Raw genomic sequence first — 57,671 nt, 5'->3', positions numbered from 1 at the left:
TAGGAGCCACCGCCGGAGACGTCGTCGTCCTTCTGTTCCGGCCGTCCCCAGCGGATCCTCTTCTTGGTGAACCGGGACTCGGGCGCCACGTACGCCTCGACGCCCAGCACCGGCGTGATGCCGGCCGCCTTCGCCTGCTTGTAGAAGTCGTACGCGCCGTGCATGTTGCCGTGGTCGGTGATCGCCACGGCCGGCATCCCGAGCCGGTTGGCCTCGGCGAACATCTCCTTCAAGCGGGCCGCTCCGTCGAGCATCGAGTACTCGGTGTGCACATGCAGGTGCACAAAGGAGTCGGCCATGGTGTGGACCATCCTTCGGCGTCGGGCTGGGTGACGAGCCAGCCTATCGAGCCGCCGAGGGCGATGTCCCGGGTGACACTTACAACATCGATTTGTGGCACGCTCGCCCCGTGGAACAGGTGTTACGCGAGGCGACCCCGCATGTACTCGGTGCACTGGTGCGCCGGTACGGACACTTCGACACCTGCGAGGAGGCGGTCCAGGAGGCCCTCCTCGCGGCCGCCGCGCAGTGGCCCGAGGAGGGCCTGCCGGACAACCCGCGCGCCTGGTTGATCACGGTCGCCTCGCGCCGCCTGATCGACCGGTGGCGCAGCGACCAGGCCCGCCGCAACCGCGAACTGGCCCTCGCCGCGCAGGCGCCGGTCGAGACCGAGGTGCCCGACCGGGACGACACGCTGACGCTGCTCGTCCTCTGCTGCCACCCCGCGCTGACGCCGGCGTCACAGATCGCGCTGACCCTGCGCGCCGTCGGCGGGTTGAGCACGGCGCAGATCGCGGCGGCGTTCCTGGTACCCGAGGCGACCATGGCGCAGCGGATCAGCCGTGCGAAGTCGAAGATCAAGGAGGCGGGGGCGACCTTCGGCGCGGTCGGGCAGCTCGGCGCGGTCCTGCACGTGCTGTACCTGATCTTCAACGAGGGCTACACCGCGACCAGCGGCCCCGACCTGCATGTCGGCGAACTGACCGGCGAGGCGATCCGGCTCACCCGCGAGGTGCACCGGCTGCGCCCCGACGAGGGCGAGGTCGCCGGCCTGCTGGCGCTGATGCTGCTGACCGAGGCCCGCAGCGCCGCCCGCACGACGCCCGATGGCACCCTCGTCCCGCTCGCCGACCAGGACCGCACCCGCTGGGACCGGGCGATGGTGGACGAGGGCATCGACCTGATCACCCGCACCATGGCGAACGCCCCGATCGGCCCGTACCAGCTCCAGGCGGCGATCGCGGCCGTGCACGCCGAGGCGGCCACGGCGAAGGAGACCGACTGGCCGCAGATCGTGGCGCTCTACGAGGTGCTCGGCCGGCTGGCGCCCAACCCGATGGTGTCGCTCAACCACGCGATCGCCGTCGCGATGGCCGACGGGCCGGAGGAGGGGCTGGCGCTGCTGGCGAAGCTGGGCGAGGACGACCGGCTGAAGGGCCACCACCGCCTGGAGGCGACGCGCGCCCACCTGCTGGAGCGGGCCGGCGACCTGGACGCGGCGCGGGCCGCCTACCGGACCGCGGCCCGCCTCACGACCAGCCTCCCCGAGCGCCGCTACCTGTCCGAGCGCGCCGCCGGCTTGTAGGCCCAGTGCCACGGCTCCCGCGGCGTGTCGGCCCGGAAGCCGAAGCGGGCGGCGTTCGCCTGCATCCAGGCCTGGGCGCGGTCACCCAGGTCCAGGTCCACCGCCATGCCCCAGCCGTGATCGCTCGTTCCGGGCACCGCCGCCAGGCCGCCGTTCTTGTACAGCCCCTTGCGGCGCGCCACGTCGACCTGCTCCGGATAGGAACGGTACGAGTCGGAGATCCCGATCTGCACGCCGTTGCGACGGGCCGTCGCCATCAGCTGTTCCAGGGCGGTGGCGGCCGGGGCCCAGAGCCGGTGGCCGGTGCTCCCGACCGGTGCGAGGGCGTTCATCGGGATCTTGCCGTTGCCGTAGGCGGCGAGCGCCGCGGGCACACCGTCGCCGTTGAGGCCGCCGACGCCGCGCGCGCCGAACCCGTCGAGGTTCATCTGCGGCGCGTAGTCGGAGGTGGCGTTCGTCTCGTAGAGCGCCTGGGCGTACTTGGTGGGAAAGGTGCCCAGGTCGGGGATCACCCCGTGCGGGGCACCGAACGGCGCGGGCGCGAGCCCCTGCCCCACCATCGCGAGCTTGGCGCGGATCTCCGCGATCCTGGTCTCCACTCCCGGCAAACCGTCCACGCCGCTGCCATCGGCTCAGCCGCCCGGTAGCTGAGAGGTTTCCACCCGGGTACCGAACCCGGCCGCCTGAGCGCCGAACCCGGCCGCCGACAGCCGGTCGGCTATCCGGCGCAGCCCGCTGCGCAGCCGTGACTTGGCCGTTCCCTCGGGAATCTGGAGCCGCTGGGCGACCTCCCGGTACGTCAGCCCGTAGTAGTAGGCCAGCGCGATCGCCTCGCGGTGCGGCGTCGGCAGGTCGTGAACGGCCGACCGGACCACCTTCAGCACGGTCGCCGCGATCACGTCCTCCTCGACGGTCGCCACGGTCGGCGGGCCGCCGGCGAGGATCAGCGCGTACTTGTCCCGGGTGACCTGCCGGCGCAGCCAGTCGATGGCGCGCCGCCGGCCGATCATGCACAGCCAGCCGCGCATCGAGGCGGCGTCGGGGTCGTACCGTTCGGGGCGCTGCCACAGGTCGAGGAAGACGTCCTGGACGATGTCCTCGGCGACGCCGTGATCGTTGGTGATCCGCAGCGCCAGCCCGTAGACGGCGGTCGCGTGCCCGTCGTACGCCTCGGCCAGGGCGTGCTCGTTGCCGGCCATGAGGCCCTCGCGCAGCCGGCCGTCGGTGTCGCGGGTCGGGTTGGCCATGTCAGTCACATCCCAGCGTGGCCGCGACGGCGAGCACGTCGGCCGCGACCGCGTGGTCGCCGGTGATCCGCAGGTCCCGTTCCCCCGCAGCAGCCCGACCGGCCATCAGCCGGCAGAACCGCACGGCCGGCAGCACGATCTCCGCCGCCTCGGGACCGCCGACGCACGACCCGCGCGCCGCCAGCGGAACGACATGCTCACCCCCGCCGGCCCCGGTGAGCACGAGCCGGGCGCACCGACCCGGGTGGGCCCGCCCGGCGGCGTCCATCGCACCGGGCAGCAGCCGCAGCCCGAACTCGACGATCCGCGCGACGTGCTCGGGCGGCGGCGCCTCGACCGGCAGCCGCAGCGCCACCCGGATGTCGTCGGCGTGGATCCACGTCTCGAACGCCCGCTGCGTCAGCGCGTCGCGCAGCGGCGCCTTGACGCCGCCGCCGGCCAGGCGCACGGGCCGGGCGAGGATGCGCGTGTCGGAACCGGCGACGGCGCGCAGCAGTTCGTCCGCCTGCTCCTGCCAGCCGCGCGTCCCGGCGGAGAGCCCGAGGTCGGCGGCGACCAGCCGGTCGTTGCCGGTGAGGTGCCCGACCATCTCGCGGACGCTGGTGTAGGGCCCGGTCGGCAGCAGCCACTCCGGCTCGTCGAGGCCGGCGATCAGCCGCCCGAACGCCGTCACCTGCACCACGTAGGGATCGAGGTGCACGCCGGTCGCCGGTTCGCGGGCCGGCCGGGCCTGGAACGCCGCCGAGAGCACACGCGCCTTGAGGCCCTGGGGGAGCGGCACCTCCGCGTGGCCGGCACCGATCCAGCGGGCCGCGTCAGCCAATTTTTCGATCTCCGCGGTACAGGCGTCGCAGGCCGCCGCGTGCGTCGCGACCCGGGTGGTCTCCTCCGGTGTGCAGGATCCCGTCGCGTATGCCCCGAGCAGGTCGTCCGGATGCGCGGATGAGGTCATCCCGGTCTCCATCGATGTGTGCGGTGCCCATGCAGGGTGTTCGGACGAACGGCCCGCCCGGATGACCCGGTGCGAAAGATCGATTGCGCGTGTCGTGCGACCGGGCGGGGAGCGGGTTACGGTTTTCGCATGTCGAAGGAGCAGTGGATCGCGATCGGCGTGGTGCTCGCCGTGGTCGGCGTGGTGACGCTGTACTTCGCGGTCAAGCTCGCGATCAAGCTGGTGCGCACCAAGCGCGATCTCGGTGCGCTGGGCCTCGGCGGCAACGTGGCGTTCTACGGGGCGCTGGCGTACACGATCCTGCCGGTGGACCTGCTGCCGGACCCGGTGTACCTGGACGACATCGGGGTGCTCGGCGCCGCGTTGGTCTACCTCACCCGGCTGGCGCAGAAGCGTCGGGCGACGCGCGCTGCCGCGCTCCGGCGTTGACGGTCACGGTCGAGACGGTACGCCCCCGGGGCGGCCCGTCCACTGCCTGACCGGACCTCGTCCACGGCAGTACACGACACGTTCTTGTATTGGATCACCGGATCCAATGAACTCGATGCGTGACGAACCGTCGAACACTCCTCACCATGACCGCGCTCGCCGCCGGTGGTGCCGCCGCCGGTGTGACGTTCGCGGGCGACCCGGCGAGCGCGGGCGCACCCCGGCCGCGCCGGCCGCTGGTCATCGGGCACCGCGGGGCCAGCGGATACCGCCCGGAGCACACGCTCGCCTCGTACGAACTGGCCGCCCGCACGGGCGCCGACTTCATCGAGCCGGACCTGGTCGCCACGAAGGACCGGGTCCTGGTGGCCCGCCACGAGAACGAGATCTCCGGGACGACCGACGTCGCGACGCGCGCGGAGTTCGCGGGCCGGCGCACCACGAAGACGATCGACGGGGTGGCGATCAGCGGCTGGTTCACCGAGGACTTCACGCTGGCCGAGCTGAAGAGCCTGCGCGCGGTCGAACGCCTGCCCGCCGTGCGCCAGCGCAACACGCTGTACGACGGCCGGTTCCAGGTGCCGACCCTCGACGAGGTGCTGGAGCTGCGCGCCCGGCTCTCCCGCGAACTGGACCGCGAGATCGGCGTCTACCCGGAGACGAAGCACCCGACGTACTTCCGTTCGATCGGGCTGCCGCTGGAGGAGCCGCTGGTCGAGCGGCTGCGCCGGCACGGTCTGAACAGGTCGGACGCGCCGGTGTTCGTGCAGTCGTTCGAGTTCGTCAACCTGAGGCGGCTGCGCACCGAGCTGAAGGTGCGGGTACCGCTGGTCTTCCTGGCGGGTGCGGGCAGCCCGTTCAACGACCCGAAGACCTACGCCGAGTACCTGTCGCCGGCCGGGCTGCAGGAACTGAGCCGCACGATCGACGGGATCGGCCCGGAGAAGGGCCTGGTGATCCCGCGCAACGCCGACGGTTCGCTCGCCGCGCCGACGTCGCTGGTGCGCGACGCGCACGCCGCCGGCCTGCTGGTGCACCCGTACACGTTCCGCCCGGAGAACCAGTTCCTCCCGGCGAATCTGCGCGTCGGCGCCGACCCCGCCGCCTACGGCAGGGCGATCGACGAGATCCAGGTGTTCCTCGGGACCGGGATCGACGGCTTCTTCACCGACACCCCCGACATCGGCGTCCTCGCCCGCGGCTGAGCCGCATCATGTGGGGATGGTGGATCGGAAGCGACTGACCTTTCTCCTGGCCCGCGAGCGCGGCGCGTTCGCCGACGCCCGGCCGCGCTCGCGGGCCATCTTCAGAAACTTCCAGAGCTTTGTTTCGCAGGCCCGTCGGGGGCATGACCGTTGCCTCCCGGGCCGCACCACTGGGCCCTTCGGGCCTACGCTGCCACGCTCGCGTCCAGCTGTCCCGGTCACCGCCCGCCCGTCCCCGGCGCTCGATTTCCCTCCCGCGCGTCTACCACAAAGACCCGTGCACGAGGTCGGACGCGCAGCGGGGCTGGTTTGGCGCGCCGGTTCGGGCTGCCGCACAGCCGCGAGGGCAACGTGGGCGCCCCGTGCGACGTGCGGCTGACCAGCCGGGTGGCCGAGTACAACGACCTCGACGGGCTGGCGCCGCGCTGGCGTCCACATTGGACGGTCGCACCGGTCTGGACCTGGTGGACGCTGTCGAGCGCCGCCGCGCGGGCCACGCTCACCGAGGTGCTGACGGCGGAGGCGTTCGCGGGGATGGTGGCCGTCGCGGACCGGTTCGCGGCCGGGGTGCGGTCCATTGTGGACAGTCATCGGCTGCCGTGGTCGGTCAGCCGGCTCGGTGCGCGGGTCGAGTACCGGTTCGCCGACCCGGCGCCGCGCACCGGTGGGGAAGCCGCCGCCGCGGCCGATCCCGAACTGGAGGACTACCTCCACGTCTATCTGGCGAACCGGGGTGTGCTGCTGACGCCGTTCCACAACATGTCCCTGATGAGCCCGGCCACGACGGACGGCGACGTCGACCGCCACCGGGTGGTCCTCGACGCCGCCGTCGCCGAACTCGGAGATCGCTAGGCGGCCGCCATCAGGCGGGCCAGCTCGGTGCGGGAGCGCACGCCCAGCCGCGCGAAGATGTTGCGCAGGTGGTGGTCGACCGTGCGGGTGCTCAGGAACATCTGCGCCGCCACCTCCCGGTTGGTGGCCCCGTCGGCGACCAGCTGCGCGATCTGAACCTGTTGCGGCGTAAGGCTTCCGGCGACGGCGACCTGGCGCGGTTCGATGTGCTCGCCGGCCGCGCGCAGCTCCGCCGCCGCCTGGTCGATGTACGGCTTCGCCTCGAGCTGGCGGAACGTCTCCAGCGCGCTGCGCAGGTGTTCGCGGGCGACCCCGGGCCGGCGGCGGCGGCGCAGCTCCTGGCCGAACAGCAGCTCCGTATGCGCCCGGAACAGCGGCGACTCGCTGGTCAGGTGCTGTTTGAGCGCCTCCCGGAAGTACTTCTCCGCCTCACCCTCACCGGTGGCGAGCAGTGCCCGGCTGCGGGCGGCGAGCGCGAGCCACGTGGCGTTGCCGGTGGTCTGCGCCCAGCCGGTGAAGAGGTTCAGCGCGTCGCGCGCGATCTCCTGCTCGCCGCAGCGCGCCGCCGCCTCGACGAGGTGCAGGGTCGCGGGGACCTGGATGACCGGGCTGCCGTGACCGGTGGTGGTCCACATGAGCCCCTGGAGGCGGGTCATGGCGGCAGCGGCCCGGCCCTCCGACAGGTCGAGCACGGCCAGCGCCCAGTCGCAGAACGCCTGCGGCTGCCCGAGCCCCGCGACGATGGCCCGGGCCCGGGCGTCCCGCACCCGCGCGAGGCAGGTCTCCCGGTCGGCGGCCATCGCGGCGAGCAGGGCGAGGGTGCTCAGGTGGTTGGCGGCCAGGTTCTCCTGCCCGGTGGCGCGCGCCAGGTGCAGCCCCTCCGCCGCCGCCTCGACCGCCGCCTCCGAACGTCCGAGCGCCACGTCCGCGAACGCCGTGAACTCCAGCGCGTGCGGCACCGTGACGGCGTCGCCGGCGGCGCGCGCCACGACGACGGCCTGCGCCGCGAGCTGGTGCGCCTTGGCCGGGTCGCCGAGCAGGATGGCCGCCATCGCGGCGCGCATCAGCACCGGCGCGTCGTCGAGGAACGGCGCGCGGGTGACCACCCGGGTCAGCGGCCCCCGCGCGCCGGCCTGGTCGCCGCGGAACATCGCGTCCGCGCCGGCGATGTAGGCGAAGCGCAGCTCCTGGGCGGGGGCCGGGTCGGGGCCGCGCAGTTCGGCGGCGAGCCGCGCGACGCGGGGATACTCGGCGTGGTTACCGGCCTGGGTGAGCGCCTCGCCGGCCAGGATCAGCGCGTCCACGGCCCGAACGGGATCGTCGGTGCCGAGCTTGCGGGCGGCCGACATGAGCATCTGGTGCGCGTTGGCGGCGACGCCGGCCCGCAGTTCGATCTCCCCGGCGAGAAGTTCGGCGCGCGCCAGCAGGAGATCGGTCGCCGCGCCCCGGCGGATGCGCCGCAGCAGCAGCCGGGCCCGGTGCGGTTCGCCGGCGAGCCAGGCGGCGTGTGCCGCGTCGACGAGGTCGGCTGCCGCGGCCGGCGGGTCGGCGCTCAGTTCGGCGGCGCGCTCGAGGGCCAGGGAGGCGGCGGCGTGGGCGGGGCCGGCGCGGTGGGCGGCCCGTTCCAGGGCGGCGGCCAGCGCCGGGTCGGGTCCGGAGGCGGCGGCCGCCAGGTGCAGGTCGCGGCGCAGCGGATGGACCCGCCGGTCGAGCGTGCGCGCCAGCAGCCGGTGCGCGTCGCGGCGCTGGGCGACGGTCGCCTCGAAGTAGGTCACCGAGCGCAGCAGCGGCTGGCGGAACGCGAGCGCGGCCCCGTCGGCACGGATGAGGCCGGCGGCCTCTGCCGGTTCCAACGAGGAGATGTCCGTGTCGGCGGCGTCGGCGGCCGCGATCAGCTCGCGCACGTCGAGGTCGGGGTCCGCCGCGGCGAGCAGCAACAGCCGGCGGGTGTCGGGACCGAGCCGCGCGAGGCGGGCGCGGTACCGGGCGCGCAGCGGGCTGTCACCGGGCAGCGTCGGCGGCGGGGGAGTGTCGCCGCGGCGCTGCTCGGGCGTCAGCGAACGGGCGAGGTCGGCCAGCGCGCCCGGGTTGCCGGCGGCGAGCTTGACCAGGGCGCCGGCGACGTCTCCGGGCAGCCCCTCGGGCAGCAGGTCGGCGAGGATGGCGTGCCCCGCGTCGGGCGTGATCTCGGGCAGCCGGACGGTGGCCACACCGGGGATGCCGGCCGCTGGTGCGCCCTCGTCCTCGTCGACGCCGAAGAGCATGGCGACGCGTTCGCCGCCGAGGCGCCGGGCGACGAACGCGAGCACCTGCAGCGACTCGGGGTCGAGCCACTGGAGGTCGTCGACCCGGCACAGGACGGGCTGCTCGGCGGCCACGTGCGTGAGGAGGGCGAGCGTGGCGAGGCAGAGGGTGAGCGGCGCGGGACGGGCGCCGCCGCAGATGCCGTCCAGGGCGGCGGCCGGCTCGGGCGGGAGCTCGGCGCGCCGGTCCAGAACGGGGCGCAGCAGGGCGTGCAGCGCGGCGTGGGGGAGTGCGGACTCGTCCTCGTTGCCCGAGGCGTGCAGGGTCCGGAAGGTGGGGGTGTCGGGCACGTCCGCGCCCAGGAGGGTGGTCTTGCCGGCGCCGGCGTCGCCCTGGATCACCAGCGCCCCGCCGCTGCCCTGGGCGGCGCCGGTGAGCAGCGCCGCGATCAGCTTCAGCTGGTCCGCCCGGCCGTGCGGCGGACCTTTATGCACCGTCGATGCATATAGCATCTCGACAGTGTTACCTGCGGGTAAAAGAATGTGAAGGGGTAAGGCCCAAGTCGCGAGGCCAAGTTGAGCCAGGTCGGTCGACGGGGCTCAGCCGGAGAAGTCGCTGGTGTGGCTGCGCACCAGCTTCGCCAGGTCGGCGTCGAACTGCGCCACGACCTGCACCACGCGCTTCTCGGCCAGCCAGGCGAGCCCGTCGTACAGCTCGATGAACAGGTCCCGCGCGGCCTGCCGGGGCCACGGCTGCGGCAGCAGGCTGCCCGGCAGCTGCGGGTCCAGGTTGGGGAAGTTGCGCCACGCGTCCATCAGCGCGGTGCGGGCGACGAGCGCCTCCGCGGTGCTTACCTGGCCGGCGCGCAGCCGGTCGCGGACCGGCTCGTACTCGGCGATCAGCCCCTGGTACAGCTCGCGCAGCGCGTCGAGGTCCCAGGCGTTGATCGGATGGCCGCCGGTGGGGCTGCCGTCGGCGACCTGCGCGGTGAACACGGTTGCCGTCGAGATGCCCAGCTCGCTCAGCACGGAGATGACCTTCTCGGCCTGCCCGTGCGGCGAGACCCACAGCCCGTCGTAGAGCGAGGCGAACCCGTGCCAGCCGAGCCGCGTGCGCAGACTGTGGCGCAGGTCCCGCTGGTCCTCCGGCACCGAGAACGCCGCCACGGTCCAGGTGCCCGACCACTCCTTGTCCTGCGCGCCGAAGGAGATGATGTGCCGGATGCCCTCCTGGAGCACGTCGGCGGCGCGGGGGCTCAGGGCGTACGCCGTGCGGCGGCCGGACTTGGACAGCGCCAGCAGCCCGCGGCGGGCCAGCCGGCTCAGCGCCGCCCGCGCGCTCACCCCGGTGATGCCGAACTCCCCGAGCAGCGCCACGAGCGCGGCGGAGGGCAGCGGCGTGCCCTGGCCGTACCAGTAGTCGCCGAGCAGTGTCAGGAGCAGGTGCTGGGGACTGCCGCCGGCCTGCATGCGCGGCAGGTCGACCGGATCCGTGGCCTCCACGGCTGCTGACATGGCATCACCTTACAGATCACGGGTCGAGGCGTTAATATAAGACAGTAATTGCTGCGTCCGTTTAAGGAGATGTCGTATGGATGGAGGACCCCTCACGGGGCGCACCGTCGTTGACCTCACCACGGCTCTCGCCGGACCATACGCGACATTGCTGCTCGCCGGGTTGGGAGCCCGCGTCGTGAAGGTCGAAAACCCGTTCACCGGAGGCGACTCCTCGCGAAACAACTCCCCGTATCTCGCCGCCGACGGACTCTCCGTCGCCCGCGAACGCGCCGAGGACATGTCCGTCTCGTGGATGGCCCGGGGCCGGGGTAAGCAGAGCGTGACGCTCAACCTCAAGCACCCCGACGCGTTCGATGTCTACGCCGATCTGATCCGATCGGCGGACATAGTGGTGGAGAACTTCAGCGCCGGCGTCACCGGCCGCCTCGGCATCGACTACTCCGCGACCCGCGCGCACAACCCGCGGATCGTCTACACCAGCATCACCGGCTTCGGCGCCCAGGGCGGCGGACCCGGTTCGGGCAAGGCGATGGACACGATCGTGCAAGCGCTCTCCGGCGTCATGCTCACCGCCGGCACACCGGGTGAGCCGCCGGTGCGGTTCGGGCTGCCGGTCGCCGACCTCATCGCGCCGCTGTTCGCCGTCATCGGCACCCTCGCCGCCGTCGTCGAGGTCGACCGGACCGGCCGTGGCCAGCACGTCGACGTCTCCATGCTCGGCGCGCTCACCTCGCTCGTCGCGTGCGAGCCGTTCGACGCGTTCGAGGCGATCGGGCTCGCCACCCGCACGGGTCCGACCGTGCCCCGGCTCGCCCCCTTCGGGGTCTTCGAGGCACGGGACGGGTGGTTCGCGCTGTGCGGTCCGACCGACGCGTTCGCCCGTGGGCTTTTCCACGCGGTCGAACGCCCTGAGCTCGCCGACGATCCCCGATACGCCAAGCGGGACGGCCGGGTCGCCCACGCGGAGGAGGTGCACGCCATGGTCGCCTCCTGGGCCGCCGGCCTGCCCCGCGACGAGGTGCTGGCCCGGCTGACCCGCCACGGCGTGCCGGCCGCCGAGGTGCGCGACACCCACGAAGCGGTGCGCGACCCGCTCGTGCTCTCCCGCGGCGAGGTCGTCGAGCTCGCACCGGGACTGCACGGTTCCGGCGTGCCGATCACGTTCTCCGAGACGCGGGCCGGATTCGACGGGCCCGCACCGCACCTCGGCGAGCACAACGCCGCCGTCTACGGCGACTGGCTCGGCTACTCCGACGAACGCCTCAAGTCCCTCGCCGACGCCGGCGTCATCTGATGCGCGCGCTGCTGTCCGTCTACGAAGCGCGCTACCCGCGCGAGGCGGAGTTCGTCGTCGGCTACGTGGGCGCCGACGTGCCGGTCGAACTGATCACCGCCGCCGGGGCGCTGCCGGTGCGCCTCGCCGGCGATCCCGACGGCGACCTCTCCGCCGGCGACACGTACCTGGGTAGAGGGCTGGACCCGATGGCCCGTTCGGTGCTGGCGCGGCTGCTCGCCGGCGACTACGGGCGGCTCGACAAGCTGGTGGTGTCGCGGGACTGCGAGGCGTCGCTGCGGCTCTTCTACGCCGTGCGGGAACTGCGCCGTATCGAGCCGGCGTTCGGGCTGCCCGAGGTGTACCTGGTGGACGTGCTGCACCTGCCGCACCGCACCACCACCGCGTACAACCTGGCGCGCCTGGAACAGTTCCGGCAGCGGCTGCGGGACTGGACCGGCCGGCCCGTCTCCGATGCGGACCTGGCCGCCGCGATCGCCTCCCACGACGAGCAACGCGCCCTGCTGTCCTCGTTGGCGGCGGCCCGCCGCGAGGGCCGGATCGCCGGCAGCGACTGGCTCGCGGTCGTCGGGGCCGGCACCGTGCTTCCCGTCGCCGCGCACCTCTCCCTGCTGCGTGAACTGTCCACAGTGGACCTGCCGGAGCACGCCGGGAAGCGGGTCTTCCTCACCGGGAGTTCGCACGACACGCCGCACGTGTACCGGGCGTTGGAGTCGGCGGGCCACCTGATCGTGGGGGAGGACCACGACTGGGGCGACCTCTGGTACCGGCGCCGCGTCGACGGGCACACGCTGCTCGCGCTCGCGGAGCGCTACCAGTACAACGGCCCCACGGCACAACGCTCCACAGTGGACGAACGCCGCGCGCTGATCGCCGAGGGCATGCGCCACGCCGAACTCCTCATCGGCTACGCCCGTCGCGGGGACGAGGCGCCCCCGTGGGACTTCGCCGGCCACGAGGGCCTCTTCTACGAACGCCAGGACTACGGACGGATCGCGCTATGAGTGTGACCCCATCGGTCGCGGAAGAGGCCAAGCGCTACCAGCGCGAGTGGTTCCGGGGCCTGCGGGCACGCGTGGCGGGCGGTGAGCCGTTCGCCGTGGTGAACGCCGACGCGCCCCAGGAGATCCTGCGCGCCATGGACTTCCCGTACGTCGTGAGCCAGTGGTGGGCCTCGATCATCGCGGCGAAACAGCGTTCCCGCGACTATCTGGACCTGGTGCGGGAGCGCGGCTACCCCGACTACACCGAGCAGTACAACTCAGTGGTGCTGGGCTCGGCCTTCGACCCCGACCCCGCCGGTGGCCCCTGGGGCGGCCTGCCCCGACCCACGCTGCTGCTCGGCGACGCCACCGGCGACGTGACCCGGCGCATCTTCGACGTGTGGGCGCACGAACCGGGGGTCGCGTTCTACCCGCTGGAGAGCGCCGCCGAGAACGAGGTGCCGACCAACTGGTGGGAACTGATGCCCTACCGGTGGGAGGAGGCGGTCGGCGCCACCCGCCTGGACCTGCTGGAGGCCGAACTCGAGGGGCTGGTGCGCTTCCTGGAGTCCACCACCGGGAGGGTCTTCTCGGAGGCACGCTTCCGCGAGGTGCTCGCCCTGGTCAACGAGCAGCAGGAGTGGAACCTGCGGACCCGGGACCTGATCGCCCGCACCCGTCCCGCGCCGCTGCCGGTCAGCGACACCATCCCCGGCGTCATGGTCCCGCAGTGGCACCGCGGCACCGAGTGGGGCCGCGACATGGCGCGGGCGTTCCACGACGAGGTCGCTGCGCGCGTGGCGGCGGGTGACGCGGTCTGTCCGGAGGAGCGGCTGCGCCTCATGTGGATCGGCCGGGGCCTGTGGCACGACATGGGGCTCTACCGGCGCTTCGAGCAGTCCCACGGCGCGGTCTTCGTCTGGTCGATGTACCTCGCGATCGCCGCCGACGGCTACCGGCGCTACGGCGGCCGGCCGTTGCGACAGCTCGCGGCGCGCTTCGCGGCGTTCACCGACCAGCTGTACATGCCGCCCTGGGCCGGTGCCTGGTACGTGAAGGAGGCGCGGCTGCACGGGGTCGACGGCGTGGTGCACCTGGTGTCGGACGACCCGCGCGGCAGCTGGTTCACGACGCGCGCGCTGCGCGACGCCGGGTTCCCCGTCTTCGAACTGCGCGCCGACAACGTGGACGCGAGCGCGGGCTACGACGGCGGCGCGGCGCTCGGCGAGTGGCTCGACGCGACCTTCTGACCCGTCCGTGCGTGCCAGCCGTCGCGCAGGATCGTCCCGATGTCCGAACGCCGCGGCTCCCACCCGAGGGCGGCCTTGACGAGAGCGGGGTCGGCGACGAGCGTGTGCGGCTCCTCGACGGGCGGGTCGCCGCTTTTCGGGCCGGAAGGCATAGGCCCGGGATAAATGTGCATCAGGGGTACCGGGTGTCCGGTGACCCGCCGCGCCGCCTCGACGACCTCGGCGACCGAGGCCCCGACGCCGGTGCCCAGGTTGTAGGTGCCGGGCGGCCCCGCAAGCGCCAGCCGGAACGCCTCCGCCGCGTCACGCACGTGCACGAAGTCCCGCACCGCGTCGCCCGCGCCGTTGATGCTCAAATGCGGCTTCTCGCCGGCGGCGACGGCGAGCGCGTTGTTGACGATGCGCGTGCGGTCCGGGTCGGCGACGCCGTCCCAGCCGCCCACGACGTTGACGCAGCGCAGGACGGTCACCGCCGCCGGGACCTGGCGCAGCAGTCGTTCGGCGGCGAGCTTGGACGCGGCGTACGGGCTGCCCGGGGCGGTCGGGGTCGCCTCGGTGAGCGCACCCGTGTGCCCGCCCCCGTAGACGGCGGTGGTGGAGGCGAGCACGACGCGCGCGAAGTCGCCGGCGGCCAGCAGGTTGGCGGTCCCGCCCACGTTGGCCGCCCAGTAGGCGGCCGGCGCCTCGAACGACTCCCGCACCCGCACCCGGGCCGCGAGATGCACGAGCCCGTCGAGGTCACCGGCGGCGCGCACGAACCGGGCGACCCCCGGCCCGTCGGTGAGGTCGACGTCCGAGCGGGTGAGCCCGACGACGCGATGCCCGTGCTCGCGCAGGACCCGGGTCAGCACGCGCCCGAGAAACCCACCCGCCCCCGACACCAGAACTCGCATCGCTCGAGCCTATCGGTGGCGCTTCGGGTGCTGATCATTCATGACACTAACCTTGACGGTAGAAAAGTAAGTCGCCAAACTAGGGTTCATGGCGGAACCCGCGTCCATCGCGTTCGAACGACGGCTCGAATGGTCCGAGACCGACCCCATGGGCCGGTGGCACTACTCGGCCGTGTTCAAGTTCGTGGAGGCGGCCGAGACCGCCCTGCACATGCGGCTCGGCATCGCGCAGGAGACGTTCCCGCGGCTGCCCCGGGCACAGCTCGCGGTGGACTTCCTCGCCCCGCTGCACTTCGCCGAGGTGGCCCGGATCCGGCTCTCCGTCGAGGAGATCGGGCGCAGCTCGCTGCGGTACGCGTTCACGGTCTGCCAGGGGGAGACCGAGCTGGCCCGCGGCGGCATGACGGTCGTGTACGTGGACCCGGTCACCGAGCGCAGCGCGCCGTGGCCGGACCACCTGCGCGAGGTGCTCACCTCCGCCGGTCCCGTCGAGCCGGTACACGTCCGATGATCACCGCGACGATGGGCGACATGCAGCTCACCGTCGGGATGATGCTGCGCCGCGCGGAGGCGATGGGCCCGCACGCGGCCCTGGTCGGGATCACCCCGGGCGGCCGCCTCCGGGAGACCTGGCCGGGACTGGCGTCCCGAGCCCGACGGGTCGCCGCCGCACTGCCGTCGTTGGGCGTGCGCCCCGGGGACCGCGTCGGCACCTTCGCGTGGAACGGCCTGCGCCACCTCGAACTCTTCTTCGGCGTCCCCGCGTCCGGCGCCGTCCTGCAGCCGCTCAACGTGCGGCTCTTCCCCGAGCAGATCGCCTGGATCGCCGCGCACGCCGGCGACCGGGTCGTCTTCGTGGACGCGGCGCTGACCGCACAGCTGGCGCCGTTGCGCCCGATGCTCACCGGCGTCGAGACGTACGTCGTGCTGCCCGACGGCACCGAGCCGCACCCCGACTTCGCCGACGCCGTCGACTACGAGGCGCTGCTGGCGAGCGTGCCCGACACCGAACCGTCCGATGTGGACGAACGCGCGGCGGCCTGCCTCTGCTACACCAGCGGCACCACGGGCAAGCCGAAGGGCGTCGTCTACTCGCACCGTTCGCTGACCCTGCACGCGATGAGCGGCTGCTTCGTCGACTCGTTCGCCGTGGCCGAACGCGACACCGTCCTGCCGCTCACGCCGCTCTTCCACGCCACGTCGTGGGGGCTGCCCTACAGCGCCGCGCTCGCCGGTGCCGGCCTGGTGCTCGCGGGGCACGACACCTCCGCGCCGGCCGTGGTGGAGCTGATCCGCCGCGAACGCGTCACGCTGGCGGCCGGCGTGCCGACGTTCTGGCTCGCCGTCGACCAGGTGGCCGGCGACGATCTGGGCACGCTGCGGCGCATCCTCTGCGGCGGTTCGGCGATCCCGCCGGCGCTGATCCGGCAGTACCACCGGCGCGGCGTCACCGTGCAGCAGGGCTGGGGCATGACCGAGATGTCCCCCTCCGGTTCCCTCACCCTGGTGCGCCGCCACCTCGACGACCGCCCCGAGGAGGAACGCCTCGCCCTGCACTCCACGCAGGGGGTGGTGACCGCCGGCGTGGAACTGCGCATCGTCGACCCGGCCGGCGAGGTGATCCGCGACGGCGTGGGCGAGATCGAGGTGCGCGGCCCCTGGGTCACCGCGGCGTATCTGCGACCCGACGACGACAGCAACGAGAGCCGGTTCCACGACGGCTGGCTGCGCACGGGCGACGTCGGCACGGTGGACGGCGACGGGTATCTGCACCTGCTCGACCGCGCCAAGGACCTGATCAAGTCCGGCGGCGAGTGGATCAGCTCCATCGAGCTGGAGAACCACCTGATGGCGCACGCCGGCGTGGCCCAGGCGATGGTGATCGCGATCCCCGACCCGCACTGGGCGGAACGCCCCGCCGCGCTCGTGGTGCGCAGCGAACGTGGCCCCGAGGTCACCGCCGAGGAACTGCGCGCGCACCTGCGCGAGCGGGTGGCGAAGTGGATGGTTCCCGAGTCGGTCGAGTTCGTGGCGGCGCTGCCGACCACCGGCACCGGGAAGTTCGACAAGAAGGCCGCGCGTGCGGCCTGGCGCAAGAGGTCCGAAGAGGAGCAGGTGTGACCGGAATACTTGATGGCCGGGTGGCGGTGGTGACCGGTGCCGGCCGGGGGATCGGCCGCGCGACGGCCGAACTGCTCGCGGCGCACGGCGCCCGGGTCGTCGTCGGCGACCTCGACGAGGCCGCGCTGAAGGAGACCGTCGAGGCTCTCGGCGGCAGCGGCGTGGCGCACGCCGGCGACCTCACCGATCCGGCGGTGCCGGCCGCACTGGTGTCGCGGGCGATCGACGAGTACGGCCGGCTGGACATCGTCGTCAACAACGCCGGCTACACGGCCGACGGCATCTTCCACAAGATGACCGACGAACAGCTCGACGCGATGCTCGACATCCACCTGAAGGCGCCGTTCCGCCTGCTGCGCGCCGCCGCGCCGGTGCTGCGCGAGGCCGCCAAGAAGGACCTGGCCGAAGGCCGCGAGGTGTTCCGCAAGGTGGTCAACGTGACCTCGATCGCGGGCACGATGGGCAACGTCGGCCAGGCCAACTACTCGTCGGCGAAGTCGGCGCTGATCGGCCTCACGAAGACGCTCGCCAAGGAGTGGGGGCCGCTGCTCATCAACGTCAACGCGGTGGCGTTCGGGTTCGTCGAGACGCGGCTGACGGCGGTCACGTCGACCGTCGAGCACGCCGGGCGCAGCATCCAGCTCGGCATCCCGTCGAAGGTGCGCGAGCAGGCCGCTTCCCGGATCCCGCTCGGGCGCGGGGCGACCCCGGCCGAGGCCGCCGGCGGCATCTTCCTGCTCTGCACGCCGTGGTCGAACTTCGTGCACGGCCAGGTCGTCACGATCGCCGGCGGGCAGGCGGAGGGCATGTCCGCATGAGGTTCTCCGACGTGGCCGTCCCGCTCGGGCTCGCGTGGACGTCGCCGTTCTGCCGCTGGCAGGGTCCCTTGGCGGAACTGTCCAGTGTGGACCTGGCCGTCGACGTGGCCACCCGCGCGCTGTCCACTGTGGACGTCGCCGGCATCACGCATCTGTCGTTCGGCACGACGGTGCCGCAGGTGCACTCGTTCTACGGGGCGACCACGATCGCGCCGCGGCTGGGCCTGGAGACCGTCACGGGCCCGACGATCGCGCAGGCGTGCGCCACCTCGGCGGCGGTGCTCCAGCAGGCGGCCGCACAGGTGGAGATCGGCGGGCACCGCACCGTGCTCGCGCTGGCCACCGACCGCACCAGCAACGGGCCGCTCATGGTGTACCCGTCGGCCGCCTCGCCGGGCGCGGCGCCGAAGACGGAGCACTGGGTGCTGGACCCGATGACGTTCGACCCCAACACGGGACAGTCCATGCTGGACACCGCCGAGAACGTCGCCGCCGACGAGGGTTACACCCGCGACGAGATCGACGAGGTCACGCTGCTGCGCTACGCCCAGTACCGGGAGGTGGCCGAACGGGACTGGCTGGTGCCGGTGCACATCGCGGGCAAACGCGAGACGACGGTCGTCGACGCCGACCACGGCATCCACCGCACCACGGCCGAGGGGCTGGCCAAACTGGCACCGGTGAAGGCGGGCGGCGTCGTCACCTACGGTTCGCAGACGCATCCCGCCGACGGCACGGCCGGCATGGTGCTGTCCACTGTGGAGGGTGCCCGGGAGCTGAACGGCGGCGCGGGCGTGGCGCGTGTGCTGTCCGTGGCGTTCGCCCGGGTGGGGCGTGCGCGCATGCCCGCCGCCCCGGTGCCGGCCGCCCGTGCGGCGCTGGCGGATGCCGGCCTCTCCGTCGCCGAGCTGGACGTCGTCACGACGCACAACCCCTTCGCCGTGAACGATCTGTACTTCGCGCGGCAGACCGGGTTCCCCCTGGAGAAGATGAACCCGTACGGCTCCAGCCTGGTGTACGGACATCCGCAGGGACCGACCGGGATGCGGGCGATCACCGAACTGATCGCGGCGCTGCGCGCCCGGGGCGGCGGCCGGGGGCTCTTCACCGGATGCGCCGCGGGCGACACGGCGGGCGCGGTGGTCGTGGAGGTGTCCTCATGAGCAGCAAGGCGCGCAGCTTGCGAGCACCGCTGTCGCGAATCGAGGAGGCACTGTGAGCTTCGACGTCTCGGTGGTCGGCCGGTGGAGCGCGCCGCACGTGTTCGACGTGACGCCCGACAGCGTGTCCCGTTACGAGTCGGTGGTCGGCGGGCCGTCGCCGCTGTACGCGGTCGTGCCGGCGATGGATCTGGTGTTCGCGACGGCCGCGGCGGCGGTGCGCGACGATCCCGCGCTGCGCGCCCGGGTCGTGCACGGCCAGCAGGACCTGCTGATCCACCGGCCGCTGCCGGTCGGCGAGAAGGTGACGCTGCGGGCGGCCGTCGTCGGGCTGCACGGCAAGGAGAAGGGCACCACGGCCACGATCAAGGTCGAGACGGTGGACGCCGAGGGGGATCCGCTCAACGAACAGTACGTGACGGAGTTCTACCGCGGGGTGCCGTCGGAGTGGGCGATCGGCCGGCCGGCCCCTTCGACCGGCCTGCCGCGCGATTCTCCGCCGGCGGAGCCGCTGCGGGTGGAGTCCGTCGCGCTGCCGGTCGACCTGCCGCGCCGGTACGCCGACGCCTCCGGCGACCACAACCCGATCCACCTCGACGAGGAGTACGCCCGCGCGGCGGGTCTGCCCGGCGTGATCGTGCACGGGCTCGCCGTGCTCGCCATCGCGGTCTCCTCCGTCGCCGCCGAGGCCGGCGGGCGCGCGCTCACGCGGGTCAGCGCGCGGTTCACCCGTCCTGTCGCGCCCGGCAGCGTGCTGACCACGAAGGTGTGGCCGCACGACGGGAGCTACCGGTTCGAGGCGGAGGACGACGCGGGGACGACCGTGCTCGGCGCCGGGCTGGCGGTGCCGGGTTCCTGAAGGGGGCGTGAGGGGCCCGGCCTGGGGGGCCGGGCCCCTCACGCTGCCCCCGTAGGGTGCGCGCATGGGTGACGAGCGGGTGGTCGGCGAGTCGGCGGCGTACATCGCCGGCAACGGGGTGCGGCCGCGCGACGCCTGGGCCGCCGAGGCCGCCGCCGCGGGTGGCACGGGCTCGCAGCGGATCACCTTCGCCGGAGCCGTCCCCGCGACGGCCGACGTCGCCGCGGCCCTCGGTGTCGAGGCCGGTGCCACGGTGGTCGTTCGGCGGCGGCTGGTGCTGCTCGACGGTGCGCCCGTGGAGACGGCCGACGCCTACTACCCGCAGGCCGTCGCCGGCGGGACACCGCTCGCGGAGCCGTCGAGGATTCCGGGCGGCGCCGCCGCTTTCCTGGCCGGGATGGGCCTCGGCGCGGACCGTGTGCTGGAGGAGATCCACGCGCGGGTGCCGACGCCGGACGAGCGGCACGTCCTGCGGCTGCCCGCGGGGGAGCCGGTGCTGGTGCTGACCCGGCTGAGCCTCGCGGGCGACGGAACGCCGTTCGAGTACGCCGTCATGACGATGCGCTCCGCCGGACGTGTGCTCCGCTACGACCTCCGCCCAGGCGCCTGATGTGCGCTATCGGGTAGAGAACCGGAATCGCGCTCGACAGTGGATATAGCGGGAGTCTTCAATATATGGAAGACGTTCCTCCTCCTGCCGGCCCGACCTGTGGGGAACGGGCCGGGCCGGCCCAGGAGCATCAGGCGGTGTCCGGCCCGCGGTACGGGCCCTTCTCCAGCGCCAGCCCACCCGGCACGTCGGCCGCCCTCATCAGGTAACTGTCCACTGTGGGCGGTGCGCCGTCGCGCGAGTAGTCCATCGTCGGGGCCAACCCGCCGAGGTCGGCCTTCTTGAGACCCTGCCGCGCCTTCGCGACCCCGTCGCGGGTCAGGTCCTTTGCGGCACAGGCGCTCTCGAGCAGTTGGCGCATCACCTCGCCGCGGGCGAAGCCGAGCGTCACCTGCAGGGTCGGGTTGGTGCCGGGGTACTTCTTCAGGTACTTGTCCAGCACGGCCTTCGACTGCGGCACGTCGAACGGCGCCACGGGCTGCGCCCCCAGGAAGTGTTCCTTGAGGTACGCCCCGCCTGGTGTCTTGAGCACGCCGGGCGCGAACGTCTGGGTGTTCCCCAGAATGGGAACCCGCATCCCCTGCGCGGCGGCGACGGCTGCCGCGGACGCCAGCGCGTTGCTGCTCGTGGAGACCATGATGGCCTTGACGTTCTGCGCCTTCATCGTGGTGACCTGCGCGGTCATGTCCACGTCGGTCGGCTTGATCTTCGCCTCGACGAGCGTCAGGTTCTGCTTGCCGGCGACCTTCTTGGAGCCGATGAGCGCGCTCTCGCCCAGTTCGCCCTCGAAGTAGATGTGACCGACCTTGTCGCCGGGCGCGAGCTTCTTCTGCTCGATGAGGTAGTCGAGGAGGTTGACCACCTCCAGGTCCGTCGTCGTCCCGACGATCGCCATGAAGGGGTTCTTCAGCAGGACCGGCGCCCAGGTCCCGGGCAGGGAGACGACCCGGTCCTTCTGGATCTCGGGCGACAGGGCCGCGTTCATCGGACTGCCCAGGATCTGGTGGAACGCCAGATTCTTCTCCTTCATCGACGCGTAGAGCGTCACGGCGGTCTGGGTGTTGTAGCCGTGATCGCGAACGTCCAGATCCACCTGGAACGTGCCGCAGATGCCACCGGCCGCGTTGCGTTCCTCCCAGTAGAGCTTTTCGGCGTTGGTGAGTTCGGTGGCCAGCGGCGCGAACTGGCCGGTGAGGTCGGTCAGGACGCCGAGACTGATGCGGTTGCCGGAGACGCCGACGTCGACCTTCACGTCCTGCACGGAGGCGGCGTCGCCGTCGGCGGCCTTGCCGCTGCACGCGGCCAACGCCAACAGCGCCGCCAATAGCGCGATGCGTTTCATGATCTGCTCCCAAGGGCGGAGGGGCGGAACCTGTGCAGGGCACCGGAGCGCGTGAGCACCACCGCGATCACGGCCACCCCGAAGACGAACCGGGCGGCGTGGCTCGCCGTCACCCCGCCGCTGCCCGGCTCGGCGAGGAACGGCAGATACCCGGCGTACTCCTGGAGCAGCACCGGCAGGGCGGTGACGGCGGCCGCACCGGCCACGGCGCCGGCGACCGAACCGAGCCCGCCGATCACCACCATCACCAGGTAGAGCACGGAGACGTCGAGCGCGAACGAGGACGGCGCCACGCTCCCGATCGCGACCGCGTAGAGCACCCCGGCGAGGCCGGCGTACATGGACGACACAACGAACGCCAACGCCTTGTACCGCTGCACGGCGATGCCCACCGACGACGCGGCCGGTTCGCTGTCGCGCAGCAGCACGAACGCCCGCCCGACGCGCCCGCGCACGAGGTTCCGGGCAAGAAGTGCGGCCAGCGCCAGGAAGGCGAAGCCGACGTACCACTGCTTCTCGTACGCGCCGAACGGCACCCCGCCGATCGACACCTTGGCATCGCTGACGATCCCTGGGGTGAGCCGGCCGTTGAAGCCGCCGGTGAGCGGCGCGGCGGTGTTGAGCACGTGCTGGCCGATGACGACGAGGCCGATGCTGGCGATGCCGAGGTAGATGTGCCGCAGCCGCGCGGCGACCGGGGAGAACGCCAGCCCGGCGAGCCCGGCGAGCAGGACGCCCGCGAGGGCGGCGACCAGCGGGGGCCACCCGAGGGAGACGAGATCGGCGTCGGTGCCGGCGAGCGCGCAGTACGTGACGGCGCCGACGCCCAGGAAGAACGCGTGCGCCAGCGAGAGCTGGCCGGCCGTCCCGGTGAGGATCGTCAGGCCGATGGCACCGATGCCGGCGGCCGCGACCGAGAAGCCCAGCCGCAGCCAGAACTGCCCGACGTAGTAGGGCAGGACCAGCAGGAGCACCACGCCGAGGCCGAGCAGGATCCGCCTATACACGCCCCACCTCCCGCGTGCCGAACAGCCCGGCCGGGCGCACCAGCAGCACGGCGATCATCACCACGTACGGCACCACGTCGCCGAAGCCCCGGCCCAGGAACGAGAGCTGGTCCTGATAACCGGCCGCGAGGGACTCGGCGACGCCGACGACCAGCCCGCCGACGAGCGCGCCGGTGGTGGAGTCGAGGCCGCCGAGGATGGCCGCCGGGAGTGCGCGCAGCGCGATCACGCCCACGGCGGGGGAGAGCCCCGGCGTCGGCGAACCGGCGAGGAAGATCCCGGCGACGACGGCCAGCGCACCGGCGAGGATCCAGCTGAGCGTGGTGACCCGGCTGAGCCGCACGCCGAGCAGCGCGGCGGTCTCCCGGTCCTCGGCGGCGGCCCGCATCGCCACGCCCCAGTCGGTGAGCTTGAACGCCACCAGGAACGCGACGATCAGCGCGCCGGCCACGAGCAGGGCGATCAGCCGGTTCGCCGGGACGGCCACGTCACCGAGGCGCGCCGCCGTCCCGCCCCAGGGGTGGCCGACGACCACGATGTCCGGCCCCATGCGCCGGTTCAGCTCGGTGGCGATCACGATGTCGACGCCGATCGTCATGATGGCGAGGGCCACGGGTGCGGCGTCGCGCATGGGGTTCGCCAGGAGCCGCTCGACGATGACGGCGGCCAGGGCGCCCACGAGAACGCCGAGCGCGACGGCGGTCGGGAAGCCCACGGCCTCCCAGGTGCGGGCGGTGACGTAGGCGCCGAGCAGCAGGAGCGACCCGTGCGCGAAGTTGACCACCTCGGCCGCCTTGAACAGCAGCACGATCCCGAGCGCCACGAGCGCGTAGATCGCCCCCGTCGACAACCCGGTCAGCAGCAACGAAAGAAAAGTAATCATTGCTTCCCGCCCGACATCGGGGCGCCGCTCCCGGCGCCGTCTTCCCTCGTCGCTCCGGTCGCTGCGCTCCCTGCACTCCTCAGTCCAGACGGCGCCGCGGCGCCCCGATGCGGGCTCATGAGGCCACTCCCAGGTAGGCCCTGATCACGTCGGGGTGATCCTGGATCTCGGCCGGCGTCCCGCCCGCGATGCGGCGGCCGAAGTCGAGCACGGTCACCTCGTCGGCGAGCCCCATCACCATCGGCATGTCGTGCTCGACCAGCACGACCGTCACGTCGTGCTCGTCGCGCATGCGCCGGATCAGCGCCGAGACCGCGGCCGTCTCCCCGGCGTTGAGGCCGGCGACCGGCTCGTCGAGCAGCAGCACCTTCGGCTCGGCGCACATGGCGCGGGCCAGGTCGATCCGCTTGCGGTCGCCGTAGGCGAGCTGGGCGACGGGGCGTTCGAGCAGGTGGTCGAGGCCGAAGCGGGTGGCGATCTCGGCGACGGCGGCGCGATGTGCGCGTTCCTCGCGGCGGGCTCCCGGGGTGCCGAACGCCGTGCGCCACGGGCCGGCCCGCATCAGGCGGTGGCGGCCGAGCAGCATGCTGTCCATGGCCGTCTGGCCGCCGGAGAGGGCGACGTTCTGGAACGAGCGGGCCACGCCGAGCCGGGCGATCTCGTAGGGCTTCACGCCGGCGAGGTCGGTGCCGTCGATCCGGACCGTGCCGTGTGCCGGGCGGTACAGGCCGCTCAGGACGTTGAGCAGGGTGGACTTGCCGGCGCCGTTCGGGCCGATGACGGCGTGCACGGTGTGCGGCGCGACGGTGAGGGACACCGCGTCGAGCGCGGTCACCTGGCCGAACCGCACCGTCACCTCGTCGATGGTGATCATGTGGCGACCGCCGTGGCACCGAGGTAGAGGCGCCGCACGTCGGGGTCGTCGCGCAGCTTCTCCGCCGGCCCTTCCAGCGACACCCGGCCCAGTTCCAGCACGTACGCGTGCTGCGCCAGGGACAGGGCGAGGGCGGCGTTCTGCTCGACGAGGAGCAGGGCCACGCCGTCGGCGTTGATCTCCCGGAGGACCGTCACGATGCGGGCCACCACCTGCGGGGCGAGGCCGAGCGACGGTTCGTCCAGCATCAGCAGGCGGGGGCCGGCCACCAGGGCGCGGCCGAGCGCCAGCATCTGCTGCTCGCCACCGGACAGCAGCAGGCCGGGCTGGCGGCGGCGTTCGGCCAGCACGGGGAAGAGGTCGTAGACCCGGTCCGGGACCAGTTTCTTGCCGGCGCCGTGCGCGGCGAGGCGGAGGTTTTCCTCGACGGTGAGCCGGCCGAAGATCCGCCGGCCCTCGGGCACCTGGATGAGCCCGCGCCGCACGCAGTCGCCGGGATCGCGCAGCGGCTCGCCGTCGAACGTCACCGCGCCGCCGGTGATCTCGCCGCGGTGCCGGCGCAGGTTGCGGCTCACGGCGCGCAGGAGCGAGCTCTTGCCGGCGCCGTTGTTGCCGACGAGCGCCACGATGCCGCCGGCCGGAACGGAGAGGCTGACGCCGCGCAGGGCCGCGACGGCTCCCTGGTAGGAGACGTCCACATCACGAACGATGAGCACAGTTGATCACCTGCGTATCCATCGTGTTACGGACCGTGGGCTGAAGTTAGCAGTTACCTATGCGGGCGTCGAGGTTTCTGTCTTGGTCACTTTTTGTTGTGCCGTAGGGCGTTGGGGAGAAAGCTAGGCTTACCCGCCGGTAACTAGTTGAAGGAGCATCACCGTGAAGGTGCTGTACACCGCCGTCGCCACCGCCACGGGCGACGGACGCAACGGCCACGTCGAGACCTCCGACGGGCTGCTCGTCGCCGACGTGCGGCACCCCGTCGAACTGGGCGGCGAGGGCGGGGCGACCAACCCCGAGCAGCTCTTCGCCGCCGGCTACGCGGTCTGTTTCCACTCCGCCATCCACACCGTCGCCCGGCGGCTCAAGATCGAGACGCGCGACTCCAGCGTCACGGCGCGGGTGGGCTTCGGGACCATCGGCGGCGGTGCGTTCGGGCTCACGGTCACGCTGGACATCGCGCTGCCGAGCCTGCCCAAGGATCAGGCCGAGCAGTTGATCGCCAAGGCGCACGAGCGCTGCCCCTACTCCAACGCCACCCGCGGCAACATCGACGTGGAGCTGAACCTGGTGGAGTCGTCATGAGCGGACGCTTGCGGGAGCGAATCATGGGCACTGCGCGCCACGCGTCTCATGGCGCCGGTGAGCGCAGCGAGGCGGCGTCATGAGCGGCAAGGCCCGGGAGATCCATCTCGCGTCCCGCCCGCAGGGCTGGCCGACCGCCGACAACTTCGCGCACGTTCAGGTCGAGCTGCCGGAGCCGGCCGAGGGCGAGGTGCTGGTGCGCAACCTGTTCATGTCGGTCGACCCGTACATGCGGGGCCGGATGAACGACGTGAAGTCGTACGTGGCGCCGTTCCAACTCGACAGGCCGATGGAGGGCGGCGCGATCGGCGAGGTCGTCGCCTCGAACTCCGCGGACCTCGCGGTCGGCGACACCGTCACGCACAACTACGGCTGGCGCGACCACGCCGTCGCCCCCGCCAAGCACTTCCGCAAGGTCGACCCGACCGCGCCGCCGACCCTGACCGCCTACCTGGGCGTCCTCGGCATGCCGGGCCTCACCGCCTACGCCGGGCTCACCGAGGTCGCGGGCTTCAAGGAGGGCGACGCCGTCTTCGTCTCGGGGGCCGCCGGCGCCGTCGGCAGCGTCGTGGGACAGATCGCCCGGGCGCTCGGGGCGTCCCGGGTCGTGGGCAGCGCCGGGTCCGCCGCCAAGGTCTCCCGTTTGCTGGAACTGGGCTTCGACGCCGCGTTCGACTATCACGACGGCCCCGTGCGGGACCTGCTCAAAGCGGCCGCACCCGAGGGCATCGACGTGTACTTCGACAACGTCGGCGGCGACCACCTGGAGGCGGCCATCGGCCGGATGCGCCTGCACGGCCGGATCGCCGTGTGCGGGATGATCAGCGTCTACAACGCCACCGAACCCGTGCCCGCGCCGCGCAACCTGAGCCTGCTCATCGGCAAGCGGATCACGATGCGCGGGTTCCTGGTGCAGGACCACGCCCGGCTCATGAAGGAGTTCGTGCCGCGGATGGCCGGCTGGCTGCGCGACGGCACCGTTCGCTACGACGAGACCGTGGTCGACGGGCTGGACAACGCGCCGGAGGCGTTCCTCGGGCTCCTGCGCGGGGAGAACACCGGCAAGATGGTCGTCCGGATCTAGACCTGCCCGCGGGACCGGCCCGCGGCGGCCACCTCCTGGGCGGCCGAGAGCACCAGGTCGCGCGTGCGCGCGGTGCTCTCGCTCTGTTCGGTGATGGCCTGACGCATCTGCTCCTGGATCGAGGTCGCCGTGCCGAGCCGCTCGGCGACCTCCCGCACGGCGGTGGTGACATTCGCCGCCTGCGCCTTCACGTCGTCGACGGTGGCCTCGATCCGGGCGGTGGCGGCGGCGGTCTGCTGCGCCAGTTCCTTGACCTCGCCGGCGACCACCGCGAAGCCCTTGCCGACGTCGCCGGCGCGGGCGGCCTCGATGGTGGCGTTCAACGCGAGCAGGTTGGTCTGGTCGGCGACCGCCTGGATCAGGCCGGCGATCGTGGAGATGTCGGCGATCGCGGTGCCGAGGGCGCCGATCGCGTCCACGGCGCCGTTCGCGGTCGCCATGGCCGTCGTCAGCTGCGTGGTCCCGTCCGCGACGGTGTTCGCCGCCTCGCCCAGGTTCGACTCGAACGCCGCGAGCGCCTCACCCGCCTCGGTGCCGAGCCGGTCGCCGGTGCCGGCCACCCGGCGCAGCACGGCCTCCAGTTCGCGGGCCAGCACGGCGTTGCGTTCGACCTCCTCGGCGGCCGAACGGGCGGCCTCCGCCTCCCGCTCCTTCGCCTGCTCGGCGGCCCGGCGCAGGTGTTCCTCGGCGTCGCGGGTCACCTGGTCGCGCACGATGTCGGCCTGCCCCTGGGCGACGGCCGAGAAGCGCCAGTACGCCATCTGCGCCGCACACATCGCCAGCACGAACGCCGCGTGCATCAGCGCCCACGCGAACGGGTTGTCCCGCGCCTTCTCCTCGGAGAAGACGGTCTCCGGGGCGATGATGCCGACCCCGAGGTGGTGCACGGCGACCATGCCGACCGAGAGCGCGAACGGCACCCAGTCCTGGTACAGGCCGATCAGCGCGAGCACCACGAAGAAGTGGAAGTGCAGGTCGGTGAGGCCGCCGCCGGCGTGCACGAACGCGTCGGCGGCGAACATGTAGCCGACCGACACGGCCACCGCGCCGCCGCGCCGCGAGGTGACGACCTGGGCGGCGATCGCGCAGCCGAGCACCAGGATGGTGACGGCCCAGAGGATCGAGGCGTGGCCTCCGGACGAGATCTCGCCGGTGAACAGCCCCACACCGATGATCAACGGTAGGTGCAGCCACAGGATGATCCGCAGCGCCTTGTGGCGGGCGGCGTAGGCCTCGTCGGACAGCGTGACCGTCGGGATCAGACGGCCGAGCGCGCTACCTGCCACCGTGCTGTCCTCCTGCCGGTCGGCCCGGCGGGTACGGCCGGTCAGCAGGTTCATCGTCCGGGACCACGCGAACTTTACGAGGTCCTTGTCCCAAACGGTTGAGACAAGGATTTACCCGGACGCAACGGGTCGGCGGCGAAAGGGGCGCATGATCGGACAGATGGAACTGCTTCCACCACCGGTCCACGCGGACCTCAAGGCACCGCTGCGGGACTACTGGCTGGCGCGCGAGGCGCAGCACGTCAAGGACGTGTACGCGGGCGTGCGGATCCAGAAGCTGCCCGAGGACCTGCGGATGTACGAGCACCTGCTCTGGGTCTCGGCCACCGACACCGTCATCGAACTGGGCACCAACCACGGCGGTTCCGCGCTGTGGTTCCGGGACCGGCTGGCGACCATGGTGTCCTACGGCCGGATCAGCGCCCCGATGGTGATCACCGTCGACCTCGACCACACCAAGGCGCACCGTGCGATCGGGGAACCGCCCGGCGTCTCGTTCGTCACTGGCAGCGTCACCGACCCCGGGCTTCCGGAGCGGGTGGCGGCGCTGGTCCGGCCCGACGCCCGGTGCCTCGTCATCGAGGACACGCTGCACACGTACGAGACCACCCGCGCCGCGCTGGACGGGTTCGCGCGCTTCGTGCCGGAGGGCGGGTTCTTCGTGGTCGAGGACGGCATCGTGGACGTGCCGGACCTGCGGCCGGACAAGGACCACCTGGGCACCGGAGTCCTGCCGGCCGTGGACGACTTCCTGCTCAGCCCGGCCGGACAGGGCTTCCGCGCCCGGCCCGACCTGGAACGCTACGGACTGACCTGCTTCCCCGGCGGGTTCCTGGAGCGACACACAGCGTGACGGAATCGCCTACCGGCTGAACCTCAGCCCGAACGGGCTGAGCAGCGCGGGCATCGGGCGTTCCGGGTCGAGCCGGCCGCCGGTCAGCCGCGGGTCGCCGGTGATCAGTTCGGCGAGCAGGTGACTCGTCGTCAGCAGCACCAGATTCTCCGCGGGGCAGCGCGCCGGGCCGCCGCTGAACGGCACGATCCCGCCGTGGCGTTCCGCTCTGCCGTCGAGCCACACGTCGGGCGCGAACGTGTCGGCGTAGTCGAGCGCCGTCGGGTCCCGGTGCAGGAACGCCGCGTGGATCAGCACCGGTGTGTGTTCGGGCACGATCTCGTCGCCCCACCACAGGTCGGCCGTGGTGTCCCGCAGGATCAGCGGCGTCGTCGGCCACAGCCGCAGCGACTCGAGCACACACGCCCGCAGATATGGGAGTAGAGGCCGCTGATCGGCGCGGGCGCGGGCGAGTGCCGCCGGGTGGGTGGCGAGCAGCGCGAGCGTCCGGAACACCGCCATCCCGGCCGCGTCCCAGGCGAAGAGCCAGTGCGCGATCTGATGCTCGGGTGCCGTCGCGACGTCTGCCCGGGCGGCCGTCCCGGCGAGGCTGTCGGGGTGGCCGAGCGTGATGTAGTCCCGCACCCGCTGCAGGAACCGTTCCCGCAGGTCACGGCGGGTCGGATGGAAGTAGGACCAGTTGCCGGCCCGGCGCAGCGTGCGCAGCGAGTCGGTGACCCAGGTGTCGTCCCGGGCGGCCGGCCCGAGCGTGATCGTCCGCACCGCGCGCCACCACTCGCGCGCGAACCCGCGCCACACCAGCGGGTCGCGCTCCCTCAGGGCGCCGCCCAGTTCCGACACCGACGCGAGGATCGGCCCCGCCAGGTGGTGCACCGGCGCCGACGTGTCCAACGCCCGCTCGTTGAACGCCCGCCGCGCGTCGCGGGCGCGCCCACGGGAGATCAGCACCCCCTCCGGTTGGAAGTGCGCGAGCGCGCCGATCTTCTCCCGGTTGGCCGGCGAGAACGGGGCCGGTGCCTGTTCCAGGACGCGGCGGGCCTCGTCGGCGTCGAGCACGAGCGTCAGCGGGCGCGCCGGGATGCGCAGCCGCACCGGACCCGGGCCGTACCGCTCCCGGATCCGGCGCAGCGTGCGCATCGCCCGCCGGTCGGCACCGGTGCGGGCGAGCAGGCCGGTCAGCCGGGGCCGCCGCACGATGACGCCGCGGGCGATCACCGGCGCCAGTACCGTCGCGGCCACCCGCGCGGTGTCGGCGATGCTCGCGTGCTTCGGGGTGCTGGCCACCTGAACGTCGGTCATAAGACCGCTGGTTACCCGGCCGGCACCGGGGCAAGCCTCCGTTCGCGGGCCAGATCGGCGGCGACCCGCAGCGGGGTCGTCCCGGCGTGGCGGGCCCGGGCCAGGACGGTGGCGAGCGTGTCGCCGATGCCGGCGAGCCGGGCGTCGATCTGTGCCGGGGTCTCGTGGTGGATCTCGACGCCGAACCCGTGCAGGATGCCGCCGGCGCTGACGATCACGTCGGGCGCGAACAGGATGCCGCGTTCGTGCAGCAGGTCGGCCACGGAGGCGTCGGTGAGCTGGTTGTTGGCCGGCCCGGCGACGGCGGCGCAGCGCAGCCGGCCGACCGTGTCGGGGCCGAGCAGCCCGCCCAACGCGGCCGGCACCAGCACGTCCGTCTCCGCCCAGGGCGCCTCCTCGGGCGTGAGCCAGCCGGCGCCGAGCTCGTCGGCGAGCGCCTTCTTGCGGTCGTCCACGTCGGTGATGGACAGCGTGGCGCCGGCCTCCGTCAGCAGGCGCGCGAGGGGTGTGCCGACCGCGCCGGCGCCGAGGAGGGTGCAGCGCAGGCCGTCGAGTTCGCGCCCGAGGTCCGCCGCCACGGCGCGGATCGCCGCGAGCGCGCCGACCGCCGTGGCGGGGGAGGAGTCGCCGCTGCCGCCGTTCTCCGGGGGGCGGCAGAAGACGTGCCGGGTGCGCTCGGCGATGACGTTCATGTCGGCGGGGGAGGTGCCGCTGTCGGGGCCGGTGCCGTAGACGCCGCCGAGGCCCTCGACCGCGTCGCCGACGTCGAGCAGCGCCGCGCGTCGCCGTTCCCCGGAAAGAGGTCCGTCGGAGGCGATCACCGTCTTGCCCCCGCCGTGCGGGAGCCCGGCGAGCGCGGCCTTGTCGGTCATCGCGGCCGAGAGGCGCAGCGCGTCGTCGAGGGCGTCCTTCCAGTGGGGGAACGCCTTGAGCCGGCACCCGCCGATCGCCTGACCCAGAGTGGTGGAGTGCACCGCGATGATCACCGGCAGACCGGAACGGCGGCCGGTGTGGATCCGCACCTGTTCGTGTTCCATGCGGGAAACGCTAGGCACCTCGACGGCCCAGCGGCAGGTGCACCGAACATAATTCGGCGGCAGCGGCAGAATGGCGATCATGGACGACATTGATTCGGCGATCGTGCGGGAACTCCAGACGGATGCCCGGCAGACCAACCGCGAACTGGCCGCCCGGATCGGCATCGCACCCTCGACCTGCCTCGAACGGGTACGCGCCCTCAAGGCCCGCGGCGCCATCACCGGCTACCACGCCGAGATCAGCCTCCCGGCCCTGAACCGGCACGTCCAGGCGCTGGTGGCGGTGCAGATCCGGCCGCTCAGCCGGGCCGTGATCGACGACTTCAAGACGTACCTGTACGGCCTGCCGGAGGTGCTGTCGGCGTTCATCCTCGCGGGCGGCGACGACGTGCTGGTGCACGTGGCCGTCCAGGACGTCGAGGCGCTGCACGCGTTTCTCATGGACCGCTTCACCAAGCGGCGGGAAGTCGTCAGCTTCCGCACCTCGGTGATCTTCGAGCACACCCGGAACCGGGTGGTCGCACCGCTGGGGGAGCCGCGGGCATAAAGAAACCCGGGGTGTCTCCGTGCTGTACCTCTGAGGCATTGTGCCTTTGAAGCACTGTGCCTCTGCGGCACTGGCACGGGCCGGCTGGACAATGTCCGGCACCCCGGGAATCCGGTGAGTCCTGGAAGTCGCCGAGCCGCCGACGCGGCCTAGGCGAGGTCGGACGGCGGCTAGCTGGAGCCCACCTCACGTGTCCGGTTCATACTCAAAACTGGATCACCTCCTTCCTCGTGTACGGCAACGCTAGCGCCACCCCGCGCCCGGTGCCAACGAATATTCGGAAGGCTCTCGGGGTAAATCGCGGCCGTGGGAGCGAACGACCGTCATCGAGAACTACGACCCGACGAGACCGAGGCCGAGCGGGCCGACCGCCAGCTCGGCGAACTGCTCCAGGAGTTGCGCGTCGCACAGACCGGCGTGCAGATCCTGTTCGCGTTCCTGTTGACCATCCCGTTCCAGCAGCGGTTCGGCGAGTCGGTCGGGACGAACCTGCGCTGGGAGTACATCGGCACGCTGATCGCGACCGCCGTGTCGTCAGGACTGCTGATCGCGCCGGTCTCGCAGCACCGCATCCTTTTTCGTCAGGGCCGCAAGCCCCTCCTGGTGACGATCTCCGACAAGATGGCGGAGTGGGGGCTGTTCTTCCTGGCCCTGGCCATCCTCGGCGCCGTCTACCTGGTGCTCGCCGTCGTCTCCGGCACGGTCACCGCCGTGGTCGTCGTCGCGGTGCTCAGCGTCCTGTTCCTGGTGACGTGGGTGATCGTGCCGATGCGGCTGCGGGCCAGGGGCGATCTGGGGAAGGACTGAACCGTCGATTTCGGCGCGCACCCGCGGCAGCGCGTCGGGGTGCGTGGTGCGCAGCCAGGTGACCAGGTCCTCGCGCACGTCGCAGCGCAGGTCCCAGAGCGTCGGCGCGTCTCCGGCGCTCACCAGGGCGCGCACCCGCACCTGCGAACCGGTCGCGTCGGTCACCTGCAGCGCGCAGACCCGGCCGTCCCAGCGTTCGTTCTCCTTGACGGTGCGCTCCAGCTGGGCGCGCATCGGCTCCATCGGCACGCACCAGTCGACGTCCAGTTCCACGGCACCGATGACGGCCGCCTCGGTGCGCGTCCAGTTCTCGAACGGCGTCGACAGGAAGTACGAGGTGGGCAGCACGAGCCGCCGGTCGTCCCAGATGCGTACGACCACGTAGGTGAGGGTGATCTCCTCGACCCGGCCCCACTGCTGCTCGACCACCACGACGTCGTCCAGCCGCACCGCGTCGCTGAACACCAGCTGCATGCCCGCGATGACGTTCCCGAGAAGGCTCTGCGCGGCGAAACCGGCGATGACGCCGGCGATCCCGGCGGAGGCCAGGACGCTCGCACCCGCCCCTCGGAACGCCGGGAACGTCAACAGCATCGCGCCGACCGCGAGCACCGTGATCCCGGCGACCCCCATCCGCTGCATCACGCTCACCTGCGTGTGGATGCGGCGGGCGTTGCGGTTGTCGCGCACGTCCGTGCGGAACCGGGGCAGCGCCAGGTCGATGACGATCGCCAGCACCGCCGCCGCGCCCCAGGCCAGCAGCGCGATGTCGACCAGCAGCAGCACGTGCTGGGCCGCGCGGTGCCAGTCGGCGCGCGGCAGGCCGACGATCGTGAGATGCGCGGCGAGCGCCACCACCGCCAGGTGGGCCGGCTTGCGGCCGTGCTTGGACAGCGCGGCGGCCACCTGGGTGCGGCGGGCGGCGCGGCGCAGGATCAGGCGCAGCAGATACAGCACGAGGAACCCGACCACCAGGGTGGCCAGGCCGAGGCCGATCGGGACGAGGGCGTCGGACATGCCCTCCTGCCTACCCGCTACCCCCGGGGGTGCGTCAAACCCCCGTGTTCTTGCTCTCCACGAAGTTGGCCATCACCTTGGCGCGGTCGGCGGCCACCGCCAGGTTGGCGCTGATGTCCCGGGTGGTGCTGGTCTGCTGGTCGACGGTCTCCGCGATCGAACGCTGCTTCTCGTCCACCTTCACCACGATGTGGGAGATCTCGGCGATCGCCTCCACGGCGGCGTTGCTCAGCGACTGGACCTGGCCGATCATCTCGTTGATCCGCTCGGTGGCGGACTTCGTCTGCTTCGACAGCTCCTTGACCTCGCCGGCCACCACCGCGAACCCCTTGCCGGCCTCACCGGCGCGGGCCGCCTCGATGGTGGCGTTCAGGGCCAGCAGGTTGGTCTGGTCGGCGACCTGCGTGATCGTCTTCACGATCTCGTTGATCCGGCCGGAGGCCTCGCCGAGCTGCACCATCGTCTCGTTCGCGGCGCGGACCGTGGAGATCGCCTCGGCGACGGTCTGCGAGGCGTCCGAGGCGTGCCGCGCGATCTCGCTGGCGGTCGCGGCCAGCTCCTCACTGGCCCCGGCGACCGTGGCGAGAACGGCGCTGACCTCCTGCGTGTCGTCCTGGGCGCGCTGGTCGGTGGCGCGGCGTTCGGTGATGTCGGCCCAGGCGACCGTGTAGCCGACGCACTTGCCGACGTCGTCGAGGATGCGGCTGATCTGGGTGCCGATCGTGGCGCCGGCGAACTCCAGCAGCGTCGAGACCATGTTGCGGTGCGGGTCGGTGAGCTGGTGGCGCAGGTCGTTCGGGTGCGGGTGCAGCTTGGCGAGATCCTCGCCGACGAGCGTCTCCGGCCGCAGGCCGATCCGGGCGAGCGGGCCGGCGAGGTTCTGCAGGGTGGCGACGGCACGCGGGTTGACGTGCATGATCGTGAAGTCGGCGTCGGTCACGAAGATGTTCGCCTGCACCGAGTCGAGCACCGCACGCACGAACCGGGGGTCGTCGAGCGGACCGGTGAAGCCGGGCTCTGCCCTGCCGGTCCCGCGTGCGGTGAATAGGCCCATGGCTCCCCTGTCGACCGGATTCCCGCCTAGCTGAGGCAAACCGGAACCCTCCCTTGCGGGTGGGGGAGTTCATCGATACGTTGCCGCCATCTCCACCCCTCCGCCAAGGGGTTCCGGGAAAGGCGGCCGCCGATGTTCCGTCGTCTCCTCGTCCTGCTCATGCTCGTGCTGCTCGCCGTCCCGGGCAGCCTTCCGCCGACCGCCGACGTGCCGGTGGACCCGACCGGCGGCGGCTGGGCCGAGGAGCCCGGTGCCGCGTCGCTTGCCCGATGGGGCCAACGTGAGCAGGAGACGAAGGCCGAACAGTTCTACTTCGTGCTGCCCGACCGGTTCGCCAACGGGGACCCGGCCAACGACACCGGCGGCATCCCCGGCGACCGGCTCGCCCACGGGTACGACCCGACCGACAAGGGCTTCTACCACGGGGGAGACCTGAAGGGGCTGCTCGCGAAGCTGGACTACATCCAGGGGCTCGGGACGACCGCGATCTGGATGGCGCCGACGTTCAAGAACAGGCCCGTGCAGGGCGAGGGCGCGGACGTCTCGGCCGGCTACCACGGCTACTGGATCACCGACTTCACCGCGCTGGACCCGCACTTCGGGACCGAGGAGGACCTGAAGCGGCTGGTCCGGGAGGCGCACCGGCGGGGGATCAAGGTCTACCTCGACGTGATCACCAACCACACCGCCGACGTGATCAAGTACGCGCAGAACCAGTACACCTACCGGAGCAAGGCCGACTACCCGTACCGCGACGCGCAGGGCCGGCCGTTCGACGACCGCGCCTACGCCGCCGGCGGCCGCGGCTTCCCCGAGGTCAACACGTCGTCGTTCCCGTACACGCCGGTGCTGCCGACCCCGGCCGACGCCGTGGTGAAGAGGCCCGCGTGGCTCAACGACCCGCTCATGTACCACAACCGCGGCGACTCCACCTTCGCCGGCGAGAACAGCGAGTACGGCGACTTCTTCGGCCTCGACGACCTGTGGACCGAACGCCCCGAGGTCGTCGCCGGCATGACCAAGATCTACGCGGACTGGGCGGTGCGCACCGGCGTCGACGGGTACCGCATCGACACGGTCAAGCACGTCAACCTGGAGTTCTGGCCGCGCTTCGCCAAGGGGGTCACCGACCGGGCCGGGCAGGACTTCTTCATGTTCGGCGAGGTGTACAGCGCCGACCCCGAACTGACCAGCACGTACGTGCGCAGGGGCGGCCTGCCGGCGACGCTCGACTTCCCGTTCCAGGACGCGGCCGCGGACTACACGGCGCGCGGCGGCTCGGCCCAGCGCCTGGCGCAGCTGTACTCCGCCGACGACCTGTACACCACGGCCGGCACCGACGCGCGGCGGCTGCCGACGTTCCTCGGCAACCACGACATGGGCCGCATCGGCATGATGGTCGCCGGCGGGGGCACCGACCCGGCCACACACCTGCAGCGGGACCGGCTCGCGCACGAGGTCATGTTCCTCACGCGTGGGCAGCCGGTGATCTACTCCGGCGACGAACAGGGCTTCACCGGGCCGGGCGGGGACCGCGACGCGCGGCAGGACATGTTCGCCTCCCGGACGCCCTCGTACCTCGACGACGACCTGCTCGGCACCGAACGCACGCACGCGGTGGACAACTACGACACCGGCCATCCGCTGTACGTCTCCATCGCGGCGCTCGGCGCGCTGCGCAGGGCGCATCCGGCGCTCGCCGACGGGGTGCAGGTGACGCGCTACGCGGCGAACGGGCCGGGGGTGTTCGCGTTCTCTCGGACGCTGCCGTCGGAGAAGGTCGAGTACGTGGTGGCGGTCAACAACGCCACGACGGCGCAGACCGTCGACGTGCCCACGTACTCCGCCGGGATGACCTTCGACACCGCCTACCCGGGGCGTGGGCCGGCGCTCCAGTCGGGCGCGGACAAGCGGGTGCGGGTGAACGTGCCGCCGCTGTCGTCGGTGGTGCTCAAGGCGCGCAAGCCGTTCGCTCGTCCGGCCGCCGCGCCCACTGTTTCGCTCGCGTCGCCGGGGGCCGTGCACACCCGGGCGACCGTTGAGGCCGCCGTCTCTCCCGAGGGGCTCAACACCGTCACCTTCGCCGCCAAGGTGGGCAACGGGCCGTGGAAGCCGCTGGGCAGCGCCACCCGGGCGCCGTACCGGGTGTACCACGACCTCGACGGGCTGGCCGCCGGGACGCCGCTCACCTACAAGGCCGTCGTGCGGGACTCGTTCGGGCGCACCGCCACGAGCACGACCACGGCGACCGTGGGCTCGCCGCCACCGCCGGGAGCCGATCGGGACTATGCCGTCGTGCACTACCCGGCGACCGGCACCGACTGGTCGCTCTACGCGTGGGGCGACATCGACCCGGCCTGGTCGACGCCGTGGCCGCAGGGACAGCCGTTCGCGGGGGAGGACTCCTACGGGCGCTTCGCGTGGGTGAAGCTGAAGCCGGGCGCGACGAGCGTGGGCTTCCTGCTGGTCGACGCGGCAGGCAACAAGGAGGTCGCCGCCGACCGGTTCATCGACCCGTCGAAACAGGCGGAAGTGTGGCTGAAACCCGGGGATGTCACCGTCTATCCGTCGCGGGCGGCGGCCACCGGATCGGTCACCGTCCACTATGGACGACCGGACGGGAACTACGCGGGATGGGGACTGCACCTGTGGGGCGACGGCCTGGCACCCGGTGTGCCGACGGAGTGGACCGCGCCGAGGCAGCCGGACGGCACCGATGAGTACGGCGCCTACTGGAACGTCCCCGTCGCCGACCCGTCGAAGCCGGTGAACTTCATCGTGCACAACGGCGACGTGAAGGATCCGGGACCGGACCAGTCCGTGCTGCCGAGCGCGCAGGGCGAGGCGTGGATCCGCTCCGGCGAGGCGCTGGTGCACGCCACCCGGGCGGCGGCGGAGCACACCGCCGTTCTGCACTACCGGCGCGCCGACGGCGATTATGCTGGCTGGGGCCTGCACGTGTGGGAGGGGGCGGCCACCCCGACCGACTGGGCGGCCCCGCTGCCGCCCGCCCGGGTCGACGCCTACGGTGCCGTTTTCCGGGTACCACTGGCGGAGGGCGCCACGAAGCTCGCCTACATCGTCCATCGCGGTGACACCAAGGACCTGCCGGCCGACCAGCTCCTGGACCTGGCCGAGGTCGGTAATGAGGTGTGGATCCTGTCCGGTCAGCCCGAGTACCTGCTCCCGATGCCCGCCGGCGCCGGCGCGCCCGACACCGACCTCACCAAATCCCGGGCCGTCTGGCTCGACCGGGACACCGTGGCCTGGCGTAGTGGTCCCACCGACGGGCATTCGTTCGAACTGCGTTACGACCCGCTCGGCACCATTTCCACTGTGGACGGTCGGCTCGCCGGCGGGGAGTCCATCCGGCTGCACGCCGCCGGTGCGCTCACCGAGGCGCAGCGGCAGAAGTATCCGCACCTGTGGGCATACACCGCGTTCACGGTCGACCGCGCCGATCGCGGGAAGGTGCCGGACGCGGTGCGGGGGCAGGTGGTGTTCGGGGCGTCGAACGCCGACGGGGCGTTGACCGCCGCGACGGGTGTGCAGATCCCGGGCGTGCTGGACGACCTGTACTCCGCGGCGGCGAACGAGACCCTGGGCCCGACGTTCCAGCGTGGACGGCCGTCGCTCGCGCTGTGGGCGCCGACCGCGCGGACCGTGGCGCTGGAGCTGTACGACACGCCGACGTCGCAGCCGGTCATGTTGCCGATGCGGCGGGACGACCGCACCGGCGTGTGGAAGGTGACCGGCGAGCCGTGGTGGACCGGTAAGTACTACCGGTTCCTCGTGGCGGCGTGGCAGCCGGCCAACCGTTCGATCGCGCCGGTCTCCGTCACCGACCCGTACTCCGTGGCGCTGTCGGCCGACTCGACGCACAGCCAACTCGTCGACCTGGCCGACCCGGCGTTCGCCCCGCAGGGGTGGGCGGGGCTACGCAAACCGGCCGTCCCGGCCCGGCCGCAGATCCAGGAACTGCACGTGCGGGACTTCTCCGTCGCCGACGAGACCGTGCCCGCCGCGCACCGGGGCGGATATCTGGCGTTCACCGACGGCGGGTCGGCCGGCATGACGCACCTGAGGTCGCTCGCCGAGGCGGGCACCAACTACGTGCACCTGTTGCCGGTCTTCGACATCGCCTCCATCCCCGACCGGCGCGCCGACCAGCAGACCCCGCCGTGCGACCTGGACGCCATGGCGCCGGACTCCGCGCAGCAGCAGGCCTGCGTCGCCGAGACCGCCGCGCGCGACGGGTACAACTGGGGCTACGACCCGTGGCACTACAACGTTCCCGAGGGCTCCTACGCCACCGACCCGAACGGTCCACAAAGGACGGTCGAACTGCGCCGGGCGGTCGCCGGGCTCAACGGCGCCGGACTCCGGGTCGTCGTCGACGTGGTCTACAACCACACCGTCGCCGCCGGAGCCGACCCGCACTCGGTGCTCGACCAGGTGGTGCCCGGCTACTACCAGCGGCTCCTCGACGACGGCACCGTCGCCAACTCCACCTGCTGCGCCAACACCGCACCCGAGAACCTCATGATGGGCAAGCTCGTCGTGGACTCCGTGGTGCTGTGGGCCAAGACGTACAAGGTCGACGGCTTCCGGTTCGACCTCATGGGACACCACCCGAAGGCGAACATCCTCGCCGTGCGGGCCGCCCTCGACCGGCTCACTCTCGCCGGGGACGGCGTCGACGGCAAGCGCATCCTGCTCTACGGCGAGGGCTGGAACTTCGGCGAGGTGGCCGACGACGTGCGCTTCGAGCAGGCCACCCAGGCGAACATGGCCGGCACCGGCGTGGCGACGTTCAGCGACCGGCTGCGCGACGCGGTGCGCGGCGGCGGGCCGTTCGACGCCAACCCGCGCCAGCAGGGCTTCGGCACCGGCCTCTACACCGACCCCAACGGCGACAGCGTGAACGGCTCCGCCGACGCGCAGCGCGCCCGCCTCGCGCACTACCACGACGTGGTGCAGGTGGGGCTGACCGGCAACCTCGCCGGGTACACGTTCACCGGCGCGAACGGTCAACGCGTCACCGGTGCGCAGGTCGACTACAACGGCTCGCCGGCCGGGTACACCGCGCATCCGGCCGAGGCGGTCACGTACGTCGACGCGCACGACAACGAGATCCTGTACGACGCGGCGGCGTTCAAGCTGCCGGCCGGCACGTCCGCCGCCGACCGCGGGCGCATGCAGACGCTCGCCCTGTCCACCACGGTGCTCGGCCAGGGAACGGGCTTCGTCGCCGGCGGGTCGGAACGGCTGCGTTCCAAGTCGCTGGACCGCAACTCGTACGACTCCGGCGACTGGTTCAACGCGATCCAGTGGGACTGCACCAAGGGGAACGGCTTCGGCCGTGGACTGCCGCCGGCCCCCGACAACGAGGACAAGTGGCAGTACGGGCGGCCGCTGCTGGCGGATCCCGCGCTGGTCCCGTCCTGCGCCGACATCACGGCCGCCGCCGAGCGGCACCGCGAGCTGCTGCGGGTGCGTTCGTCGTCGCCGGTCTTCGCGCTGGCGAACGCGGCCGAGGTGCAGAAGCGGCTGGCGTTCCCGCTCGCGGGGCCGTCCGCCACGCCGGGCGTCATCACGATGACCCTCGACGGGCGGGGTGTCGATCCGCGGTGGCGCACGGTCATCGTGGTGTTCAACGCGACGCCGGGTGCCGTCACGCAGGCGCTGCCGGAGCTCGCGGGCGCCTCCGTCGCGCTGCATCCCGTGCTCGCCGGGTCGGCGGATCCGGTGGTGCGTCAGGCGGCGTTCGACTCGGGGAGCGGCACCCTCACCGTGCCGGGCCGGACCGTGGCGGTCTACGTCAGGAGCTGAACGGGCTACCGGTCCGCGCCGGCGTCGCGCAACGCCCGGAGGAGTTCCGGGGCGGCGCCGGCCCGGGTCGCGCGGTGCAGCGGCGTCGCGCCGAGCCCGCCGGTGCGGTACCGCTGGCGGCGGTGGTGCCCGTCGGGTTCGTTCGGGTCGAGACCGGCCGCCACGAGCCGGCCGACCAGTGCGACCGCGTCCGCGCCGTGCAGGCAGGCGAGCAGGTGCAGCAGGCCGCCGCCGTGTCGCGGGCGCACCAGCGTCGGGTCGAGACCCGCGTCGAGCAGCCGCAGCAGCTCGCCGGCGTCGCCGTGGCGGACCGAGTTGATCGTGTGCAGGAGGAGCCTGCGCAGGTGGCGCGGCCAGTTCCCGATGTGGTGCTCGGCGAAGCCGCCCCGCCAGAGCGTCAGCTGTTCCAGGCAGCGGATCGGCCGGCCGCCGAGCGCGGTGAGGACCCGTTCGCGGGTGATCTGCGCGGCCGTGTGGTCGGTCAGGTGCACCGTGCCGCCCGTGACGACGAGCCGGTGCGGGCCGCCGCCGCACCACTGCGTCACCACCAGCGGCGGCTCCCGGAAATCGGGTCGCGGCGGCGCGTAGCGGTGCGGTCCGGGCAGGTCAGGGAAGAGCGACGCCTGCACCAGGGGATGCAGGTGCTCCGGACGCGGCGGCTCCGGGCCGAGCGCGGCCTGCCAGGAGACGCGCGGCAGGCGCACGACGTCGGGGCCCGGATGGCGACCGTGTCGCGCCCACAGGGTCGCACCGCCGCCCGGCTCCAGGGTCAGGACGGGATCGGCCGCCCACCCCCGCACCCGGTGTTCGGGCGGGTGGCCGCCGCGCGGTGCGCTCGCGCGCAGCGCCTCCGCGGCGAGGGTGGACAGCGCCAGCAGGTGCCGGCCGTGGGTGAAGCGCCAGGTGGCCGCGGCGGGTGGCGGGTCGGCGGCGGCGCCGGTCGCGTACCGGATCCCCGCCGCGGACAGGGCGCGCGCCGGCGGGCCCGGGTCCTTCGGGTCGGGGAACTGGAGGAGGGTGAGCCACTCGGTCCACGCCGGGCGGTCTTCTTCCGGCGGGGCAACGGTGGGCAGCTCCGCGCGGGTGAGCGGGGTGCCGTCGCGGTGGAAGAACGGCGCGCGCTCGCCGCCGCCGATGCGCTGCCGCAGCTCGGCCGTGCGCCGAACGTCCCACAGGTGGCGCTGGTCCTCCCAGCGTTCGACCCGGGCCGGCGACCGGCGCGGGCGGGCCGACACGTACAGGCGCAGCCGCTGCGGCCAGTCCAGCGCCTCCACGAACAGCCGCGCCCCGGGCGAGTAGGCCGCCAGGCACAGCGTGCTCGCCGTCTCCAGCAGGCTGCCCTCGCTCCTGCGGTACCGGTCGCGGGGGAAGTGCCAGCGCAGCAGGTCCGGAACGAGGTGCGCCAGATCCTCCTCCAGCGCCCCGGCGACGGCCGGCCCGTGCTCCCGGCCGATGCCCCGCAGGTCGACGTCGACGACCACGCCGGCCCGGTCGCACGCGCCGCGCCGGTCGCCGGACTCGCGCAGCGCGGTCGCCTCGGCGAGCCGGCCGGCGGGCAGGCGGTACGGCAGGGGCGTCAGCCAGGGCTCCACGCACGCTCCTCCAGCAGCGCCAACAGGTCGCGCCGGGCGCGAAACGTCAGGTCCTCGACCATCCGCGCGCCCGCGTCGCCGGCCGGCGGGCGGGCGCCGAGGTCGAGCAGCGTGCGGAAGAGCTCGGGCGTGCCGCGACCGCCCCGCCCGACCCTCCACAGTGGAGTGTGGCCCCACAGGTCGGCCTCGTCGACGGGGATTCCGGCCGCCACGAGCCGGCGCGCCAGCGCCGGAGCCACCCGGGCGTCGAAGCAGGTGAGCAGGTGCAGCAGGCTGCCCCGGCGCCAGGTGCGCACCAGCGCCGGGTCGAGGCCGGCGTCGAGCAGTCGGTGCAGTTCGTCGGCGTCGCCGTGCCGGGCCGCCGTGAGCGCGTGCCGGCACAGGGCCCGGAGCCGGCGGGGTGCGTCGGGCCGGGCGCCCCAGGTGGTGCGCCACTCGTGGCGTTCGGCCACGCAGCCGATGCGGGTCGCGCCGAGGGCGCCGAGCGTCTCCTCGCGGGCCACCTCCGCCGCCGGGTGATCCTTCACGTGAACGGTGCCGTCGCCCAGGACCAGCCGGTGGAACCCGCCACCGCACGGGACCCGTACCGCGACCGGCAGCGCGGGCAGGCGCGGGCGCGGCGGCTCGTAGCGGTACGGCGCGGCCAGGTCGGGAAAGAGCGACTCCTGCACCAGGGGATGCAGGTGCTCGGGACGCAGCCGGCCCTGGCGCGGCAGGAACGGGTCGATCGCCGGCAGCCACCCGGGATCCCCGGACGGCTCGTGCCGGTGCCCCCGGTCCAGCCACGGCCGGGTCCCGGCGTGGTGCAGCGTCTGCCACTCGGTCCACGCCGCGCGGTCCTCCTCGGGCGGCGGCGCGGTGGGCAGTTCGGCGCGGGTCAGCGGGGTGCCGTCGCGGTGGAAGAACGGGGCGCGCCGGTCGCCGCCGACGAACTGCCGCAGCCCGGCCGTGTACCGGGAGTCCCACAGGTGCCGCCGGTCGTACCACGGCACCGTGCCGGTCGACGGCACCGCGACGAACACCCGCAACCGCTGCGGCCAGTCCGTCGCGTGGGCGAGGAGCCGTAGCCCGCTCGGCGCGTGCCGGTAGAGCGCGAGACCCAGCGTGACGTACCGGGCGAACAGCCCGTCCCGCTCCCGCGGCGGGCCGGGGAAGTGCCAGCGCAGCAGGTCCGGGACGAGGTGCGCCAGATCCTCCTCGACCTGGGCGGCGAAGCGGGCGGTGTGGTGGCGCGCGAGGTCGGACAGGTGCACGTCGACGTCCACGCCGGCGCTCTCGCAGGCGCCGCGCCGGTGGCCGGCCGCACGGCGTTCGGTCGCCTCGGCCAGCATGCGTGCGGGCAGCCGGTACCGCTTGCCGGTCAGCCAGGTCTTCACGGACGCTCCTCCTCGTCCAGCAGCGCCGCCGTCGCGTCGTCGCCGCGTTCCTCGGCGATGATCACCAGGGGGCGCCCGAACCGGTCCGTGACCGTGCGGTCGGCACCGGCCCGCAGCAGCGCCCGCACCGCCGGCACCGAACCGGTGTCGACGGCCCGCACCAGCGGAGTCTCCCCGAAGCGGTCCCGCGCCCCGACCGGCACGCCCGCGTCCACGAGCAGCCGCACCGTTTCCTCCGCGTCCGCCCCCCGCACCAGGTGCAACGCCGTGCGGCGGGCGGCGCCGAGCGTGGCCGACGGGTCGGCGCCGGCGTCCAGCAGCGCCCGCACGGTGGCCGCCGGTGCGCCGCCGCGCACCCCGAACAGCAGCGGTGTCGTGCCCGTGCGGTCGGCGGCGTTCGGGTCCTCGCCGGCCGCGATCAGCCGCCGCACGACGGCCGGTGCGTGTTCGGGGGCGATGCCCGCGAGCAGGTGCGCGAGCGTGTGGCCGTCGCGGGTGCGCATCAGCGTCGGGTCGAGGCCGGCGTCGAGCAGGCGCAGGAGTTCGGGGCCGTCGCCGTGGCTGGCGGCGAGGATCGCGTGCCGGCGCAGGATCCGCACCGGCCGGGGCGGATGGGCGCGCCAGCGCTCCCGGACGGTGGCGCAGCCGATCGGGGTGCCGCCGAGGGCGGCGACGGCGCGTTCGCGGGCCAGTTCGGCCGGGGAGTGGGCCGGGAGGTGCAGGGTGTTGTCGGCGACGGTGGCCGGGTGCCAGTCACCGCCGCACGCGACGCGCACGGTCAGCGGGAGCGGCGGGATCTCCGTCGGCGGCGGCACGTAGCCCGCCACACCGCCTGCCGGGGCGCGACCGCCACGACTCCCGGCGACGCGGTCGGCCTCCGCGCGGTCGCGGCCGGCGGGCTGCGGCGCGGCGGTCGGGCCGTGTGCGGCGGGGCCTTCCGTGGGGGCGAGGGCGGGGAAGAGCGCCGTGCGGACCAGGGGGTGCAGGTGATCCGGGCGGAGCAGGCCGGCGCGGAGCAGGTCGAGGTCGGCCGGACGTTCCCACGAGAGCTGCGGAAGGAGCGGCAGGTCGTGCGGCGCGCCCACGAGCCGGACCACCGGCTGGGCCGCGCTGAGGTCGACGGCGAGCGCCACGTGGCGGTGCGGGTCGGGCGGCGCGAGGGCGACCACGTCCGCGCCGAACCGCCGCGCGTCGGCCAGCAGCGTCGTGAACGCCACGCGCGGATCACCGAGCGCCTCGAACCACGCCTCCGCGTCGACGGCGCGCGCGACGGCGAAGCCGGCCTCCTCCCACGCCCGCACGAACTCGCCGGCCTCGTGCCGCAGCGTGGTCCACTCCGTCAGCGCGGCGGGGTCGTCGCCGGACGGCCGCTGCTTCGGGAGTTCGGCCGGGGTGCCGTCGGGCTCGAAGAACGGCGTGCGGTCGCCGCCGCCGACGCGGTGCCGCAGTTCGTCGGCGTGCCGGGCGTCCCACAGGTGCCGCAGGTGCCGCCAGTCCTGGACGGCGCGGGCGCGGGGCCGGCGGCCGAACGACGGCTCCCGATCGGCCGCCGGCCGAAGCACCAGGCGCTGCGGATGATCGCGGCGTTCCGGGGAGTGCACCGTGAGGCCGTCGTCGGTGAGCCGGGCGACGACACCGATCCGGAACAGGCCGTCGCCGGGCTCCCGGGGGAAGTGCCAGCGCAGCAGGTCGGGTACCAGGTGCGGGAGGTCCGCTGCGGCGGCGGCCGCGGCCGCGGGCTCGACGTCGACGCCGGCCGTCGCGCAGGCACCCCGCCAGTCGCCCGCGAGCCGCAGCTCGGTCGCGCGGGCGAGCATCCACCCGGGGAGCCCGTACCGCCGGCCGGTCAACGTCCCGATCACATCGATCTACTCATAATTCCAGGTTCACCCATGAACGCGGGCCGGCCCCGGCCTCGCCGTCAACCCTCGTCCAGCAGCGCCACGAGGTCGGGTCGGCCCACCTGTTCGGCCACGGCCACGGTGGTCGGTCCCCACCCGTCCCGGACCGGTCGGGCGCCGGCGTCGAGCAGCCCCCGCACGAGCGCGGCCGGCGGGCTGAGCGAGATCGCGGCGTGCAGCGGCGTGCGGGCGAACGTGTCCTCCGCGTCCAGCGGCGCGCCGGCCGCGAGCAGCCGGGGCAGCACCCGCACGGCGTCCGGGCCGTGCAGCAGGTGCAGGGCGTGCGACTCGTACATGTCGGTGGCCCGCGGGTCGGCCCCGGCGTCGAGGAGCGCGTCGACCAGGGCCGCCGAACCGCCGTCGAGGAGCACCGCGTGCAGCGGGGTGCGTTCGTGGCTGTCGGTGGCGTCGACGTCGAGGCCGGCGTCGACGAGGCGGCGCACCAGCGCGGGTGCCCGTTCCCGGTCGAGGCAGGCGAGCAGGTGCAGCAGCGTGCGTTGCTGCCGGGTGATGACGATCCGCGGGTCGAGCCCGGCGTCGAGCAGCCGCACGAGGGCGTCGGTGTCGCCGTGCCGGGCGGCGAGGATCGCCTGGTGGCGCAGCTGCCGAACGACCCGCGGCACCCGCCCGGGGCGTTCCCACGCGCGGGTGGCGGCGACGCAGCCGATGACCGGCCCGCCCAGGGAGCCGAGGACGCGTTCCCGCGTGATCTCCTCGGCGGTGTGGTCGGGGTGGCGTACGGGGCCGTGTCCCAGTTCGACCGAATGCCAACCGGTACCGCAGCGGACCCGGACGGTCGACGGGAACGCGGGGAGGTCGGGCGCCGGTGGTCGGTAGGCGGTGGCCGGACGGTCCGGGAAGAGGGCCGCGGCGACCAGCGGGTGCAAGGCCTCCGGGGTGATCCGGCCGGCGCGCAGCAGGGCGAGGTCCGGCGAACGGCTCCAGAGGACGGACGGCAGGGCCGGCAGCGTCCGCGCGTGCTCCACAGTGGACAGTCGCAGGACCGGCCCGTCGGACGTGAGGTCCAGGATCGGGTGGACCCGCGCCCGGACCGGCGGTCGCATGGCCACGATGCCGCGGTCGCCGACCGCCCGGCGGGCGTCGTCGACGAGCGTGGCGTGCGAGATCCGCATCAGGTGCAGGAGCTCCGGGCCGCCGTGGCCGTAGTAGCGGTAGACGCCCTGCTCGGGCTCGGTCAGGTCGAGCCGGATGCCGGCCGCGCGCCAGACGCGGGCCAGCGCGTCGTCCTCGGCGCTCGTGCCGCGCCGGGCGGCGTCGTCGCCGACGCGGGCTTCGGCGGCCCGGGCTTCGGCGGCCCGGGCTTCGGCGGCCTCGGCCAGCAGGGTGAGGTACTCGGTCCTGGCCGCCCGGTCCGCGGCGGAGGGCCGGCCCGGCGGGTCAGGGACGCGCGGAAGAAGGCCGTGGGCGTCGGCCGCCCCGCGCGAAGAGGCGTCGCGCTCGAAGAACGGCGTGCGCTCGGCGCCGCCGAGCCGCTCCCGCAGCGCGTCCGTGTGCCGCGCGTCCCACAGGTGCCGGGCCTGCTCCCAGGACTCGACGAGCGGCGCCCGCCGCCAGTTCTCCACCGCCGCCGGATCCCAGGGGAGGACGCGCAGGGTGAGGCGCTGCGGGCGTTCGTGGCAGTCGGGCGGGATCACCTGGAGGCACCACCGCCGCTCGTAGGTGGCCAGCCGGACCGGCGTCGCCGGGCGCAGCAGCCCCGCGCCGCCGGCGGCCTCGCGGGGGAAGTGCCAGCGCAGCAGGTCGGGCACGAGGTGCCGGAGATCCTCCGCGACGCCGGCAGGGGCCGTCGCGAGATCGATGTCGACGTCGACGCCGGCGGCCGCGCAGGCCCCGCGCCAGTCGCCGGCGAGGCGCAGTGCGGTGGCGCGTTCGACGACGGCGGCGGGCAGCCCGTACCGGCGTGCGGCCAGCCATCCGGCGGCTTCTCCCGGAGGAATCACGGCGGCTCCCCTCGGTGGTCGACCGGCGATGATCGCGGGCGATGGGGCCGGCCGGATTCGAACCGGCGTCCTCCAGCTTGAGTGCGGGCGCGACTACCTCTGCGCTACGACCCCATCGCGCGCAGACAGTACCGCGTCGATGATCCGCGCGTGTTCCCGCTCCGGACGGACCGAGACGCGAACGGCCCGTCCCCGGTAAAGAGCCGACAGGTCCGACAGGTCCCGCAGGTAGACCCCGTCCCGCCGGGCCCGCGCCACGCATTCTCCCGCCGAGGGAACGTCGACCAGCACGAAGTTCCCGGCGACGTCGTCGTCCACGGTGGCACCGCGCTCGCGGAGCGCACCCGCCAGTTTCCGGCGCAGTTCGGCCGTCTCCGCCCAGCGCGCGGCGTACCAGGCCGGGTCGGCGAGTGCGCGCACGGCGGCGATCTGGCCCGGCAGGCCGACCTGCCACGGCGGCGTCCACCGGCGCAGTTCCGCCGCGGCGGCCGGGTCGGTCACCAGGTACGCCACCCGCACGCCGGACAGCGCGTACACCTTCGACATCGACTTGCAGACGACGACGTTCGGGCTCCCGGCGGCGAGGCCCTCCAGCGACCCGCCGCCGGTGTACTCCAGATAGGCCTCGTCGACCCAGACCCGCGTGCGCGGGGGCGCCTGCGCGAGGGCGGCGGCCAGGTCCGGCTCGTAGCGGCCGGTCGGATTGTTCGGGTTGACCAGCACGACCAGGTCGTAGCGCCCGCTCCCGAGCGCGTCGCCGAGCCGCCGGTTGTCGAGCCGCCAGTCCTCGTCGGGGTGCAGCGGCAGCCGGTCCACCCGCGCGCCCACGACGTTCTCCAGGACGTGCGCGTACTCGCCGTAGGTCGGCTCCGGCAGCAGCACCCGGCTGGCCGGCGACAGCCACCGGCCGAACGCCCGGAACACCAGATCCGACGAGCCGGCCCCGACGGCGATCGCCTCCGGCGGCACACCCCGCGCCGCGCTGATCGCCGCCACGAGCCCGTCGGCATGGGTCGGCGGCGACGAACGGGTGATCCAGCCGGCGTGCCCGCGCAGGGCCTCCACCGCCCCCGGTGCCGGTGGGAACCACGCGTCGAGCACGTCGGCCGGGATGATCCGCTCGCGCCGTTCCAGGGTGTCGAAGCCGCTGCCGATCGCGGCGAACGACGCCCCGCCGTGAAACGCTCCGGCCGCGCCGGACGGTTGCCACGGCATCGGCAGGTCCCACCGCGTCAGCGCCCGCTCCAGCGCACGGCGCTTCCCGGCGGCGCGTTCGGCCAGCCCGGCGACCTCGGCCTCCAGCAGCTCGAACGTCACCTCCCCGCTGCGGAACCGGTGCCCCACCGGCCGCAGCCCCGCACGGGTGTAGAGGCTCAGCACCTCGGCCCGCCCGATGGCCACCACGCGACGGCCCCCGTGCGCCTGCACCCACCGCAGCGCCGCGTACATCAGCAGCCCCGCCGCCGCGCTCGACCGATGCCCCCGCGGCACCGTGAGCAGCCGCACCTCGAACAGCCCCGAGGCGTCGCGCAGCGGCGGCCAGTCGGCGCGCCGCAGGTACTTGTCGATCGAGTACCGGCCGAGCCACGGCGGCGTGACGCTGACGAACCCGACGATCTCGTCCCCGCTGCCGGTGGGCCCCCGGCCCTTCGTGGCCGCGACGATGAAGACGTTCTCGCCGTCGAGGTCGTCGGTGAGCGCACCGTCGTCGTTGCGGGGGTGCTGGCCCAGCTCGGCGGCGTAGACGTCGTGCCGGATCCGGCGGATCTCGAGGAGGTCGCCGTCCGTGGCGATGCGCAGTTCCATCCCGGCAGCCTGCCACCACCGCGGTGGACAGGCATGGGTATGAATACTCAGTCCGGTCGGGTAGCGGATATACGACGCTGTAAGCAATGACCGAACCGCAGCAGGGCGAGCGTCGGGCCGACCGGACCGACGCGGCGATGCTGTCCCTCCTGGAAACCGTCGCGCGCTCGGCCAACGAGGCCGAGTCCCTGGACGACGCCGGGCGCCAGACGCTCGACGCGGTGTGCCGCACCACCGGCTGGCCGGTCGGCCACATGGCCCTGCCGTCGGCGGAGGAACCGACGACGTTCGTCTCCAGCGGGGTGTGGGTGCTGCCGGCCGGCGACGACTTCGGCGTGCTGCGTTCGATCACCGAGACGATGCGCTTCCCGCCGGGCGTCGGCATCATCGGCACCGTCGCGGCGACCGGCGAGCCGACCTGGTCCCAGGACGTGCCGAACGATCCGAACTTCGTGCGCGCCCAGCAGGATGTCGACCTCGGCGTCGCGTCGGCGTTCGCGTTCCCGGTGTGGGGGCGCGACGGGGTGGCGGCCGTGCTGGAGTTCTTCAGCCGCCGGCAGCTGGCCGTCGACGCGGAACTGCTGCGCGTGATGGGCACCGTCGGCGTGCAGCTCGGCCGCGTCGCCGACCGGATGCAGGCCCGCCGCGAACTGGAGGCCGGCGCCCGCAGGCTGGAACAGATCATCGAGACCTCGGCGGAGGCGTTCGTCTCGATCGACGAGGAGAGCCGCATCACCGGGTGGAACGCGGCCGCGGAGAACATGTTCGGGCTGCCCCGCGATCTGGTGCTCGGGCAGCCGCTGGCCGAGACGATCATCCCGCCGGGGCTGCGCGCGGCGCATCACGAGGGGCTGGCCCGGTTCCTCGCCACCGGGGAGAAGCGCGTCATCGGCAAGCGCATCGAGATCACCGCGTGGCGGGCCGACGGCGAGTTCCCCGTCGAACTGGCGATCTGGGCGCTGCACGAGGGCGGGCGCTGGTCGTTCAACGCGTTCCTGCACGACGTGCGGGACCGGCGGCGCGCCGAGGAACGCCTCCGCGAGGCCTACGAGACGGAACGCGCGACCGCCGCCCGGCTGCGCGCGCTCGACGAGGCGAAGGACGAGTTCGTGGCGACCGTCTCCCACGAGCTGCGCACGCCGTTGACCAGCATCAGCGGCTATCTCGAACTCCTGCTCGACGGCGACGCCGGCGAGGTGCCCCGCCACCAGCAGCGGATGCTGACGACGATGGCGCGCAACGCGACCCGGCTGCGCGCGCTCATCGAGGACCTGCTGCTGATCAACCAGATGCGGGCCGGCACGCTCAACCTGGAGAAGGAGCCGACCAGCATCCCGGGCGTGGTGACGCGGGCCCTCCGTTCGGTGACCGGCCAGGCGAACGCCCACGACCAGCGCTTCGACGTCGACCTCGACCCGACGCTCGAACCCGTCCGCGCCGACCCGGCGCACCTGGAACGCGCGCTGCGGGCCCTGTTCAGCAACGCGATCAAGTTCAGTCCGGAGGGCGCCGTGGTGACGGTGCGCGGGCGGCGGTTGGACGGTTCCGTCGAACTGGCCGTCACCGACCGCGGGGTCGGCATCCCGGCCGACGAGGTGCCGCAGCTCTTCGAGCACTTCTACCGGGCGCGGCACGCCAACGCCGAGGCGGTGCAGGGCGCCGGCCTCGGGCTGACGATCGCCCGCCGCATCGTCGAGGAACACGGCGGACGGATCGAGGTCCAGTCGTCACCCGGCGAGGGCTCGACCTTCACGGTGTGCCTACCGGCGTGAGACGCGACGAAGGGCCGGCTCCTGCGCCGGCCCCTCGTTTGCTTGATCGTCAGGCCCGGACCGAGGGCTGCGAGCCCTGGCGGAACGGCGTGCGGGCGCCGCTCGCGAGGTCCACCAGCACCAGCCAGGAACGCCCGTCGTGCCTGCCGGCCACCAGGGCCTTGCCGGTCGCGCCGACGTACGCCAGTTCGCGGTCCTGCGCGGAACCGACCTGCCGGTGCGCGGTGCCGTCGGCGTTGGCCTCGGTGACGTGCACCTGCTCGCCCTCGGCGGCGGTGGTCCAGGAGACCTTCGAGCCGTCGGCGTTGAACGCCGGCACCGTGGCGAAGCCGTCCGCGCTGCCGCCGCCGCCGAAGCCGGCGAGGGTGCGTTCCATGCCGGTGGTCAGGTTGCCGATGGAGAGGCAGTTGTCGAAGACGCTCTCGCAGTCCCCGCCGCGGAACGCGATCTTCGTGCCGTCGGGCGACCAGGCGACCGCGTCGTCCTTGCTCAGCCGGGTGGCGAGGTCGCCGGTGGCGGGGCCGTTAGGGGCGGTCGGCGCGGGAGCGGCCTGGTCCTTGCAGGCCGCCGGGAAGAGCACCTCCGGTGCGCCGTGCGGGGCGGCGGCGCGGACCCGGTACACGCCCGGGCCGCCCAGGCAGGCCGGCGCGGAGTAGGCGATCCACTGCCCGTCGGGGGAGTAGGCGGCACCGGCGGCGGCGCCCTCGGTGACGCGGTGCTTGTCGGCGCCGTCGGCGTTCATCTGCCACAGCTCGCCGCCGTGCAGGTAGGCGATCCGGGCGCCGTCGGTCGACCAGCGGGGCCGCGAGTTGCCGTCGGCCTCGGTGAGGCGGGTCTCGCCGGCGCCGCGCGTCACGTAGATCGCGCCGTCGCGGGCGTAGGCCACGTCGCGATCGAGGGTCGGGGCGGCGGCTGCCTGGGCGGCGGTGCCGGTCAGCGCGAGCGCGGCGATGCCGGAGCCAAGGACCAGAGCCGTGCGAAGAGCGGTGGTGATCATCGCTGTCGTCCCCCGATGTCAGCGTGGTGTTTCTCTGCCGACATGCACGTCGGCGCACCCCGGCTGCACCTGAGCGATACCGCGCAGGAACCGAGCGGAAACTTCAGCTAATCAGTTCTGCGGCTCGTCCGTGGACTGTTCGGGGCAACGCAACCGCAACTCGCGGAAACCGAACGGCGCGTCCACGTACCAGCAGTGGTGCGGCGTCTCCGACCCCGGATGCGCGTACCCGTCGAAGAACCGGCAGGTGAGGCAGATCCGGGTGACCGGGATGCGCCCCTCCCGCTGCAGCGTGGCGATCTGCTTCGTGACGAGGTCGAGCACCTGTTGCTGCTCCACCTCGTCCAGCTCGTCGACCTCGGCCAGCAGGTCGTCGGCCCAGTTGGCCAGGTCCGGAACGGCCGCCTCGCCCCGCCCGGTCAGGCTGACCCGCACCTCGTCCGGCGCGTACGAGGGGGAGGGCCGCATCTGCACCAGTCCCTCGCGGGCCAGCGCGCCGCTGGTGGCGACGACCGCCTGCAGCGTCATGGCCAGCTCGTGCGCCAGCTCCGTCACCCGGTACGTGCGCGAACGCCGCGCGAGTACGAGCAGGAGCTGCTGCTGCGCCATGGTCCGCTCGACCGTCGGCGCCGCGCCCTCGGGCACGGTGTCGTGCTGGGTGGTCACGGCGACCCGGACCAGCCCGGCGGCGAGCCGGCTCACGATCGTGTCGGATCCCACGCCAGCGTCCATCTGCGTCCTTAGAACCGTGTCTCCCGTGACTGACGCTCAGCTGATCAGAAACGTGCGGAGCGTGCGTATCACCGGCAACTGTAACCACCGGGTGTCACCTGAGTGAACCCGATGCGTGGACCGTGGACGGTCAGCGGGCGGACGCCGCCGGACGGGCACCCGGGCGGTCGTCCGAGACCACCCGTCCGTCCGCCAGAGTGATCACCCGGTCGGCCAGGTCGATCACGGCCTCGTCGTGGCTGGAGATGAGCACGACGTTGCCGGCGTAGGCGTGCGCCCGAAGCAGCGCCACGACCAGCAAAATTCGGTCCCGGTCCTGGTGGCCGGTGGGTTCGTCGCCGAGCAGCACGGGTGGGAGCAGGCGCAGCGCGCGGGCGATGGCGGTGCGCTGCTGCTCGCCGCCGGAGGTCAACGACGGGTACCGGTCGGCCAGGTGGCCGATCTCCAGGCCGTCGAGCAGCTCCGCGGTGCGGCGTCCCGGACCCGCGTCGGGGTCCAGGAGCGCGGGCAGTTCGACGTTCTCGGCCACCGTGAGTTCATCCAAAAGAGCTAATCCTTGTGGAACGAACGCCAGGTGCCGCCAGGTCAGTGACTCCGGCGGTGCGTCGGGAGGCAGCGGTTCGGCGAACCGGACCCGGCCGGCGTCGGCGCGTTCGAAGCCGGCGATGATCGACAGCAGCGTCGTCTTGCCCGAGCCGGAGGGCCCCGCCGCGACGGTCAGTTCGCCGGGGCCGAGCGTGAGCGAGACGTCGTCCAGCGCGGTCACCGTCTCCGCCCCGCGCCGGAACCTGCGCGTGAGGTGCTCGACCTCGATCATTTAACTAACCCCGTTCACTACGCGGCCGTCGCGCATCCTGATCACGCGGTCGGCGCGGCGGGCCACCGCCGGGTCGTGCGTGGCCGCCACGATCGCCACCCCGGTCTCCGTCAGCGCCGCGAACGCCGCCAGCACCGAGTCAACCGTCCCGTGGTCGAGCTGGCCGGTGGGCTCGTCGGCGACCAGCACCGCCGGCGGCCCCAGCGCGGCGAACCCGATCGCGGTGCGCTGCTGCTCGCCGCCGCTGAGCTGCTTGGGTAGGTGTCCCGCGCGGTCGGCCATGCCCAGCCGGTCCAGCATCTCCTCGATCTGCGGGTCCCCGGCCGGGCGTCCACGCAGCCGCGCGCCCAGTTCGAGGTGCTGGCGCACGGTCAGGTACTCCAGCAGGTTGTCCGCCGGGGACTGGAAGAGGAAGCCGATCCGCTCCCGGCGCAGCCGCACCCGGGCCCGCCGGGACAGCGGCGTCACGTCGGTCCCGTCCACGGTCACCGAACCGGTGTCGGCCCGGTCCACGCACGCGAGCAGGCGCAGCAGCGTCGACTTGCCCGATCCGGAGGGCCCCATCAGGGCGGTGAACGACCCGCGGGGCAGGTCGAGGTCCACGCCGCGCAGCGCCGGCACGTCCCGCCCCTCCAGATGGTAGGAACGGACGACGTCCCGGCACGTGACAGCAGGTTCAGCCGACGTCACGCAGCACCTCCGCGGGTGTGGCCCGGCCGACCCGGCGCTGGGCGTAGCCGACGGCCAGGAACGCGATCACGGCCACCGCGGCGGCCGTCCCGACGAGCGCGGCCCCCGGGAGCGTGACGACGGTCCCCGGCTCCAACCGGCGGTTGATCTCGAACTCGTCGGCGAGCGCGGCCACCAGCCCCGCCGCCAGGGCCATCCCGCCGACCAGGCCGGCGACCAGCGGGGTGGACAGCTCCACGGCCACCGCGAGCAGGTGGCCGCGCGGCCGCAGCCGCATCCGGCGCAGCAGCGCGTACCCCCGCCGATGGACCGGCGCCCGGCTCTCCAGGTACAGCAGCAGGCCGACCGTGGTGATCAGGCCGGTCAGCAGCGACAGCGCCGCCAGATAGTCGAACGTGTACGTCAACGGCTCGAACAGCGTGTTCGCGTACAGCGCGTCGGCGGCCTGGAAGCGGGTGAGCGGCAGGCCGGCCGCGACCGCCGTGCGCCGGATCTCCGCCGGGTCGCCGCGCACCCACAGCTGGTGCACGGCGCGCCTGGCCAGCCCGCCCAGCCGGTCCGGCGTGGTGAGCACGGTCGGGTAGCCGCCCTGGGCGGCCGGCAGCGCCGGCACCTGCGTCACCTCGACCCGGGCCACCTCCTCGCCGCCGAGGAGCATCCCCTGGCTGCCGGAACGCACCGGTGCGCCGGCGAGCGCGCCGCCGTCGCGCAGGGTGGCCACGGCCGCCTCGAGATCCAGGCCGGCCGGCCGGTCGTCCCAGAACGCCCCGTCGGCGAACGTGTCGACGTCGACCGCCACGATGTCGGCCTGGATCTTGCCGACCAGGATCGCGTTGACCCGCTGGACGGCGGCGGCCCGGCCGGCGAACCGCGGCGGGATCGGCGCCGGCTTGGAGAGGCTGAGCACCACGTCGGCGCCGACGACCATGCGCGCCTCGGCGGCGAGCGTGGCGCGCACCGAGCCGGTGACCGTGGCCCCGTACGCCGCGAACGCGATCGGCACCGCCGTCGCCGCGGCCAGCAGGGCCGCCACGGGAGCCTCCCGGGCGAGCCGGCGCGCCGCGAGGAAGAGCGCCGGCGACCGGCCGGGCGGGCGTCCCGAACGGCCGCGCAGCCACCGCGTTCCGCTCCTGCTGAGGAACGCCGAGAGCCCCACGATCACGAGGATCGGCACCACGAGCAGCCGGCCCGGCACCCGGGCGACCGCACCGGAGCCGTCGGAGCTCAGTTCCCGCGAGTCGTCGAGGGTGAACCACAGCGCGACGCCGGCGGCCACGACAAGGAGTTCCCACGGAAGGGCGGCGAGGCGGAAACGGCCGTGCGCGCGGACGACGTCGGTGAGCGACCGGCACCTGACGGCGGCGGCGCAGCCGACGAGCAGTGCCGCCACGACGAACGTCGCACCGGCCGCGGCGAGCGACCGCGGAACCGCCTCGGCGGAGATCACCGGCCCGGGGCCGAGCCACCGCACCAGCGCCAGCGCCACCCCCCAACCGGCGGCCGCCCCGGCCAGCAGCGCGGGCGCCGCCTCGGCCAGCGCCTTCACGCCCAGCGCGGCGGGTCCCACCCCGTGCGCGGCCAGCACGGTCAGCTCCCGGCGCCGCCGCTGCACCCAGAACAGCCCGGCGGCCGCCACGACCAGCAGCCCGACCACCACGCCCGCCCCCGTGATCGGCAGAACGGGCGGCAGCAGGCCCCGCCGGACCAGGTCCGCGCGGTCGAGGTAGCCCGGCAGGCGGGCGGTGACCTGCAACAGCGACAGCGCCGGGTCGGCGTTGAACTTATTACGCAGGGTCTCGATCGCGGCGGCGGTGTCGCGCGCCCGCTCGTACGGCAGGGCCTCGTCGCGCACGGCGTAGTCGATGCGGTGCGTGATGTTCGTGCTGTTGACGCTCGCCGCGTCGACCCACGTCTTCTGGTCCATCAGCAGCAGCGCCGGGATGGGCGTGTTGCCGAACTCCTGCCCCGGCTCGCCCTCGTACTGCGTGCGCACCGTGCACCAGTACTCGTCGAACGGCGTGTTGCGCAGGTCGGTGTAGACGGCCGTGACCGGCAGCGCGACGGCCGGGATCGGGATGTCCTGCCCGGCCGGTCGGATCGTGCGGGCCGGCAGCGTGACGGTGTCGCCGACGCGCAGGCCGTTCTGCTCGGCGAAGCGGTCCGGCAGCCACACGCCCGGCCCGGGACCGCCGGCGACGACCTTCACGTGTGCGGCGAAGTCCGGGCGGGTCATGAAGTTGGCGGCGACGGCCTCACCGCCCGGGCGGGCCTGCGCGCCGCCGCTCCACCACAGCGTGCTCATCGGGTCGCGCAGCTGCGGCGGTGCCAGTCGGGCGGCGGTCGCCTCGCGGTACTCCACCACGCCCGGCAGGGTTCTCGGCACACCCGGCGGCAGGTCGCCGCGCACACCCAGCGGCCCGAACGCCTGCGTGCCGACGATCCACGGGCAGGCCGCGTCGATCTGGTGGTGCAGGGTGGCGTTGCGTGCCGAGGAGAGGAACAGCGGCGCGGCGGCGGCCGGCAGCACGGCCACGAACGCGGCGGCGGCGAGCGCCAGGGCCACGGCGGGCCGACGGGCGAGCAGGAACGGCGCACGGCGCCACGGCGCGAGCCGGAGCATTCAGTCCTCATCCTCGCTGTCGGGTCCCGGGTTCAGTGAGGTTGACCCGGGGGTCACCCGTACGGATGCAGCCGATACCTAATCGTGATCCGGCAGGTCCCGGCACCGAGATCGGCCCCCGCGCCCGGCTTGTGCCGTCGCGAGGACTATCCTGCGGTCGAGGCACGGGTCGACCTTGACAGGACGGCCCACTTGGAAATAGCCGCTCAGGAGGGGCTCGTGACGACCGTCGCACCGAAGCCGATCGTGACCCGGCCCTGGCCGGTCCGGCGGCCGACCAGGGGTTCGGCGATCGGCCGGTTGCTGCGCACCACCGACGCGAAGACGATCGGGCTGATGTACCTGGTCACCTCGTTCGTCTGGTTCTTCATCGGCGGGTTCCTGGCGCTGCTCATGCGCGCCGAGTTGGCCCGGCCGGAGCTGCAGTTCCTGTCGACGGACCAGTTCAACCAGCTGTTCACGATGCACGGCACGATCATGCTGCTGTTCTTCGCGACGCCCATCGTGTTCGCGTTCGCGAACTTCATCACGCCGCTGCAGATCGGTGCGCCGGACGTGTCGTTCCCGCGGCTGAACTCCTTCGCGTACTGGCTGTACGCGTTCGGGAGCACGCTCGCGGTGCTCGGCTTCGTGACGCCGGGCGGCGCCGCCGACTTCGGGTGGACCGCCTACACGCCGCTGTCCGACGCGACGCACTCGCCGGGTGTCGGCGCCGACATGTGGATCCTGGGCCTGGCGCTGTCCGGCCTCGGCACCATCCTCGGCGGCGTCAACATGATCACCACGATCCTGACGCTGCGCGCACCGGGCATGACGTTCTTCCGGATGCCGATGTTCACGTGGAACATCCTGATCACCAGCGTGCTGGTGCTGATGGTCTTCCCGCTGCTGGCCGCCGCGCTCTTCGCCCTGGAGGCCGACCGCAGGCTCGGGGCGCACGTGTTCGACGTCTCCACCGGTGGGCCGATGCTCTGGCAGCACCTCTTCTGGTTCTTCGGCCACCCCGAGGTGTACATCATCGCGCTGCCGTTCTTCGGCATCATCACCGAGGTCATCCCGGTGTTCAGCCGCAAGCCGCTGTTCGGCTACAAGGGGCTGGTCGGCGCGACGATCGCCATCGCGGCGCTCTCGCTGACCGTGTGGGCGCACCACATGTTCGCC

General features: G+C 73.1%; 46 protein-coding genes, 1 tRNA gene and 2 pseudogenes (1 of these 49 running past the window's edge). 21 read left to right on the top strand and 28 right to left on the bottom strand.

The genetic code is table 11. The features are described 5' to 3' along the window. A protein-coding gene (gene dnaE, locus Val02_RS40400; RefSeq protein WP_203904629.1) for a DNA polymerase III subunit alpha crosses the window boundary here: on the bottom strand, positions 1-299 show its start. It extends 3,232 nt beyond the left edge of the window; only the first 299 of its 3,531 coding nucleotides appear in the window; it begins with the start codon at positions 297-299; the stop codon falls past the left edge of the window. Between the two features lie 110 nt (positions 300-409). Between dnaE and Val02_RS40395 the strand changes: the two genes are divergently transcribed. Continuing rightward, complete coding sequence (locus Val02_RS40395) at positions 410-1,585, top strand: RNA polymerase sigma factor (protein WP_239153707.1); 1,176 nt, start codon at positions 410-412, stop codon at positions 1,583-1,585. Here Val02_RS40395 and Val02_RS40390 read toward each other — a convergent pair. From Val02_RS40390 to Val02_RS40380, 3 genes are read right to left on the bottom strand one after another with little or no spacing between them, the layout of a single operon-like run. Then, positions 1,555-2,184 (bottom strand): M15 family metallopeptidase, encoded by a 630-nt coding sequence (locus tag Val02_RS40390; RefSeq protein ID WP_239153706.1) that lies wholly within the window; start codon positions 2,182-2,184, stop codon positions 1,555-1,557. The genes Val02_RS40395 and Val02_RS40390 overlap by 31 nt on opposite strands. Positions 2,185-2,217: 33 nt before the next feature. Then, complete coding sequence (locus Val02_RS40385) at positions 2,218-2,832, bottom strand: RNA polymerase sigma factor (RefSeq protein ID WP_203904627.1); 615 nt, start codon at positions 2,830-2,832, stop codon at positions 2,218-2,220. 1 nt (position 2,833) lies between these two features. Then, entirely contained in the window at positions 2,834-3,784 is a 951-nt protein-coding gene (locus Val02_RS40380) for a maleylpyruvate isomerase family mycothiol-dependent enzyme (protein WP_203904626.1), read from the bottom strand. 129 nt (positions 3,785-3,913) lie between these two features. Between Val02_RS40380 and Val02_RS40375 the strand changes: the two genes are divergently transcribed. From Val02_RS40375 to Val02_RS40365, 3 genes are all read left to right on the top strand, one after another. Next, positions 3,914-4,213, top strand: coding sequence for a YkvA family protein (locus Val02_RS40375; RefSeq protein WP_203904625.1), 300 nt, complete (start codon positions 3,914-3,916; stop codon positions 4,211-4,213). A 146-nt stretch (positions 4,214-4,359) separates the two neighbouring features. Next, positions 4,360-5,418: a glycerophosphodiester phosphodiesterase gene (locus Val02_RS40370; protein ID WP_203904624.1), complete on the top strand. Its 1,059-nt coding sequence runs from the start codon at positions 4,360-4,362 to the stop codon at positions 5,416-5,418. Between the two features lie 309 nt (positions 5,419-5,727). After that, positions 5,728-6,270, top strand: coding sequence for a PLP-dependent aminotransferase family protein (locus Val02_RS40365; protein ID WP_203904623.1), 543 nt, complete (start codon positions 5,728-5,730; stop codon positions 6,268-6,270). On the opposite strand, the gene Val02_RS40360 is transcribed toward Val02_RS40365, so the two are convergent. Then, the gene (locus Val02_RS40360; protein WP_203904622.1) at positions 6,267-9,008 is read right to left on the bottom strand and encodes a helix-turn-helix transcriptional regulator; all 2,742 of its coding nucleotides are present in this window, start codon (positions 9,006-9,008) and stop codon (positions 6,267-6,269) included. The genes Val02_RS40365 and Val02_RS40360 overlap by 4 nt on opposite strands. A 105-nt stretch (positions 9,009-9,113) precedes the next feature. After that, positions 9,114-10,028 (bottom strand): PaaX family transcriptional regulator, encoded by a 915-nt coding sequence (locus tag Val02_RS40355; RefSeq protein ID WP_203904621.1) that lies wholly within the window; start codon positions 10,026-10,028, stop codon positions 9,114-9,116. A gap of 76 nt (positions 10,029-10,104) precedes the next feature. Here Val02_RS40355 and Val02_RS40350 point away from each other — a divergent pair, with 76 nt between their 5' ends. Genes Val02_RS40350 through Val02_RS40340 form a run of 3 tightly spaced genes read left to right on the top strand, consistent with a single transcriptional unit; the run spans position 10,105 to position 13,558 of the window. Beyond that, entirely contained in the window at positions 10,105-11,325 is a 1,221-nt protein-coding gene (locus Val02_RS40350) for a CaiB/BaiF CoA transferase family protein (RefSeq protein WP_203904620.1), read from the top strand. Beyond that, entirely contained in the window at positions 11,325-12,329 is a 1,005-nt protein-coding gene (locus tag Val02_RS40345; protein ID WP_203904619.1) for a 2-hydroxyacyl-CoA dehydratase family protein, read from the top strand. The genes Val02_RS40350 and Val02_RS40345 overlap by 1 nt, the downstream gene beginning before the upstream one ends. Continuing rightward, positions 12,326-13,558, top strand: a complete 1,233-nt coding sequence (locus Val02_RS40340; protein ID WP_203904618.1) for a 2-hydroxyacyl-CoA dehydratase family protein — start codon at positions 12,326-12,328, stop codon at positions 13,556-13,558. The genes Val02_RS40345 and Val02_RS40340 overlap by 4 nt, the downstream gene beginning before the upstream one ends. Here Val02_RS40340 and Val02_RS40335 read toward each other — a convergent pair. Next, entirely contained in the window at positions 13,510-14,451 is a 942-nt protein-coding gene (locus tag Val02_RS40335) for an NAD-dependent epimerase/dehydratase family protein (protein WP_203904617.1), read from the bottom strand. The genes Val02_RS40340 and Val02_RS40335 overlap by 49 nt on opposite strands. An 88-nt stretch (positions 14,452-14,539) precedes the next feature. On the opposite strand from Val02_RS40335, the gene Val02_RS40330 reads away from it, so the two are divergent. The 6 genes from Val02_RS40330 (at position 14,540) to Val02_RS40305 (ending at position 20,019) form a co-directional block, all read left to right on the top strand. Next, positions 14,540-14,962, top strand: coding sequence for an acyl-CoA thioesterase (locus Val02_RS40330; RefSeq protein WP_203904616.1), 423 nt, complete (start codon positions 14,540-14,542; stop codon positions 14,960-14,962). Between the two features lie 20 nt (positions 14,963-14,982). After that, on the top strand, positions 14,983-16,572 hold the full coding sequence (locus Val02_RS40325; protein WP_203904615.1) for a long-chain-fatty-acid--CoA ligase: 1,590 nt from the start codon (positions 14,983-14,985) through the stop codon (positions 16,570-16,572). Then, on the top strand, positions 16,569-17,390 hold the full coding sequence (locus Val02_RS40320; RefSeq protein WP_203904614.1) for an SDR family NAD(P)-dependent oxidoreductase: 822 nt from the start codon (positions 16,569-16,571) through the stop codon (positions 17,388-17,390). The genes Val02_RS40325 and Val02_RS40320 overlap by 4 nt, the downstream gene beginning before the upstream one ends. Then, entirely contained in the window at positions 17,387-18,553 is a 1,167-nt protein-coding gene (locus Val02_RS40315; protein WP_203904613.1) for a thiolase family protein, read from the top strand. The genes Val02_RS40320 and Val02_RS40315 overlap by 4 nt, the downstream gene beginning before the upstream one ends. 52 nt (positions 18,554-18,605) lie before the next feature. Beyond that, positions 18,606-19,409, top strand: coding sequence for a MaoC/PaaZ C-terminal domain-containing protein (locus Val02_RS40310; protein ID WP_203904612.1), 804 nt, complete (start codon positions 18,606-18,608; stop codon positions 19,407-19,409). 64 nt (positions 19,410-19,473) lie between these two features. Beyond that, positions 19,474-20,019 (top strand): UTRA domain-containing protein, encoded by a 546-nt coding sequence (locus Val02_RS40305; RefSeq protein WP_203904611.1) that lies wholly within the window; start codon positions 19,474-19,476, stop codon positions 20,017-20,019. A gap of 130 nt (positions 20,020-20,149) precedes the next feature. On the opposite strand, the gene Val02_RS40300 is transcribed toward Val02_RS40305, so the two are convergent. The 5 genes from Val02_RS40300 to Val02_RS40280 form a co-directional block, all read right to left on the bottom strand. Next, positions 20,150-21,361 carry an ABC transporter substrate-binding protein gene (locus Val02_RS40300; RefSeq protein ID WP_203904610.1) on the bottom strand — a complete coding sequence of 404 codons (1,212 nt, stop codon included), beginning with the start codon at positions 21,359-21,361 and terminating at the stop codon, positions 20,150-20,152. Then, positions 21,358-22,368, bottom strand: a complete 1,011-nt coding sequence (locus Val02_RS40295) for a branched-chain amino acid ABC transporter permease (RefSeq protein WP_203904609.1) — start codon at positions 22,366-22,368, stop codon at positions 21,358-21,360. The genes Val02_RS40300 and Val02_RS40295 overlap by 4 nt, the downstream gene beginning before the upstream one ends. Beyond that, entirely contained in the window at positions 22,361-23,251 is an 891-nt protein-coding gene (locus Val02_RS40290) for a branched-chain amino acid ABC transporter permease (protein WP_203904608.1), read from the bottom strand. The genes Val02_RS40295 and Val02_RS40290 overlap by 8 nt, the downstream gene beginning before the upstream one ends. A 115-nt stretch (positions 23,252-23,366) precedes the next feature. Then, positions 23,367-24,125 (bottom strand): ABC transporter ATP-binding protein, encoded by a 759-nt coding sequence (locus Val02_RS40285; protein WP_203904658.1) that lies wholly within the window; start codon positions 24,123-24,125, stop codon positions 23,367-23,369. Next, the gene (locus Val02_RS40280) at positions 24,122-24,841 is read right to left on the bottom strand and encodes an ABC transporter ATP-binding protein (protein ID WP_203904607.1); all 720 of its coding nucleotides are present in this window, start codon (positions 24,839-24,841) and stop codon (positions 24,122-24,124) included. Before Val02_RS40280 ends, Val02_RS40285 begins: the two co-directional genes overlap by 4 nt. Before the next feature lie 163 nt (positions 24,842-25,004). On the opposite strand from Val02_RS40280, the gene Val02_RS40275 reads away from it, so the two are divergent. Together Val02_RS40275 and Val02_RS40270 are read left to right on the top strand one after the other, a co-directional pair. Then, complete coding sequence (locus Val02_RS40275; RefSeq protein ID WP_203904606.1) at positions 25,005-25,430, top strand: organic hydroperoxide resistance protein; 426 nt, start codon at positions 25,005-25,007, stop codon at positions 25,428-25,430. A 79-nt stretch (positions 25,431-25,509) separates the two neighbouring features. Next, complete coding sequence (locus Val02_RS40270) at positions 25,510-26,514, top strand: NADP-dependent oxidoreductase (RefSeq protein WP_203904605.1); 1,005 nt, start codon at positions 25,510-25,512, stop codon at positions 26,512-26,514. Here the strand turns inward: Val02_RS40270 and Val02_RS40265 are convergent. Beyond that, positions 26,511-27,854, bottom strand: coding sequence for a methyl-accepting chemotaxis protein (locus tag Val02_RS40265; RefSeq protein ID WP_203904604.1), 1,344 nt, complete (start codon positions 27,852-27,854; stop codon positions 26,511-26,513). The genes Val02_RS40270 and Val02_RS40265 overlap by 4 nt on opposite strands. A gap of 106 nt (positions 27,855-27,960) precedes the next feature. Here Val02_RS40265 and Val02_RS40260 point away from each other — a divergent pair, with 106 nt between their 5' ends. Further along, complete coding sequence (locus Val02_RS40260; RefSeq protein ID WP_203904603.1) at positions 27,961-28,653, top strand: CmcI family methyltransferase; 693 nt, start codon at positions 27,961-27,963, stop codon at positions 28,651-28,653. Between the two features lie 9 nt (positions 28,654-28,662). Here Val02_RS40260 and Val02_RS40255 read toward each other — a convergent pair whose 3' ends face one another. Beyond that, a complete protein-coding gene (locus Val02_RS40255; protein ID WP_203904602.1) occupies positions 28,663-29,952 on the bottom strand; it encodes a cytochrome P450 in 1,290 nt (429 codons plus the stop codon). Between the two features lie 11 nt (positions 29,953-29,963). Beyond that, the gene (locus tag Val02_RS40250) at positions 29,964-30,989 is read right to left on the bottom strand and encodes a Glu/Leu/Phe/Val dehydrogenase dimerization domain-containing protein (protein WP_203904601.1); all 1,026 of its coding nucleotides are present in this window, start codon (positions 30,987-30,989) and stop codon (positions 29,964-29,966) included. Positions 30,990-31,068: 79 nt separating this feature from the next. Between Val02_RS40250 and Val02_RS40245 the strand changes: the two genes are divergently transcribed. Next, a complete protein-coding gene (locus tag Val02_RS40245) occupies positions 31,069-31,536 on the top strand; it encodes an Lrp/AsnC family transcriptional regulator (RefSeq protein WP_203904600.1) in 468 nt (155 codons plus the stop codon). A gap of 306 nt (positions 31,537-31,842) precedes the next feature. Beyond that, positions 31,843-32,244 (top strand): annotated as a pseudogene (locus tag Val02_RS47900) (DUF6328 family protein); the annotation flags it as partial. Here Val02_RS47900 and Val02_RS48590 read toward each other — a convergent pair. Both Val02_RS48590 and Val02_RS40235 read right to left on the bottom strand, forming a co-directional pair. Continuing rightward, a pseudogene (locus Val02_RS48590) lies at positions 32,176-33,360 on the bottom strand (mechanosensitive ion channel family protein); the annotation flags it as partial. The pseudogenes Val02_RS47900 and Val02_RS48590 overlap by 69 nt on opposite strands. Positions 33,361-33,394: 34 nt before the next feature. After that, entirely contained in the window at positions 33,395-34,414 is a 1,020-nt protein-coding gene (locus Val02_RS40235) for a methyl-accepting chemotaxis protein (protein WP_203904599.1), read from the bottom strand. Positions 34,415-34,546: 132 nt separating this feature from the next. Here Val02_RS40235 and pulA point away from each other — a divergent pair, with 132 nt between their 5' ends. Beyond that, entirely contained in the window at positions 34,547-40,246 is a 5,700-nt protein-coding gene (gene pulA / locus Val02_RS40230) for a pullulanase-type alpha-1,6-glucosidase (RefSeq protein ID WP_239153704.1), read from the top strand. A gap of 5 nt (positions 40,247-40,251) precedes the next feature. Here the strand turns inward: pulA and Val02_RS40225 are convergent, their stop codons facing one another. The 6 genes from Val02_RS40225 to Val02_RS40200 all read right to left on the bottom strand — a co-directional run bounded on the left by Val02_RS40225 (position 40,252) and on the right by Val02_RS40200 (position 48,882). Next, on the bottom strand, positions 40,252-41,838 hold the full coding sequence (locus Val02_RS40225) for an ankyrin repeat domain-containing protein (RefSeq protein ID WP_203904598.1): 1,587 nt from the start codon (positions 41,836-41,838) through the stop codon (positions 40,252-40,254). After that, on the bottom strand, positions 41,823-43,214 hold the full coding sequence (locus Val02_RS40220) for an ankyrin repeat domain-containing protein (RefSeq protein WP_203904597.1): 1,392 nt from the start codon (positions 43,212-43,214) through the stop codon (positions 41,823-41,825). The genes Val02_RS40225 and Val02_RS40220 overlap by 16 nt, the downstream gene beginning before the upstream one ends. Beyond that, positions 43,211-45,076 carry an ankyrin repeat domain-containing protein gene (locus Val02_RS40215; RefSeq protein ID WP_203904596.1) on the bottom strand — a complete coding sequence of 622 codons (1,866 nt, stop codon included), beginning with the start codon at positions 45,074-45,076 and terminating at the stop codon, positions 43,211-43,213. Before Val02_RS40215 ends, Val02_RS40220 begins: the two co-directional genes overlap by 4 nt. Positions 45,077-45,135: 59 nt before the next feature. Next, on the bottom strand, positions 45,136-47,076 hold the full coding sequence (locus tag Val02_RS40210) for an ankyrin repeat domain-containing protein (protein WP_203904595.1): 1,941 nt from the start codon (positions 47,074-47,076) through the stop codon (positions 45,136-45,138). A gap of 42 nt (positions 47,077-47,118) precedes the next feature. Next, positions 47,119-47,190: transfer RNA gene (locus tag Val02_RS40205), tRNA-Leu, on the bottom strand. Further along, complete coding sequence (locus Val02_RS40200) at positions 47,170-48,882, bottom strand: histidinol-phosphate aminotransferase family protein (protein ID WP_203904594.1); 1,713 nt, start codon at positions 48,880-48,882, stop codon at positions 47,170-47,172. Before Val02_RS40200 ends, Val02_RS40205 begins: the two co-directional genes overlap by 21 nt. 86 nt (positions 48,883-48,968) lie before the next feature. Between Val02_RS40200 and Val02_RS40195 the strand changes: the two genes are divergently transcribed. Next, positions 48,969-50,654, top strand: coding sequence for an ATP-binding protein (locus Val02_RS40195; protein ID WP_203904593.1), 1,686 nt, complete (start codon positions 48,969-48,971; stop codon positions 50,652-50,654). Between the two features lie 49 nt (positions 50,655-50,703). Here Val02_RS40195 and Val02_RS40190 read toward each other — a convergent pair whose 3' ends face one another. The 5 genes from Val02_RS40190 to Val02_RS40170 form a co-directional block, all read right to left on the bottom strand. After that, complete coding sequence (locus Val02_RS40190; RefSeq protein ID WP_203904592.1) at positions 50,704-51,651, bottom strand: TolB family protein; 948 nt, start codon at positions 51,649-51,651, stop codon at positions 50,704-50,706. A 111-nt stretch (positions 51,652-51,762) separates the two neighbouring features. Further along, a complete protein-coding gene (locus Val02_RS40185; RefSeq protein WP_203904591.1) occupies positions 51,763-52,371 on the bottom strand; it encodes a MarR family winged helix-turn-helix transcriptional regulator in 609 nt (202 codons plus the stop codon). A 142-nt stretch (positions 52,372-52,513) separates the two neighbouring features. After that, positions 52,514-53,200, bottom strand: a complete 687-nt coding sequence (locus Val02_RS40180; protein WP_203904590.1) for an ABC transporter ATP-binding protein — start codon at positions 53,198-53,200, stop codon at positions 52,514-52,516. Next, positions 53,201-53,890 carry an ABC transporter ATP-binding protein gene (locus tag Val02_RS40175; protein WP_203904589.1) on the bottom strand — a complete coding sequence of 230 codons (690 nt, stop codon included), beginning with the start codon at positions 53,888-53,890 and terminating at the stop codon, positions 53,201-53,203. Further along, a complete protein-coding gene (locus Val02_RS40170; protein ID WP_203904588.1) occupies positions 53,877-56,510 on the bottom strand; it encodes an FtsX-like permease family protein in 2,634 nt (877 codons plus the stop codon). The genes Val02_RS40175 and Val02_RS40170 overlap by 14 nt, the downstream gene beginning before the upstream one ends. Positions 56,511-56,729: 219 nt before the next feature. Between Val02_RS40170 and Val02_RS40165 the strand changes: the two genes are divergently transcribed. Beyond that, the coding region (locus Val02_RS40165) for a cbb3-type cytochrome c oxidase subunit I (protein WP_203904587.1) at positions 56,730-57,671 on the top strand (942 nt) is incomplete at its 3' end.

It is taken from the genome of Virgisporangium aliadipatigenens (genome assembly GCF_016863615.1).
Classification (GTDB): domain Bacteria; phylum Actinomycetota; class Actinomycetes; order Mycobacteriales; family Micromonosporaceae; genus Virgisporangium; species Virgisporangium aliadipatigenens.
The sequence above is the reverse complement of the archived record's forward strand: the minus strand, read 5'-3'. Positions and strand labels throughout refer to the sequence as shown.

Excerpts from the sequence above, each read along its gene's own strand:
- Val02_RS40385 (WP_203904627.1), bottom strand. The coding sequence starts at position 2,832 with ATGGCCAACCCGACCCGCGACACCGACGGCCGGCTGCGCGAGGGCCTC.
- Val02_RS40380 (WP_203904626.1), bottom strand. The coding sequence starts at position 3,784 with ATGACCTCATCCGCGCATCCGGACGACCTGCTCGGGGCATACGCGACG.
- Val02_RS40375 (WP_203904625.1), top strand. The coding sequence starts at position 3,914 with ATGTCGAAGGAGCAGTGGATCGCGATCGGCGTGGTGCTCGCCGTGGTC.
- Val02_RS40370 (WP_203904624.1), top strand. The coding sequence starts at position 4,360 with ATGACCGCGCTCGCCGCCGGTGGTGCCGCCGCCGGTGTGACGTTCGCG.
- Val02_RS40355 (WP_203904621.1), bottom strand. The coding sequence starts at position 10,028 with ATGTCAGCAGCCGTGGAGGCCACGGATCCGGTCGACCTGCCGCGCATG.
- Val02_RS40350 (WP_203904620.1), top strand. The coding sequence starts at position 10,105 with ATGGATGGAGGACCCCTCACGGGGCGCACCGTCGTTGACCTCACCACG.
- Val02_RS40345 (WP_203904619.1), top strand. The coding sequence starts at position 11,325 with ATGCGCGCGCTGCTGTCCGTCTACGAAGCGCGCTACCCGCGCGAGGCG.
- Val02_RS40340 (WP_203904618.1), top strand. The coding sequence starts at position 12,326 with ATGAGTGTGACCCCATCGGTCGCGGAAGAGGCCAAGCGCTACCAGCGC.
- Val02_RS40335 (WP_203904617.1), bottom strand. The coding sequence starts at position 14,451 with ATGCGAGTTCTGGTGTCGGGGGCGGGTGGGTTTCTCGGGCGCGTGCTG.
- Val02_RS40330 (WP_203904616.1), top strand. The coding sequence starts at position 14,540 with ATGGCGGAACCCGCGTCCATCGCGTTCGAACGACGGCTCGAATGGTCC.
- Val02_RS40325 (WP_203904615.1), top strand. The coding sequence starts at position 14,983 with ATGCAGCTCACCGTCGGGATGATGCTGCGCCGCGCGGAGGCGATGGGC.
- Val02_RS40315 (WP_203904613.1), top strand. The coding sequence starts at position 17,387 with ATGAGGTTCTCCGACGTGGCCGTCCCGCTCGGGCTCGCGTGGACGTCG.
- Val02_RS40305 (WP_203904611.1), top strand. The coding sequence starts at position 19,474 with ATGGGTGACGAGCGGGTGGTCGGCGAGTCGGCGGCGTACATCGCCGGC.
- Val02_RS40300 (WP_203904610.1), bottom strand. The coding sequence starts at position 21,361 with ATGAAACGCATCGCGCTATTGGCGGCGCTGTTGGCGTTGGCCGCGTGC.
- Val02_RS40290 (WP_203904608.1), bottom strand. The coding sequence starts at position 23,251 with ATGATTACTTTTCTTTCGTTGCTGCTGACCGGGTTGTCGACGGGGGCG.
- Val02_RS40285 (WP_203904658.1), bottom strand. The coding sequence starts at position 24,125 with ATGATCACCATCGACGAGGTGACGGTGCGGTTCGGCCAGGTGACCGCG.
- Val02_RS40270 (WP_203904605.1), top strand. The coding sequence starts at position 25,510 with ATGAGCGGCAAGGCCCGGGAGATCCATCTCGCGTCCCGCCCGCAGGGC.
- Val02_RS40265 (WP_203904604.1), bottom strand. The coding sequence starts at position 27,854 with ATGAACCTGCTGACCGGCCGTACCCGCCGGGCCGACCGGCAGGAGGAC.
- Val02_RS40260 (WP_203904603.1), top strand. The coding sequence starts at position 27,961 with ATGGAACTGCTTCCACCACCGGTCCACGCGGACCTCAAGGCACCGCTG.
- Val02_RS40255 (WP_203904602.1), bottom strand. The coding sequence starts at position 29,952 with ATGACCGACGTTCAGGTGGCCAGCACCCCGAAGCACGCGAGCATCGCC.
- Val02_RS40250 (WP_203904601.1), bottom strand. The coding sequence starts at position 30,989 with ATGGAACACGAACAGGTGCGGATCCACACCGGCCGCCGTTCCGGTCTG.
- Val02_RS40245 (WP_203904600.1), top strand. The coding sequence starts at position 31,069 with ATGGACGACATTGATTCGGCGATCGTGCGGGAACTCCAGACGGATGCC.
- Val02_RS40235 (WP_203904599.1), bottom strand. The coding sequence starts at position 34,414 with ATGGGCCTATTCACCGCACGCGGGACCGGCAGGGCAGAGCCCGGCTTC.
- pulA (WP_239153704.1), top strand. The coding sequence starts at position 34,547 with ATGTTCCGTCGTCTCCTCGTCCTGCTCATGCTCGTGCTGCTCGCCGTC.
- Val02_RS40200 (WP_203904594.1), bottom strand. The coding sequence starts at position 48,882 with ATGGAACTGCGCATCGCCACGGACGGCGACCTCCTCGAGATCCGCCGG.
- Val02_RS40195 (WP_203904593.1), top strand. The coding sequence starts at position 48,969 with ATGACCGAACCGCAGCAGGGCGAGCGTCGGGCCGACCGGACCGACGCG.
- Val02_RS40190 (WP_203904592.1), bottom strand. The coding sequence starts at position 51,651 with ATGATCACCACCGCTCTTCGCACGGCTCTGGTCCTTGGCTCCGGCATC.
- Val02_RS40180 (WP_203904590.1), bottom strand. The coding sequence starts at position 53,200 with ATGATCGAGGTCGAGCACCTCACGCGCAGGTTCCGGCGCGGGGCGGAG.
- Val02_RS40170 (WP_203904588.1), bottom strand. The coding sequence starts at position 56,510 with ATGCTCCGGCTCGCGCCGTGGCGCCGTGCGCCGTTCCTGCTCGCCCGT.